We start from the raw sequence: 57,671 nt of genomic DNA, 5'->3' as shown, positions 1-57,671 counted from the left end.
GCGTCGGCAGATGATGGTGCGCGGTGTTCATCACGTCGCGCATTCTCCGCACCGCGAGGCGTAGGTCGAAGGCGCCCGCAGCCGATTCCGCGCGAAGCTCCCGCAGTTCCTCGACGATGTCGGGCGGCGCGAGGTCGAACTTCGCATCGCCGTCGCCCGGCTCCACATGGAGCGGCGACACGTCGAAAATCCGGCCGCCCTCGGCGGCGCGAATGGCCGCGAAATCGACCTGAGCGCCTTCGAGCAGCAAGGCGATCAGTTCGTCGGTCGCGGGCTTCCGCGCCATGTCGAGCGGAGTGCCGTTGAGGGCGAGCGGCGCATCCAGCCGCCGCGCGATTTCCCAGAACACCTCCCAATCGTCGACCAGTTCGGCCCCCTCGGGCTCGGGCAGGATCGCCTCCGCATATTGGGCGTAAGGCGCGCGGAAGATGACCTCGAGGAAGGGCGAGGTGATCTCGGCGCGTTCGAGCATCATCTTCGGCGGCAGGATATAATCCGCCTTGCGCGAGGTTTCGTTGAGGAAGGGCTCGATGCAGACCAGCAGGTCGAGCCGGTCGAACGCCGCAGACACTTTCGCCGATTCCGGGATCGCGTTCACCGGGTTGCCGCCGTCGACGATCAGCGCATGGATGCCGTCGGGTGTGTCGCGTCCGATGCTGAAGGGCAGGGTCGCGGTCATGCGCTCGCCGAAGAGCGTGCCATAGCCGTCCGCGTCCTGCCATCCGCTTTCCCACTCGCGGAAGGGCGGGACCACTTCGGCGCGGCGCGGGCGGCGCGGCATGGCGACACCGGGATTGATGACCGGATCGCCGGGCTGCGCGAGGCGGCCGCAGACGATGTTGATCGCCTCAATCAGATGCTCCGACAGGTTCGAGTGGCGGCCCATGCTCGGCCCGGTGCCCGACGTCACGAAGCCGCGCTTGCGCCGGTCGGGGTAGGGCTCGGCGAACAGCCGCGCGGCGGTTTCCAGCATTTCGGCCGGCACGCCGGTGCGTTCGGCTACATAATCCGGGGTAAAGGGCTCGACCGCCGCGCGCAGGCTTTCCAGGCCATCGACATATTGCCGGGCGAAATCGCGGTCCTCCCACCCCGATGCCAGGATATGGCGCAGCAGCCCGGCGAGCAGCGTCGCATCCTCGCCGGGGATCGGCTGGACGTGCAGGTCGGCGAATTCGGCGGTCTGCGACCGGCGCGGGTCGATGACGATCAGCGTCTTGCCCGCGGCCTTGGCTTCCTTGATCGACTTGACCGGATTCTGCACCGCCATATTGGCGGTCGCGAGCGACACGAGCGGGTTGGCGCCGACGAGCAGGAACACATCCGACAGCTCATAGGGATCGAGCCCCGCGCCCCACATGCCGATCCGCCGCGCGGTCACCCACTTCGCCGACTGGTCGATCGTCATCGTCGAATAGAAGGAATGCGACCCGATCGCCGCCAGCAATGCGGGCTGGAGCGCATAGGCGAGGGGGTTGAGATAGGATTGGGTGCCGCGAAAGCATCCTACCGCATCGGGGCCGCGCGCGGCGATGATCGCGCGCAGCCGCTCGCCGATCTCGTCATAGGCCTGTTCCAGCGCTATGCGCTCGAAGTCGCCCGCCGGCGTGCGCTTCAGCGGCCACAGCAGCCGTCTGTCGCTCAGATGTGCCTCGTGCAGCGTCAGCCCCTTGATGCAGGCATAGCCGCGCGTGAGCGGATTGGTCCGGTCGCCCTGAACCTTCGCGATGCCGCCATCGGCGTCGAAGGAATAGGACAGGCCGCAATGGCCGCCGCAAAGGCGGCAGAAGGTCTTCGCTTCGCGCTGCGGACGTTCCATTCCCACCTCCGCGCAGACCTCCGGCCGCCTTTGCAGTCGCCGACTAATAGGCACTCGACCCGAACTTCGCCCGGAACCGGACGCCATAGGTGCGCGGCGCCGCCATTGCGCCGATCACGGTATACATGGTCGACGGCGTGTTCACGAGATTGAGGTTATCGTAATAGCGGCTGTTGGTGATGTTCTCGCCGAACAGTTCGGCCGCGTAGCGCTTGTCGGGGGACGTCCATCCCAGCACCGCGTTCACCACCCAATAGGGCTTGTCCGCCGATTTTTCGGTGCCCGGAATCTTGTCCGCCCAGATGGCATTATACTTCTTGCTCGTCCAGGCGGCGTCGACGCGCGCCATGATGTTGCCGAAGCCGCCGACATCGGTCGAATATTGCAGGCCGAAATTGGTTTTCCAGCGTGGGGCGCGGAGCAGGGGATTGCCCTTGATGTTCGCCGACGCGCCGATCGGGACTTCCTGTCCAGTATTGGGGTTGATCACCGTCGCCGGACAGGCCTGCTTGGGCGTCGACAGGAAGCCCGCATTGTTGGTGTTCGCCGGGTCGCCGAAGCAGCCCGCGCCATATTGCGAATCCTGGAATGAGGCCGATCCGTCGAGCTGCCAGCCTTCGGCGAAGCGCGGGCGGATCGCATATTCGAGTTCGACACCGAAGGCCGTGGCCGAAGCGGCGTTCAGGATGTGCGAAGTGTTGTTCGAATAGGTGGCGAACTGGATGTCCTTATAGTCGTAGTAATAGAAAGCGAGGTTGGTCAGGATCTGGCCGTCGGCCATCACCGCCTTCACGCCGCCTTCGTAGGACGCCAGATATTCGGGGTCGTAGCTGGTGCCGCACTCACCGTTGTTCATGCCGCCCGCCTTGTAGCCCCACGACGCTTTGGCATAGGTGAGCACATGCTCTGCGGCGTCGTAATCGACGCTGATCATGCCGGTCGGCGCGCGCCAGGTCTTGGGCGTCCGTTCGGCGTTGCAGAGGTTCGCGGCGGCGGCGATCGCCTCCGGCGTATAGGCCTCGGGCGGCAGGATTCCGCCCTGCACATATTGATAGATGGTGGCGGCCGTCAGGTCATAGATGAAATTGCTGTGGACGTTGCGCGTCGCGACCTTGCGGTCGATCGTGTAGCGGAAGCCCCCGGTCACGCGCAGCGCGTCGGTGACGTGATAGGTCGCCTGGACGAAGCCCGCATAGGAATCGCTCTTCTGCGTCATCGCGAAGCCGAAGAAGGGAGCGACCGGAATGGTCGAACCAATCGTCGTCGGGCCGTCCGCCGGGATATTCTGGAAGCCGGGGAAGCCCGGACCCGTAAAGGACGCGGTTTGGTAGACGCTCGGGAAGGTGCCGGGCAGGCTGCTCAGCGGGGCGAGCGCGGGCGCGTTGAGATTATAGGCGAAGGGCGAGCCCGGCGCATTGGCGAGGTTGACGTTCGCCTGCAGATATTGGGCGACCGCGGGCAGATAGGTCGCGGTATAGTTGGCGCCGTCCATATGGTAATAGAAAGCACCGGCCAGCCAGTCGAGCCTGTCGCCGAAGGCCTTGCCCGAGACGTTGAATTCCTGCGTATATTGCTTGTTCGTCTCGTTGATCGGCAGCACATAGGCGCCCGGCGTGAAGCGTCCGCCGATGTCGCCGGTGTTGTAGAGGTCGCCATAGCGATAGGCGGAGATCGACTTCACGTTGACGTCGCCGAGGTCCCAATTGGCGGTGAGGCTGACCCCCGACGCCTTGGTCCGGTAGACGGTCGGATACCAGTTGGCGAAGGTTCCGCTCTTGGCCGGGTTGTCCGGCGAATATTGGCCGCCTTCGATCAGGCCGTAATATTGGGCGATGCTGCCGCCATTCAGCTTGGCGATGTCGGCGGGCGACAGATAGCCAGGGTTCGCGACGAAGAAGGAGGCCGGCTGCGAGAAGATGCCGAGCGGATGGGCATCGTCGGAAAGACCACCGTCGAGGCTGGCGGTCTGGACGCGTGCATAGCCGTCGGTCGTCTTGCTGCGGGCCATGTCGGCGCGGACCGTGATCGACAGATTCTCGGCCGGACGCAGCAGCACGGCGAGCCGTCCGCCGATGCTGTTGCCGGCATATTCGCGGCGGTTGATCGCGATATTGCGATAATAGCCGTCGTGATCGTCATAATGGAACGAGGCCCTGACCGCGATCTTGTCCTCGACCAGCGGCCCGGTCAGGCCGGCGTTGACCTCGACCGCGTCATAATTGCCGTAGGAGACGTCGCCTGCGGCGCCGAATTCGAAATCCGGGTCCTTGGAGATGTAATTGATCACGCCGCCCGTGGTGTTGCGGCCATAGAGCGTGCCCTGCGGGCCGCGCAGCACCTCGATCCGCTGCAGGTCGAAGGTCGGCACCGACTGGGCGAGCATCATGCCCGTATAGACGCCGTCCTGATAGGTCGCGACGGTGGAGTCGGTCAGGCTGGCGGCGTTGTTGCCGATGCCGCGCAGGCTGATGTAGGTGAAGCCGCTGGCGATCGAGAAGTTCATCGACGGCACGGTGAACTGGAGCTTCTGCGGCTGGTCGAGACCGCCCTGCGCGATGCGGTCGGAGGTCACAGCGGTGATCGCGATCGGCGTCTTCTGGATATTCTCCTCGCGCTTCTGCGCGGTCACCACGATCTCGCCGAGACCGGGCGTCGACGCGTCCGAAGTCTCCGTATCCGCCGGTGGCGCTTCCTGCGCGTGGGCGGCCTGTGTCAGCACTGCGAGGGCGACGCCTCCCGCCAAGGCGCGCAGGGTCGTTCGCGTTCCGAATCTTGCCATCATCTCTCTCCCTCGGGGCCTGTTTCGAGCCCGTTTTGTCATTTTATATTTCCGACCGGTCCCTGCCTTCGGCACTTGCTGAACTGGAATGCCGTCAGCGCGAATGTCAGTAGACAGAACGATCTATATGTCGTGATGTATGCGCATTGTGCGGGGGGCGTCAATGGGTTTTTGAGCCGCGCCGCGCCGGTCGCCGACCGGGGCTTCGCCTTCCGTCCAGCCAGTTCTTCCGCGTCTTGGCGGATTTCCGCGCTCCGCGACGCCTCGCGTCGGCGCGTCCCGAAACCTGCGCCCCGAAAAAATTATTAGATCGTTCTGTATATGTCTGGTAGGGGGATCGGCAAAATCGAGGTTCGCGATTGCACAAGGACGCTTTCGGCCGAGTCGGCGGCAAGCGGGGAGAGCAAGATGGCAAGGTTGCAGGCAAGATGGGTGGCGGTTGGTGCAAAGTCGGGGAGGGACTCCTGACGATGTCCATCCTGCCGCCGCGCCCGCCCTATGATCCGGAGCTTGCAGCGATCCTTGCCGCCGCCGGCGACCGGATTCCGACGGCGACGATGACGCTCGACATGGTTCCGATGATGCGGCAGACGACGCCGATCGATGTCGATAACGCCATGCTGGCCGCCGCGGGTCTCTCGCGCCGCGACCTTGCGATCGAGGGCCACGAAGGCGCCGAAATCGGCGTTTCGGTCATCGCGCGCGCCGATCATTCCGACATCGGCCCCGGCATCCTCCACACGCACGGCGGCGGCATGGTCGCGGGCAACCGGATGACCGGGATGCATATCCTGCTGCCGTGGATCGTCGCGCATGATGCGGTCGTGGTCACGGTCGATTATCGACTGGCACCCGAGTTTCCCGACCCCTATCCGATCGAGGATTGCCATGCCGCGCTCGTCTGGACGGCGGAGCATGCCGCCGAGCTCGGGATCGATCCCGATCGGCTGACGATCGCCGGGGTCAGCGCGGGCGGGGGGCTGGCGGCCGGAACGGCCCTGCTGGCGCGCGACCGGGGCGGACCCCGGCTGGCCGGGCAGATTCTCCTGTGCCCGATGCTCGACGACCGCGACCGGACGGTGTCCACCCTGCAATGCGAAACCGGGCTGTGGAATCGCGCGAGCAACCGGATGGGCTGGACCGCGCTGCTCGGCGATCGATGCGGGACCGATGATGTGTCGATCTATGCGGCCCCGGCGCGGGCGACGGACCTGTCGGGACTACCGCCAGCCTTCATCGACTGCGGGTCGGCCGAAGTGTTTCGCGACGAGGATGTCGCTTACGCCAGCGCCTTATGGGCGGCGGGGGTGCAGGCCGAGCTGCATGTGTGGCCGGGCGGGTTCCACGGCTTCGACATGTTTGCGGATGCCGCCTTGTCCAAGGCCGCGATCGCCGCGCGCAATGCCTGGGTCGCGCGCCACCTGGGAAGCTGAAGCTCAAGCTGGCGAAGGCGGATAGCCCACCGAAGCCAGCGCTCCTTTTGCCATTGCCACGGCGGTGGGTGCTTCGATCGTGGCGGGCACTTTCGGCTCGCGGCCGTCCGCCAGATCGCGGATGACCGACCGCAGGATCTTGCCCGACCGCGTCTTGGGAAGCTGTTCGACGGCTGCCGCGGTGCGGAACGCTGCGACGGGTCCCAGTTCGCTCCGCACTCTGGCGACAATCTCCTGCGCGACGGTCCGGTCGTCCGCGTCCCCATTCGCCTTGCGGACGAACAGCGCGACAGGAAGCATCCCCTTCAAGGCATCCGCCGCCCCGACGACCGCGCATTCGGCGACGGCCGGATGCCCGCCGATGATCTGTTCGATGCCTGCGGTCGACAGCCGGTGTCCCGCGACATTGATGACGTCGTCGATGCGACTCATGATGTGGATCCGCCCGTCATCGTCGATGAAGCCGGCATCGCCCGCCGAATAATAGCCGGGGTGCCGCGACAGATAGGACCTAATGAAGCCGTCGTGGTTGCGCCACAGCGTCGGCAGACAGCCGGGGGGCAGGGGCAGCTTCACGACCAGCTCGCCGATTTCGCCTGCGGAGAGCGGCTTCCCTTTGGCATCGAGCACCTCGAACGCATAGCCCGGAACCGGATGGCCGGCGCTGCCGAAAAGCGTTTCGCTGCGCCCGAGGCCGAAGCAGGTCGCGACGGCGGGCCAGCCCGTTTCGGTCTGCCACCAATGGTCGATGACCGGCAGTTCCAGCTTGGTACTCAGCCATTCGAGCGTCCCCGGATCGGCTCTTTCGCCCGCGAGGAAAACCGCCTTCAGCGCGTTGGGGCGCCCGCCCATCAAGTCGAGCTCGGGATCTTCCTTGCGGATCGCGCGAACCGCGGTCGGCGCGGTGAAGAAGATATCGACGTCATGCTCGCGCAGCACGCGCCAGAAGGCGCCCGCATCGGGCGTGCCGACGGGCTTTCCTTCGTAAAGGACGGTCGTCGCCCCGGCGAGGAGAGGGCCATAGACGATATAGCTGTGCCCGACGACCCAGCCGACATCGGAGGCGGTCCACATCGTGTCGCCGGCTGTCACGCCGAAGATATTTTCCATCGACCAGGCCAGCGCGACCGCATAGCCGCCGGTATCGCGCACGACGCCCTTTGGAATGCCCGTCGTGCCCGACGTGTAGAGGATATAGAGCGGATGGTCGGCGCTCACGGTGCTGCAATCGGCGCGGCCGGCCTTGGCGATCGCATCGTGCCAATCCTCGTCGCGTTCCTCGACCAACGCCGCGCGATATTCGGGGCGTTGCAGGATGATGCAGCGGTCGACCTTGTGCCTGCTTTGCTCGAGGGCATCGTCGAGCAGCGGCTTATATTCGACGATCCGGCCCGGCTCGATGCCGCAGGAGGCCGCGATCACCAGCTTCGGCTCGGCATCGTCGATGCGCTTTGCCAGCTCCTTTGCCGCGAAGCCGCCGAATACCACCGAATGGATGGCACCGATCCGCGCGCACGCGAGCATGGCGAAGGCGGCCTCGGGCACCATCGGCATATAGATGACGACGCGGTCGCCGGCCGTGACGCCGGCCGCCGCAATCATGCCCGCGGTGCGGCTGACATGGTCCAGAAGTTCGGAATAGCTGTAGCTGCGCTTCGCTCCTGTGACGGGACTGTCATAGATCAGCGCGGGTTGATCGCCGCGACCGGCAAAGACATGGCGGTCGAGCGCGTTGTGACAGATGTTGAGCCATCCGTCCTTGAACCACGTCGCGCCGCCGAAAACCTCATCGGGCGGCGTTTCCCACTCGATCAGCTTCGCCGCGTCGCGCCAGAAGCCTTCGCGGTCTTCCAGACTTTGGCGGTAGAGCGCGTCATATCGATCGGCCACGAGCGGCTCCCATTGGTTTCAGCGGGGCAGTCCCAGCCAGTTCACGACATTGTTGCGCTGGACCGCCGACGAGCCGCCGATGATCGGCAGCGCCAGAACGTCGCGGACATAGCGCTCGATGTCGAAGCCCTTCACATAGCCATAGGCGCCGAAGATGTCCTGCGCCGACAGCACGATCGACCGCGCGGCCTCGGTCGCGAAGAGTTTTGCCATCGAGGTCTCGGTGCCGCAGCGGACATGCCGGTTTGCCATCGACGCCGCATCATAGAGCATCAGCCGCGCGGCATGGCCCTGCGTGCGCATGTCGGCGAGCTTGTGCCGGATCGACTGATAGGTGGCGATCGGCTTCCCGAACTGCTTGCGCTCCTGCACATAGGCCCAGGCATCGTCGGTCGCGGCGGTGGCGATGCCGGCCGCCATCGCGGCGACCTCCAGCTTTTCGACGTCGAGGCCGGCGCCCGACACCATGCTCCAGCCCGTGTTCCAGCCTTTTTCCTCGCCCATCAGATTGCCGACCGGCACGCGCACGTCGATCAGGCGGACGTCGGTGGTCGGCGCGCCCTTCAGCCCCAGCCCTTCGATCGGGGTGATCTCCACCCCCGGTGCATCGGCGGGGACCATGACCAGCGACAGGTTGCGGTAGCGGTCTTCCTTGGGGCCGCTGCGCCCCAACACATAGATATAATCGCAGATGTTCGCGCCGGAGCAGAAGCGCTTCTCGCCGTTGATGACGAGTTCGTCGCCGTCGCGCGCGATGACGGTCTGGACGCTCGCGAGGTCGGCGCCGACATCGGGTTCGGTCCAGCCATAGGCGAAGATCAGCTTGCCGGCCGCGACGCGCGGCAGCAGCTCGCGCTTCTGCCTCTCGGACGCGCATTCGACGAGGTTCATGCCCGCATAGCAGGCCGACATGATATAGGGGATCGCGACCGCGAGGCTGCGCTTCGACAATTCCTCGATCACCATCATCGTCGCGACGATATCGCGGCCTGCGCCGCCATAGTCCTCGGGCACGGTCAGACCCATGACGCCGAGTTCGCCGAGCTCGTCGAATATCTCGCGCGGGAAATGATTGTCCTTGTCCCACCGTGCCGCATCTTCGCGCGGCATGCGTTTCTCGACGAAGCGACGGATCGTGTCGCGAAGCATGTCGATATGGTCCTGCTCTGCGAAATTCACATCCTGTTCCTCTGATTTTCGGCGAGCGAAGACGTCCGTGCCGCCCGCTGCATCGCGGGCGGCTCCGATCCGGCTCAGGTCGGCGTGCTTAGGTCTGCTTGGATTTGGCCGCGAAGCTCTGCATGAACGCCGTGTCGATATACGATCCGTTCTGGTGCAGCCGGTAATGGGTGTGCGCCAGATGGTGCGCGTTGAACGCCGCGCGCTGGACATTTTCGAAGCCCTGCGCGTGGAAGGCGGCGTTGATCGCATCCTTGGCGAGCTTGAGCGCGAACGACGGCTTGTCGGCGATGCTGCGCGCGAAAGCGAGCGTTTCGGCCTCGAGCGCGTCGCGCGCCACCACCCGGTTCACCATGCCCGCGGCCTCGGCCTCGGCGGCGGTGATCGGCTGGCCGGTCATCAGAAACTCCTTGGCCTTGCGGATGCCGAGCTCCCATGTGTGGGCGAAATATTCGACGCCCGGGATGCCCATGAACATCGTATTGTCCTGGAAGGTCGCGTCGTCGCTCGCGATCACGAAATCGCACGGCCAGATCAGCATCAGCCCGCCCGCGATCGCCTTGCCCTGGACCGAGGCGATCGTCGGCTTGGCGAGGTCGCGCCAGCGGCGGCAGAAGCCTTCGTAAATCTCCTTCTCGCGGCAGTAATAGGCCTCCGCGCCGTCCCAGTTTCCAGCGCTCCAGGTGCCGACGCGCTTATGCTCGGCCTGCGGCGTTCCTTCGCGCAGGTCGTGACCGGCCGAGAAGTGCGGGCCTTTCGCGGCGAGGACGACGACCTTGACCGCGTCGTCGGCCATCGCCGCATCGAACGCATCGTTGAGCTCGTAAAGAAGATGCGTGTCCTGCGCGTTGCGCGCCTCCGGCCGGTTCAGCCAGATGCGGGCGATATGATCCTCGGGCTTTTCATAGATGAGCGTATCGAACGTCGGCATTGGACTTCTTCCTATCGGTGCAACGCGCAGACCTTGTTGCCCGACGGGTCGCGCAAATAGCCCACATACATGCCGTTCTGGCGCATCCCCGGCGGATCTTCGCACGCCGCGCCGCCGTTCGCCAGCCCGGCCGCGTGCCATGCGTCGACGGCGTCGGAATTGGCGGCCGCAAAGCCGATCGTGCCGCCGTTGGCATGGGTCGCCGCCGCGCCGTCGATCGGATTGGTGATGGCGAAAATCCCCGCTTCGGTAACCCAGAAATAGCGTCCCTTGGGGTCCTGAACCGACGGCCCGTGACCGAGCGCACCGAGAGCGGCGTCGTAGAATTTCTTCGACGCCTCAAGGTCGTTGGCGCCGATCATGATATGACTGAACATCGACTTATTCTCCGATTTTAAGATCTGTGGCGCCGCCCGGCATGGCGAGACGTCTACGCCTTGACGTAAGGATTGTTGATCTCGATCCCGCGGGCAGCCGCTGCCGCAAAGGCGTCATGGACGTCGATGACGGGCAGGCTCTCGGAAATGCGGGTGACGCCCGGCACGTTCGTGATATCCTCGCCGACGATCCGGCTCATGAACCGCCCATAGGTGAGGTCGCCGTACATCCGCTCCCCCTTGATCTTCTTCGTTTCGGGATCGAATTCCACCACGACGCTGTAGAGGCCCGTGACCCGCTTGCCGTTGTCGTCATTAAAGGAAATGACCGCCTCGCGAACGATGTGGTTGTTCTCGATCATGACGACGCGGGCGTCGGCTTGCAGATTCCGTTCCTCGCCACCCTTGATGAGCATGCGGGTATACATTTCGCGAACCGCATCCCACCCGTCGACCGCCAGGCCCATGAAGCACAGCTCGAAATGCGGGTTCGGCGTCAGCGTCGCCATGGTCCTGTCGACGTTATATTCCAGCTCGGCGACTTCGTGCTCGAGCAGGAGCTCTTCCATTTCCTGTCTGGTCAGATTTGTCATGGCAGCTACTCCCAATTGATGTTGTTATATTAACTTACTGAAATATTTAAATTTGATCGAGTGTCCCGCAGCAGGCGGCTGCTTCATCGTTTCACGCCCTATATCCGCACGATCGTTCGGCCCTTGACCGCGCCGGCCAGAATGCTCGCCACGGCGGTCTGGATACTGTCGAGCGTGATCTCGTGCGAAATGCTTTCGGTCAGATATCTGGGCTTGAGGTCGGTGCCGAGGCGCAGCCAGAGTTTGGCGCGCACATCGGCCGGACAATTGACCGAGTCGATGCCGAGCAGATTGACCCCGCGCAGGATGAACGGCGCTACGGTCGTGTTCACGACCATACCGCCGGTCATGCCGCAGTTCGATACCGAGCCGCCGTAGCGCGTCGAGCGCAGCATATAGGCGAGCGTGTCGCCGCCGACCGGATCGACGCCGCCCGCCCAGCGTTCCTCGTTCATATAGCTGTCGGGCTTGGCGGATACCTCCTCGCGGCTAAGGATTTCGGTCGCGCCGAGATCGCGGAGATAGCCATGCTCGTCGGCCTTGCCGGTGCTCGCCGACACGTCATAGCCCAGACCCGCCAGCATATTGATCGCAGTGCTCCCGACGCCGCCCGAGGCGCCGGACACGAGCACGCGGCCCTGACCCGGCTTCAGCCCATTTTCTTCGAGCCGCTGGATCGCGAGCCCCGCGGTGAAGCCGGCGGTGCCGAGCGCCATTGCTTCCTTCATGGTCAGGCCGGGGGGCAGGGGCTCCAGCCAGTCGCCGGGCAGGCGGGCATATTCGGCATAGCCCCCGAAATGGCCCGTGCCGAGAGCGCGGCCGATCGCGAGCACTTCCTGCCCGACCTTGAAGCGGGGATCGCTCGATTCGGCGACGATCCCGGCGAGATCGATGCCCGGCACCATCGGATAGGAGGTCACGACCGGGCTGCCGGGAACGCTGGCAAGGCCGTCCTTGTAGTTGACGCTCGAATAATGGACCCGCACCGTCACGTCGCCCGCGGGCAGGTCCGCCAGCGCGACGCGCTTCACACCGGCGCTGAATCCGCTCTCGTCCTTGTCGACGACAAAGGCGTTGAAAGACTGTGTCAAAACTCTCTCCCTAGGCAGATATCCGTGCGGCAAGGCGTGGCTTGCCTGTCGCGAATCCGACCATCCACCTTGCGGCTGCGTGTCAGGCGTGGTGCCGTCCGCAGCCTTCAATCGTGAATAGACAGAACGATCTAATAATTCTTAGGCGCATTGTCTTCGCCGCGTCAACCGATTCTTCTGCCGTCGCGCAAAAATGTCGTTGCGCGGCAGTCCGCTGCCATTCCGGCGGAGCTGGTGAGCGAATTGGGGATCGAAGGTCGCGCTAACCGGCGAGGCACGAAGGGGCAGCGCATCGTGAAGCAAGCCCAAGTCGCCACATATTTGGCTCCCCGCCTAAGCGAGGACGCGCGATTTTCGATTGTCGAAGGCCGTAGAGGCCAGCCGTCGAGCCTCAGGCCTTGCCGGCCAACTCGATGCCGTCGGCGGCGAGCCCGGCGGCCACCGCGTTTGCCGCCGTCTTCCCGGCGAGGTGCATCGGGACGGGCGATTTCGTGGTCCGGGCCAGCAGGGCGGCGCCCTCGATCAGGCAGAACACGTTGATCGCGACTTCGCGCGCGCGTTCGGCCGACATGCCGGCCGCGAGAAAGCGCTGCTCGAAGACCATGAGCCAGGATTCAAAGGCGTCCGCGGCCGCGATCCGCATCGGCTCGTCGGTATTCGCGACTTCCAGCGCGATCGTGGCGAGCGGGCAGGAGTCCGCGAAATCGGTCGCCTCGAGCATGTCCGCCGCTTCGACGAAGGCCGCTTCGGTCGCTTCGACCACGTTGAGATCGGCCGGATAGCGCGATTCGAACAGGCCCTTGTAGAGCGCCCCGCCATGCTGCACCGCGGCAACGCCGAGCTCCCGCTTGCCGCCCGGAAACCAGTGGTAAAGCGATCCGTAAGGCGTCTTCGCATCGGCGAGGATGGCCTTGACGCCGGTGGCCGCATAGCCGTTGCGGCTGAAGAGCGCCAAGGCGGATTCGACCAGCCGGGTGCGGGTGGCGGACTGCTTTTCGACGGTGGGTGCGGTGTCAGACATGCTGGCGCGGTAACATAATAGATCGCTCTAGGCCAGACTGAAATTCTTCGAATCGCAGCATAACCGGGCGCGATCGAGCAAAGCAGGCTCCGCAATCAACTCGGCTTCTTCTCCGTGAAAGACCGGACGGCGCTTCGGAAGCTTTCGGTTTTCATGCAGCGCACGATGCTTTCGAGTTCGTTGTGCAATTGCTCTTCGAGAATGCCTGTGTCGAGCCGCCCGAGCAGCCGTTTGGTGTTGGCGATGGCATCGGGGCCGGTCGCGGCGATCCGGTCCGCGAGCCTTTCGGCCTCGGCGACGGCTTGCCCGCGGTCTGCAAGTTTCGTCACGAGTCCCCACGCTTCCGCTTCGATCGCGGAAAAGGATCGCTCGGCAAGAAACAGCCGGAGGGCGCGGCGGGTTCCTACCGCCCGCGCGAGGCCGAAGGTGGCGCCGCTGTCAGGCGAAAGGCCGAGACTGGCAAAGGCTGGCACGAACCGGACATCCTCCTCGGCGACGCACATGTCGCACATCGCGGCGAGCGACAGGCCCGCGCCGGCGGCCGATCCGTGCACCGCGGCGATCGCGATCTTCGGCATGCGCGCGATGCGGAGAATGAAGCGGTGCTGGACCGCGAGCAGTTCGCGCACATAGGCTTCGAGATCGTCCATATGCTCGGCGAAGGCGAAGATGTCGCCGCCGCCGCAAAAGGCGCGGCCCGCGCCGCGCAGAAGGACGACGCTGATCTGCGCATCCGCCGCGACTTCGCGCGCCGCCGCTTCGAGAGCCTGGGCCGTTTCGAGGTCGAGGGCGTTGTGATGGCCGGGGCGATTGATGGTGATCGTGGCGACCGGCCCGCGCGTTTCCAATGTTGCCAAACTCATTGCTCTCCCAATCGCGCCCGGATGATCCGGGTCCTGTCCCCGGCTCCTTCCGCGCGTCCATAAATAAATAGCAGAACGATCTAATATTAACAATAAGCCCAGGTTGCAAGCCATGTTCGGGATTGTGAGAGTCGCGTCCGCCAAAATTAAATATTGCGATCTATTTAATGATGGCATACGACTCGGGCAAGCCGACAAGCTGTGTAGGGAGAGTCGTCATGAGTAGTGCGATCGCTGCGGACAGCGCGGACCAGGTGCTCGCCTTCATGGCGAAGGCGGTGGACGTCGATACGCACGAGATGATCCCCTTTCATATGTGGGGCGAATATTTCGGCGAGGACATCGCGTCGAAGCTTGCCGCCTGCGAAAGCAGCCCGCTGCTGACGGGGCTCGGTGAAAACTCGAACGTCCGCCCCGACATCGTCGGCGACGACGAGCGGATCACTTACGAGACGACGCATATCCTGAAGGGATGTGGCGCGCCCGGTGCGATCGATCTTCGCCGCCGCGCCGCCGTCATGGATGCGCAGGGGGTCGAGAAGGCGCTGGTCTGTCCAGGCTTCGGCCTCGTCGGCTATGTGATGGCGAACACGCCCGAGTTCGCGCAAGCGGTGATCGGGCTCCCCTACAGCGTCGAAGAGTCGCGCGAGCTTGGTCAGGCGATCATCCGCGCATCGAACGAATGGGCGGTTCGCGCCGTCGCGGACCCGGACACGCACCGGCTTCGCACCGTCGGACTGATCACGACCGAGACGGTCGACGGTATGATCGATCAAGCCCGGTCGCTGATCGACCGAGGCATCCGGGCGCTATGGATTCCCTCGGGCGCGCCGCCCGCCGGGACCTCGCCGGCCGATCCCGCGTTCGACCCCTTCTGGCGGCTTCTCGCCGACGCCGACGTCGCGGCGCTCCTGCATATCGGGACCGACAGCGTCTTTTCCGATCCCCGCTGGTCGAACAATGTCGAGGCGTTCATTCCCTTCGGCAGCTCGGCCGAGTTCATCCTCAGCCCCTATGCCGGCGCGACGATGCACAGCGCGGCCGAATATTTCATCACCACGATGGTGTTAGGCGGCGTGTTCGAACGCTTCCCGCATCTGCGGTTCGGCGCGCTCGAACTCGGCGCGCAATGGCTCGGGCCGCTGGCGCAGCGGCTCGACATCTGGGCGGGTGTTTTTCCGAAGGCGCTCAAGAATGTGCTGACGATGCAGCCGTCGGACTATGTCGCGCGCAACGTGCGCGTCGCGCCTTTCCACTTCGAGCCGATCGACCAGTTCTTCGAGCAGAATCCAGGGCTGGAGAGCTGCTACTGCTTCTCGAGCGACTATCCGCATGTCGAGGGCGGCCGTGAGGCGAAGCGCGTCTTTGCGGAACGGCTCGCGCGCCTTGGCCCTGCCGCGATGGAGAAATTCTTCGTGACCAACGGCGCGTGGCTGCTGCCCGATCGAAAATGAAGATTTGAAACGAACCTGCCCCGGCCGCGATCCGGTCGATGGGCGAAGAAAACGGAGATTGATGATGGCTATTCAGCGCGTGGGACATGCGGTCCTGAAAGTGCGCGACATGGAAGTGTCGAAACAATTTTACGTCGGCGTTCTGGGCATGAAAATCTCCTCGGAATCGCCGCACGCGACCTTTTTCCGCTTCAACGACTATCACCACGACATCGGCGTCTTCAAGGTTAGCGAGAACGCGCAGGCGGCGCAGGCCGATCAGGTCGGCCTGCTCCACATCGCGCTCGTCGTCGACAGCGAGGAGTCCCTCGTCCAGACCTACAAGGATTTGAAGGCGAAGGGCGTGAAGGTCGAATCGACGCTCGACCACGGGATGACCCACAGCCTCTACATTTACGACCCCGACGGCAATGCGATCGAGATCTATTGCGAGGTGCCGGGCTATGACTGGCGGACGCACGACGACTTCATCGGCTATCTGAAGCCGCTCGATCTCGAAGCGCTCTAGAACGCGGCCGGCACGTAGGACGAATAATCCGCGGCTTCGCGTCGCGGCAAAATTGGGAGAGAAGCAATGGATATCCTCGTACATGATATCGACGCGCACGAGATGATCCCCAGCCATCTGCTGGAAGACGCCTTCGGGGAGCCGGGGCGGATGCTCGGTGAGCTTTTCGCCGCCGCCGACAGGCTGCGTCCCGATCCGACCGCGACCAACATGCATCAGCCCGACATCCAGGACGTGATGGAGATCGACGCCGACAATATCTGGAAGGTCAAAGGACCCGGCGCCCCGAGCGCGGTCGATTTCGGGCGGCGGATCGAGGTGATGGACGTGATGGGCATCGACCGCCAGCTCGTCTTCCCGACCACCGCGATCGCGGCGCAGATCGTCGGCGGCATGAACGACTTCGCGTTCGAGCAGCGCTTCGGCGGCGATACGTCGATGTTCGGCGAGCTGTCGCGCCCCGAGTTCGCCGAGCGCTACGTCGATGCCTATAACAAATGGGCGATCGAAAATTCGGCGATCGACGACCGTATCCGCGTGGTCGGGATTCTCCGCACCCGCGACAGCGCAGACGCGATGATCGCCGACGCGAAGAAGCTCGTCGAGGGCGGCATCCGCGCCGTCTATCTGAACGCCGACGTGCCGCCGGGCGGCGTCTCGCCCGCGCATTCGTCGCTCGACCCGCTGTGGGCGCTCTTCGAGGCGAACGACATCGCGGTGACGCTGCATATCGGCACCGAATTCTTCTTCCTCGACCCGCGCTGGGCCTTTGCCGAGACGTTTCAGGATCTGTTCCAGTCGCCCGAAATCCCCAACACGAACATCCAGATGTTTTCGACCGTCCATATGGCGATCGAAAATTATCTCTCGGCGCTGGTGCTGGGCGGGGTGTTCGAACGCTTCCCGCGGCTCCGCGTCGGGCTGCTCGAGGTCGGCGCCTATTGGGTCGGACCCGCGGCGCGGCGCATGGATATGTATGTAAAGGTCTTTCCGGGCGCCGCGGCGGCCAAATTCCCGCTGAAGCCCTCCGAATATATTGCCCGTAACGTCCGCGTCTCACCGTTCAATTTCGAGCCGGTCGAGCGCTATTTCCAGGACGATCCGAACCTCGCCGACGTCTTCTGCTTCTCGACCGACTATCCGCACGTCGAGGGCACGAAGGATTCGATGAAGAACATGCTCGCGAAGGTCGAGCCGTTGGGCGAGGAGATCGCGCTCAAATTCTTCCGCACCAATGCCGAGTGGCTGTTGCCATGAAGGTCGCCGCCGTCAAATCGCCTGCTGGGCTGGGCAATATCGTCATCGAGACCCGGCCCGACCCGGTTGCGGGCCCCGGCCAGATCCTGGTCCGGGTCCATGCCAGCTCGCTGAACTTTCACGACTATGCGGTGGTCGTGGGGCAGATTCCAACCGCCGACGGCCGCATCCCGATGTCGGACGGCGCGGGCGAGGTGGTCGCGGTCGGGGACGGCGTCACCGCCTTCGCGCCCGGCGACAAGGTGCTGTCGCTGTTCTTTCCGAACTGGGCGACGGGCCGACCGTCGTTCGAGCGCATGGTCGGCGTGCCCGGCGACCATGCCGACGGTTTCGCGGCCGAGCTCGTCGCAGCCCCGGCGAGCGCCTTCACCCGGCTGCCCGCGGGCTGGGACTATAGGGAAGCCGCGACGCTGCCGTGCGCGGCACTGACCGCGTGGCGCGCGCTGATGGTCGAGGCGCGGATCAAGCCCGGCGACGTGGTGCTGACCCAAGGCACCGGCGGCGTCTCGATCTTCGCGCTGCAGTTCGCCAAGGCCGCGGGCGCGACCGTGATCTCGACCTCTTCGTCGGCCGAAAAGCTCGCGCGGCTGAAGACGCTCGGCGCCGATCATCTGATCAACTACAAGGAACAGCCCGAGTGGGGGCAGGCGGCGGCGGTTCTCGCCAAACGCGGCGTCGATGTGGTCGTCGAGGTCGGCGGCGCCGGGACCATGGCGCAATCGTTGCAGGCCGTCCGTATCAGCGGTCATATCTCGCTGATCGGCGTGCTCGCGGGCTGGGCGGGCGAAGTGCCCACAGCGGTCGCCATGGGTAAGAATGTCGCGATCAAGGGCGTCACCGTGGGGTCGCGCGAGCATCAGGAGGATATGATCCGGGCGATCGAGGCCACCGGCATCCGCCCGGTGATCGATTCCAGCTTCCCGCTCGACAGGATTGGCGAGGCTTTCGCTCATCAGGCCGCGCACAAGCATTTCGGGAAAATCTGCCTCGAATTCTGACCGCTGCATGGACGATTTGCAGGCGCCCTCCAACATCGAATGTCGATTTGCGCAGGAGCATCATCGATGCGACTCATGATCTATGGCGCCTATGGCTACACGGGCGAACTCATCGCGCGCGAGGCGGTCCGGCGCGGTCTCCGTCCGGTCATCGCCGGGCGCAATGCCGACAGGCTGAAGCGGCTCGCGGCCGAACTCGATCTCGATTGCCGGGCTTTCCCCGTGGACGATGCGCGGAACCATCTGGACGGCATCCGAACCATTCTGAACTGCGCCGGCCCCTTTTCGCAGACGGCAGCTTTGCTGACCGGCGCATGCCTCGCCCGCGGCGTCCATTATGTCGACGTGACGGGAGAGATACCCGCGCTCGCTCATTGCCACCGGCTCGATGCCGAGGCGCGGAGCGCCGGCGTGATCCTGTGCCCGGGCGCTGGCTTCGACGTCGTGCCGACCGACTGTCTCGCCGCGACCCTGAAAGCCCGCAAGCCCGACGCGGTATCGCTGAACCTCGCCTTCTCCTTCGGCACCAAGCCGAGCGTGGGCACCGCCAAGACGACCATCGAGGGGCTGAAGCAGGGCGGCATGATCCGCCGCGATCACGCTCTGGTCCGCGTTCCCGACGGTTACGACATCCGCCGCATCCCCTTTCCGCTTGGCGAACGCTGGGCGGCGACCGTTCCCTATGGCGACGTCTATACCGCTGGGGTCACGACAGGGATCCCGAACATCATGGTCTATTCGGCGGCGCCGCTCGCCGCCGGGATCGCGATGAAGCTGGCGAACCCGCTCCGTCGCCTTGTCGCGACGCCCTTCGTGCAAAAGCGTCTCACCCGGCTGGTCGAACGCGTCCTCAGCGGCGGACCCGACGCGCAGGCGCGCGCAGAGCAGCGCACCGAATTCTGGGGAGAAGCCGTCGATGCGGGTGGCGGCCGCGTCGCTCTCGGCTTCTCGGCGCCGAATGTCTACGCCCTGACCGTCGACACGGCCCTGGAGATTGCGGCCCATTGTTCCGCGGCGCCTACGAAGGCGGGCTTCTATACGCCGTCTATGCTGATGGGGGCGGATTTCGTGTCGCACCGTCCCGGCGTGACGCCGATGGTTGAAGCATAGGATCGGCGATGCCGCGGCGTTCGGTGTCAATTGGAAGGCTTCGATGGGCTAGGATACTGTCGATCCGTCAAACAAGGCAATGCTCGCGACAGCGGGCATCTGGCCGGCGCGCGGCTGCGGTGCTTCAAATGCACTTGGCATGGAAAGCAGAAGCGCATCGCGCTCGGCGCCTAAATGCCTCTGCAGCGTGAGGGCAACAGCTCCTTACTCAACGTCAGCTGCCCTGGATTTGCGCCCAAAAGCAGACTGGCCGCAAGTGGCCATTGGCATCCAGCCGGCATGTCGTTTTCATCATCGACGGGTCGGAGCCCGCGCCACCTTCCTCGGCGGGCCCGGTCATGAAGAAAGCCGATCGCGCACGGCCCTCGACGAGCGGACCGAGGAAGCGGGCTTTGAGTTCGGCGCTGCCGACCTTGCCGAGCAGATACATATTGTCCTCGTCGGGCGCGGCCGTGTTGCGAGGCATTGGCCTTTTTCGACAGATATTCGTTCCCCTTACGCCGGTCCCCAACGGGGCGGCCGCAACATCTCTCAGATCGCGTCGCCTATCGACGCTTCCCTGATCGGCTATTCGCTGTCGGAGTGGTCACATGCCGCCGAGCGGCGGCGATACCGTCGTGGCGGCGAGCGGCGAGCGCGAGAAGCGGACCGGCAGGCGCACGCCGGGCACGATTCCTCCGCAGCCATCGTCGATGGCGATCCGCATGCCGCGATGCCGGACCTGGGGGTCATCGAATGCCTCGGCAACGCTGTTGATCGGGCCCGCCGGGACCCCCTCGGCCGCAAGAGCTGCAAGAAGCGCGTCGCGATTCCAGCGGCGCGTCGCCTCGGTAATCGGGATGTTCAGCGCCGCGCGGTTTTTCACGCGCTCAGCGTTGGTCGCGAAGGCGTCGCCGGGATCAATATCGAGAATCCGGCAGCAGCGGCGGAACTGTTCGTCGTTGCCGACGGCGAGGATGATCCAGCTGTCAGCGGTCGGATAGGCTTCATAGGGCGCGATGTTCGGATGGGCGTTGCCCAGCCGGCGCGGCGTCGTTCCCGACGCGAGGAAATTCATCGCCTGATTGGCGAGCGTCCCGACCATCACGTCGAGCAGCGCCATGTCGATGTGCTGGCCGACACCGCTTTGCGCGCGCTCGGCGAGCGCCGCCTGGATCGCGATGACCGAATAGAGGCCGGTCATGATATCGGCATAGGCCACGCCGATCTTTTGCGGTGATCCCGCGGGGTCGCCGGTCAGGTCCATGATGCCGCTCATCCCCTGGACGATGAAGTCGTAGCCGGGGCGCGGCGCATAGGGGCCATCCTGGCCAAAGCCCGTGATCGAGCAATAGACAAGGCGCGGGTTGATCTTCGCGAGCGAGGCGTAATCGAGGCCATAGCGGGCGAGCCCGCCGAGCTTGAAATTCTCGATCACGACATCGGCGTCGCGAACCAGATCGCGCACCGCTTCCTGTCCCTTTTCGGTCGAGAAATCGATCGCGACCGAGCGCTTGCCGCGATTGGCGGCGTGGAAATAGGCCGCGTCCGCCGACCCGTCGCCGCGATCGATGAAGGGCGGCCCCCAGCTTCGCGTGTCGTCGCCCGCCGGACCCTCGACCTTGACGACGCTGGCGCCGAGGTCGGCAAGGATCTGCCCCGCCCAGGGGCCGGCGAGAATCCGCGCGAGCTCGATGACGCGCAGGCCGTGGAGGGGCGGCAGGTCCGGCATCAGAAGGCGGCGAGGCCGGTGATCGCGCGTCCGATGATCAGCGCATGGACGTCGTGCGTCCCTTCATAAGTGTTCACCGTCTCGAGGTTCAGCATATGCCGGATGACCTGATATTCGCCCGATATGCCGTTGCCGCCGTGCATGTCGCGCGCCATTCTTGCAATATCGAGCGCCTTGCCGACATTGTTGCGCTTGACGATCGAGATCATCTCGGGCGCGAAATTCTCGGCATCGAGCAGGCGGCCGACCCGCAGCGAAGCGTGCAGCCCGAGGCTGATCTCGGTCGCCATGTCGGCGAGCTTTTTCTGGAACAATTGCGTCGCTGCGAGCGGGCGGCCGAACTGGTGCCGGTCGAGCCCATATTGCCGCGCCGCGCCATAGCAAAATTCGGCGGCGCCGAGCGCGCCCCATGAAATGCCGTAGCGGGCGCGGTTGAGACATCCGAACGGACCCTTCAATCCCTCGACATGCGGCAGGAGCGCATCTTCGGGGACGACGACATCGTCGAGATTGATCATCCCGGTAATCGAGGCGCGGAGCGAGAGCTTGTTTTCGATCTTTGGCGCCGACAGCCCCTTCATGCCTCTTTCGAGGATGAAGCCGCGGATCGCGCCGCCATGCGCTTCGGATTTCGCCCAGACCACGAACACGTCGGCGATCGGGGCGTTGGAGATCCAGGTCTTGTTGCCGTTCAGCCGATAGCCGTCGGCGACTTTGACCGCAGTGGTCCGCATCCCGCCGGGGTCGGACCCCGCATCGGGCTCGGTGAGGCCGAAGCAGCCGATCAGCGCGCCGCTGGTCAGGCCGGGGAGGTAGCGCTTCTTCTGCTCTTCGGAGCCGTAAGCGAAGATGGGGTAGATGACGAGGCTCGACTGGACGCTCATCATCGACCGATAGCCCGAATCCACGCGTTCGATCTCGCGCGCGATCAGCCCATAGGAAACATAGGACGCGCCGGCACCGCCATATTCTTCGGGAATGGTGACGCCTAGCAGGCCCTGTGCGCCCATTTCGGCGAAGATGGCCGGGTCGGTCTGTTCGGTTTCGAACGCCTCGATGATGCGCGGCTGGAGGCGATCCTGCGCAAAGGCGCGCGCCGCATCGCGGATCAGCCGCTCGTCTTCCTGAAGTTCATCCTCGATCCGGAACGCATCGTCCCAATCGAATCTGGTCATTGCCGCCATCTGATCTCTCCTTCGAATTCCCGCCGTCCCTTGCCTTGATTTCAATTCCGAACAATGCCAGAAATCGCAAACATCAATCGCGGATTGGAATGATGAATGATTGATGCCGAACAGCTCTCCTGTTTCATCGCGGTCGCGAAAACGCGCAGCTTCGTGCAGGCGGCCGATCAGCTCGGGGTGGTCCAGTCGGTCGTCAGCAAGCGGCTGCGCCGGCTCGAGGATGGGCTCGGCGCGCCGCTTGTCGATCGGTCGAACCGGCGTGCGGTCACGCTGACGCGCGTCGGCGAACTTTTTCTGGACGAGGCGCGGGGCACGCTGGCGCGGCTGGAGGCGGCGGCGCGGGTGGGGCAGAGCCTGGCGCGCGGCGAGGCGGGGCCGCTTCGCATCGGCTATGTATTTTCGGCGGCGATGGCGGGCCTCGTCACGCGGATCGTCCAGTGTCTTGCCGCCGCGCGCCCGGGAATCGAGGTTCGGCTTGTTCTGATGGAAACCCCCGATCAGCTTGCCGCGCTCGCCGATGGGCGGCTCGACATCGCCTTGACGCGGCCGCGCCCGAGCTACCCGCCGGGAACCGAGGCGCATGTCATCCACCGCGAAGGGGTCATGCTGGCGCTCCGGTCGGGCGACGAATTCGGTGGCCGGGCCCGCGTCAGTGTGGCCGAGCTGGCGGCCAAGACCTTCATCGTGCCGCAGTTCAAGGAAAGTGTCGGGCTGATCGAACATGTGCGCGCCTTGGCGAAAAAGGGCGGGTTTCCGGCCGCGAACACGATCGAGACCCCCGATTATATCAGCGCGGCCAGCCTCGCCGCCGCCGGGCTTGGCCTCATTCTCGCGCCGGCGTCGCTGCAGCGGCTCGGGCTCGAAGGCCTCTCGTTCGTCCCGATCGACGACTTCGAAGCCGATTTCGAAATGATGCTGGTCCGACGCACCGGCGTCGCCCCGGGTCTGGTCGATATCCTGCTCGACGAATTCGCGCGATAAGCCTTCGAGGGGAAACACCGCGCCGCGATGGCATCAATTGTCAAAACTGTGGCACCAGATGTGGAATTGTCATCCGCGACCGCGCCTAAGCTCGGCCCAGCGAAATCAAGAGGGTCAGCGATTGCCGAAGGCAGCGCGCCCTCCCAGCCGGAGACGTGCGATGAATTTTCTCGACGGGCACCTGTATCCCGAGAACCAGCAGCCGCTGATCATCACCGCGGCGCCCTACGCGCCCGGCTGGGTGCCCTCGGACTTTCCCGAAGACATCCCAGTGACGATGGAAGAACAGATTCAGAAGGCGGTGGATTGCTACAACGCCGGTGCGACGGTGCTGCACCTGCATGTCCGCGAACTCGACGGCAAGGGCAGCAAACGGCTGTCGAAGTTCAACGAACTGATCGCCGGCGTGCGCGCCGCCGTGCCCGAAATGATCATCCAGGTCGGCGGCTCGATCAGCTTCTCGCCCGAGAGCGACGGCGCCGCCGCCAAGTGGCTGAGCGACGACACGCGGCACATGCTCGCCGAACTCGATCCCAAGCCCGATCAGGTGACGGTGACGATCAACACCTCGCAGATGAACCTCACCGAGCATGCTGAAGTGGCGGATTATAAGGGGACGTCGCGCGAGAATCCCGCGGTCTACGATGCGTTCACCGACATGATCGTGCCTTCGAATCCCAGCTGGTACGAAGAGCATATCCAGCGGCTCAGCGCGGCGGGGATCCAGAGCGCGTTCCAATGCTACAACATCAACAGCTTCGAAACGGTCGAGCGCCTGATGCGGCGCGGCGTCTATAAAGGCCCGCTGGTGATGAACTGGGTCGCGCTCGGCGGCGGCATGGATCAGGCGAACATCTATAATCTCGCCAATTTCGTGCGTGCGGCGCCCGATGGCGCGGTGCTGACGGTGGAGAGTTCGCTGCGCAACGTGCTGCCGGTTAACATGATCGGCATCGCGATGGGGCTGCACGTGCGCTGCGGCACCGAGGATTGCCTGTGGAACCAGTCGCGCACGGCGAAGATGAGCAGCGTCGCGCAGATCGAGCAGCTGGTGCGCATCGCCGGCGAGTTCGGCCGCCCGATCGCCACCGCGCAGCAGGCGCGCGAGATCAGCAAGATCGGCATATTCTACGACACGGTCGAGGAAAGCCTGGCGGCCAACGGCTTTGCGCCGAACCGCAATGGCGGCAACCAGGGCTTTTTGCGCAAGGCGGCCTGATTATCCGCCACGCGGACGAACTCCGCCATCAATCTCTCGGCGCCAGGACCGCGTGCGGAATTAGGCCGAACGGGCGGGCCGCGACCATGCCGAGAAAGCCGAGGATGAACCACGGCACGAGATGATGGAGTGGCGGACGGTTCGATTTCGGGCGTTCGGCGGAAACGCGCGCGGTGGGCTCTCCGCTATCCTCGCAAAGCCGCGGGGCGAGGATCGAGAGGATCACGCAGACCGGGCCGAGCATCAGCACGCGGACCAGCTTGACCAGCGTGCCCATCTGGATCGCCGTCGCGCCCATCGGCATCGCGAATGACGGGAGCGGGGAGGGGGAAACTGGCCATGACGGCTTCTTTCTGAAAGGCGGGACAGCCGGCGGGCCGCCCCCGATGTCTTCGTATCGGCCGCTTCCAAGGCAAGTTCCTGCTCGTTTTGATCGGCTGCGCTTGTCGATCGCGCCCGCGCCGATCAATCGCCGCCGCCCGGGACTGGCTCTGCTCAGTCCCCTGGGTGCTGCGCGAGGAAGGCTCGGGCACCCGCTCGACTTTCGAAGCCGCGCTTGCCCCGCTTGGCCTGACCTTCGCCGATCTCGACGTGATCCCGACCCTGCCGTCGAACGAAGCGGTCCGCTCGGCGGTCAACGCCGGGGCGGGCCGTACGCTTATTTCGACGCTGGTCGTCGAGCCCCTGCTGCGCGCCGGACGAAACCGGCGCTCCAGAAGATCGAACGGATTTCAGTCCGGCTTGCGGAGAAAGCCCTGGTTGCCGCCGTTGCGATTGGGAGCGAAGCCGTTGGCCTGCAGCGTCTCGTCGGCAGTCTCGTAGAAGACGCCGATCTGCAAGATCTCACGCGCCTGCCTCGCGGTCGCGATCGGGCGGCCGAATTCGCCGGAGATCCGCACGAGCTGCTTGATCTGTTCGACCGAGCTCGCCTTGCCGGTGCGGGTCTGGTTCCATAACACATCTTCAATGCCGCAGCGTACGTGCAGGCCGAGTGCGATGCCGATCATGTTGATGGGCAGCACGTTCAGCACCGAGCTTTCGACCGTCAGCACTGCGCCGTCGGGCAGCGCACGCAGGAAATGGGCGAGGTTATAGATATTCGCCTGGTCCATGCCGCCGCTGATCGCGACCCAGTTCAACGCCAACGGCCCTTTATAGACGCCGCGGCGGATCATCCGTTCGATCGTCTCGAAGCTGTTGATGTTATAGCATTGGAAGGCGCTTTGAATTCCGGCCGCCGACAGTCGCCGGACATGCTCCTCGGCCCAGCTGGGGTTCGAGGGGACGATCATGTCCTTATAGGTACCATAGAGTTTCGGATCGCCGCGTGACACCCCCTTGAAGTCGTCGATCCCGGCATGTTCAGTCACGTTCATCTGCGTCGTGTTGACGGTAACGGTCACCTGGTCGGGCTTGGGATCGAGTTCGGCGAGCATATGCCGCGTGTCGTCGTCCAGCCATTTGGCGGCCGACCCGTCGTCTTCGGGGGCGAAGCTGATCGAGCCGCCGACCTGGATCACCATCTCGGGCACCGCCTTGCGCACGCCGGCGATCAACTCGTTGAACATCGACAGGCGCTTGCTGCCCTTGCCGTCGGCCTCGCGCACATGCAGGTGCAGCACGGTGGCGCCGGCTTCATAGCAATCCACCGCCTTCTGGATCTGTTCTTCCATCGTCACCGGAATGTCCTCGGGGAAGTCCGACGGAATCCAGCCGGGCGCATAGGGCGCGGCGGTGATGATCAGTGGCTGCTGGTTCTCGGGGTAGAGGTGGCCGTCGAGAAAATTCATATCGTGTCTCCCAAAGAGGAGCCGCGTGGCCATTGGCTCGGCGCGCGGCATCTTTCTGCTCTCGTGCTTACCGGCGTTCGCACGGCCGTTTGCCACATTCGGTGCCATTGTTTTGTCAATCGATGCCACGCGCGCGGCGCATGGCGGCCGCGAAAACGCCTATCGGTCGGGTGATCTAGAGACAGCGGTTCTCGCCGAGGGTCAGCGTGGCTTGCGCCGTTCCTTGGGTGTCATGCCAAAGGTTTGTACGTGCCAGCGGCTGAACGCGCTGATCGAGCCATAACCGAGCATCGTCGCGACATCGGTGATCCGGATGCACGGATTGGCAAGATACTGGCCGGACAGCTGAATGCGCGCCCGATTGACCAGCTCGCTGAAACTCGTTCCTTCGGCATCGAGCGTGCGTTGCAAGGTGCGGACGCTCGTCCCGAGCAGCGAACAGCAGGTCTGGATCGTCGCGCGGCCCGACGGCATCAGTAGCAATATCGATTGTTCGACCTGCTGGATCAGGCTTTGCTGCTCGGGCCCGATCACCGATTCGATCAGCGCGCGTGCATGATCGGCCAGCGCGCTGTCGCCGCGCCGGCTGGGCCGGTCGATGTCGGCCGGATCGAGCACCAGGCCATTGAGTTCGGAATTGAACTCGGCGCGGCAGCGAAACAGGCGGCGATAGATGGGCAATTCGGTCGCGGGCGGCGGCTCGTGCGTGAAGCAGACCAGTTTCGGAGCCCAGTTTTCGCCGAGCACCTCGGTGCACAATCGCATAAGAACGCCGAGCGCCAGATCATAGGATTGGCGCGACCGCTCCGACTCGCCCGCGGCGAAATCCTGGCGGATGAGGATATCATCACCGATGTCGATCAATTGCAGCACCAGCTTGGAATTGATTCGTTCGCGATAGCGGGTGAGCGCCGCCAGCGCGTCGCGCAGAGTCGCGGCATGGGCGATCAGCAGGCTGGTGGCGCCCAGATTCGCCAGTCCGCGGCTCTCGGCCATGCGAAGGCCAAAGGTAATGCAGCCGGTGACTTCGACTCCGCGTTCCATCAACTGCGTCACCGCGCGGCGCGAAATCGTCTGCTCGGGGTTCGACAGCAATTTCTCCGACAAGCCGACCTCGCGGAGCAGCGGCAGGGGATCGGCGCCCAGCGATTCCATCGTCGGGAAATAGCCGGTCAGGACGGCGGCGCGTACCGTTTCGGCCATTTTCCTCCCTCGCATCTTGGCACCGATTGGCAAAACAATGGCACGGATTGTGTAAAATGCAAGCGGGGAGGGCCGTAAGGAGAGGCAAGCAATTTTGGGAGATACAGGCAGATGGCACAGACTGTGCGCTTCTACGAAACCGGCGGACCCGAGGTCCTGAAGGTCGAGGATATCGCGGTGGGCGATCCGGGTCTCGGCGAAGTCCGCGTGCGCCACGGCGCGGTCGGCTGCAACTTCGCCGACACCTATTTCCGATCGGGCTATTATCCCTCGCCGCTGCCGGCGGGAATGGGGGTCGAAGCGGCGGGCACGATCGTTGCGGTGGGTGACGGCGTCGCCGGCTGGGCCATCGGCGACCGGGTCTCATACAATGGCAGTCCGCTCGGCGCCTATAGCGCCGAACGCGTCATGCCCGCCGCGTCGCTGTTCAAGCTGCCTGACGCGGTATCGTTCGAGCAGGCCGCGGCATCGACGATGCGCGGACTGTCGGCGACCTATTGGCTGGCGCGCACCAACCCCTGGCTCAAGGCGGGCGATACCATCCTGCTCCACGCTGCGGCGGGCGGCGTCGGCCTGCTCGCGGTGCAGCTCGCAAAGCTGATGGGGCTGCGCGTGATCGGCACGGTCTCGACCGAGGAAAAGGCGGCAAAGGCGCGCTCGCTCGGGTGCGACGAGATCATCCTGTATCGCAGCGAAGACGTCGTCGAGCGGGTCAAGGAGCTGACCAATGGCGAAGGCGTCGGCACGGTGTTCGACAGCGTCGGGCAGGACACGTTCGAGGCATCGCTCAAATCGCTGAAGCGGCGTGGCGTGCTCGTCGGCTGCGGCACGGCCTCGGGGCCGTTTCCGCCGATCAGCGCGTTCCAGATGGCGCGGCAGGGTTCGATCTATTTCACCCGCCCGGCGTTCGCCGACTATTATGCCGATCCGGCCGAGCGCGCCGAGCTTTCGGGCCTGTGGTTCGACCATCTGACCGCCGGGCGGATCAAGGTCGAGATCGGGCAGCGTTACGCACTCGAGGATTGCGTCCAGGCGCACCGCGATCTCGAAGCCGGCAAGACCATCGGTTCGTCCATTTTCGTGATCGAGGAATAATCCGATGAAGATCGAGAAACTGACCAACAATATCGGGGCCGAACTGATCGGGGTGAACCTGGCCGAAGCGGCGCGCAACGACGATCTGCTCGGCGCGATCCGGGCCGAGCTGTTGGCGCACAAGGTGCTGTTCCTGCGCGATCAGGACATTTCGCGCGCCGACCATGTCGCCTTTGCCGAACGCTTCGGCGAGCTCGAGGATCATCCGGTGGTGGGCAGCGATCCCGAGTACCCCGGGCTGGTGCGCATCTACAAGGATGCGAACTCGCCGCCCGACCGGTTCGAGAATTCGTGGCATTGCGACACGACCTGGCGCGAGAAGCCGCAGATGGGCGCGGTGTTGCGCTGCATCACCTGCCCGCCGGTGGGCGGCGACACGATGTGGGCGAACATGGCGTTGGCCTATGAGGATCTGGCCGATTCCGTGAAGGAGGTCATCGATCCGCTGAAGGCGCGTCATTCGATCGAGCGCAGCTTTGGCGCGCGAATGACCGAGGAAAAGCGCCATGCGCTGCACGCCCAATATCCCGATGCCGAGCATCCGGTGGTGCGCACCCACCCCGAAACCGGCGAGAAAATCCTGTTCGTCAGCTCCTTCACCACCCACTTCACCAATTTCCATACCGCCGAAAACGTCCGCTTCGGGCAGGATCATGTGCCGGGTGCGGCGAACCTGCTCAACTATCTGACGGGCCGCGCGGCGATCCCCGAATATCAGGTGCGTTGGCGCTGGCAGCCGAACAGCATCGCGATCTGGGACAATCGCTGCACCCAGCATTATGCCGTGATGGATTACCCGCCCTGCGTTCGCCAGATGGAGCGCGCGGGCATCATCGGCGACAAACCCTACTGAGGCTATCAGGCCGAACAGGCCGAATGAAACTGGACAGTTCGCCATGGGAAAACCCGGGCGCCGAACCACGGGAGAGAGACAATGGCGACAATAGTTCAGGCGCGTGCCGCCCCCGATCACGCCGAGGGCCCCTCGCGCGCGGTCTCTTATAGCTGGATCGTGTTCGCCTTCGCCTTCGGGCTGCTGATCTCCGATTATATGGCGCGGCAGGTGCTCAACGCCACCTTCCCGTTGCTGAAGGCCGAATGGAGCCTGACCGACGGCGAACTCGGTCTCTTGTCGGGGGTCGTCGCGCTGATGGTCGCGTTGCTGACCGTTCCCTTCTCGATCCTCGCCGACCGCTGGGGCCGCGTGAAGAGCCTCACCCTCATGGCGATCCTGTGGAGCATCGCGACGCTGGTTTGCGCCGTTGCACAGAATTACAGCCAGATGCTGCTCGGCCGCGTTCTCGTCGGGGTCGGCGAGGCGGCCTATGGCAGCGTCGGCATCGCCCTGGTCATCAGCGTCTTTCCCCACCGGATGCGTGCCACCCTGTCGGCTGCGTTCATGGCCGGCGGGCTGTTCGGGCATGTGTTCGGCGTCGCGGTGGCCGGCGAGATCGCGGCGAGTCATGGCTGGCGCGCGGCCTTCCTCGCAATCGGGCTCGGCGGGCTGGCGATCGCTATCCTCTTTCCCTTTGTGATCACCGAGCGCCGGATTTCCCATATTGTCGGCAGCCAGTCGCAGGCCGAGGCTCCTCGCGGCGCCGCGCCGCAACGCGCCAAACTGCCGTTGAAAGCCCTGTTCGCCAGCCGCACCGTCCTCCTCGCCTATATCGGCAGCGGCCTTCAGCAATTCTGCGCCGGGGCGCTCCCGGCCTGGATCCCGACCTTCCTCAATCGCTATCACCACTTGCCAGTCGACAAGGCCGGACAGCTGTCGGCGATGCTGTTCCTGATGTGCGGCGCGGGCATGATCCTGTGCGGCATCGCCAGCGACCGGCTCGCGCGCAATCGCCCCGAACGCAAGATCATGCTTGCGTCGGCTTATTGCGTGGGCAGCGCGATCGCGTTGAGCGTCGCGATGCAATGCCCTCCCGGCGTGGTGCAGATCCTGTTTCTCGCGATCGCGATGTTCCTCGTTTCCGGAATGGCGGGGCCGGTCGGCGCGATGGTCGCCAATTTGACACCGCTCGCCATCCACGGCACCGCCTTCGCGACGCTGACGCTCGCCAATAATCTGCTCGGCTTTGCGCCGGGGCCGATCCTGACCGGCTGGGTTGCCGACGATCTCGGGCTGCTTGGCGCTTTCCGCCTGCTGCCGCTGATCAGCCTGCTCGCGGCGCTGATCTTTTTTGCGGCCCGGAAGACCTATCTGACCGATCTCGCGAAAGTCGCGAAAATATCTGCGGACTAATGTCCCGGGAAACCGTGACGGCAAAGGTCCACTTTATCGGTCCCGTCTCCCTCATCGGCTGATGAAGGAGGCGGGACCGCCGCCGTATCGAACCGTATTGCGAGCCGATAGAGGTCGCCGTTGCCGCGCTAGTGCGCGGGGCCGGCGACCCTTTGCTATGTTCTCGCCGCGAGGATCATAAGTTTCATAAATTGCCGATTCCGTGGCATCAATTATCAAAAATTTGGCATCAAATATGGATTCCGGCTTTTCCGACTGCACTAGCCTGCCCCCAACACCACAATATGGGGAGGACTTAATATGCGTATCCAACAATGGCGTAATTGCGTGAGCCGCACCGCGATGGTTCTCACGATCTGCACCGCAGCACCGGCGTTCGCGCAGGAAACTCCCCCCGCCGCCGATGCGCCCGCGGCCCAGGCTCCCGCCGCCGATTCGGGCGACATCGTCGTCACCGCGCAGAAGCGCGAGGAAAGCGTGCAAAAGGTGCCGATTTCGATCGCCGCCTTCTCGAACGATATGCTCGAAAGCGCCAGCATCGCCAACGTCCAGGACCTCGGGCAGGTCGCGACCAACTTTCAGGCGGCACGCTCTTCTTCGATCGCCGCGGTGCACGTCAACATCCGCGGTGTCGGGGCCGCGGGCAATTCGTTGATTGAGCCCAGCGTCGCTATTTTCCAGGACGACATTTATATTCCGCGCGCCGGTTCGGTGCTCGGGAATTTCCTCGACGTCTCGGCGGTCGAGGTGCTGCGCGGGCCGCAGGGCACCCTGTTCGGCCGCAACGCCAGCGTCGGCGCGCTGTCGCTGCATTCGGCGCTTCCGACCGGCGATTTTTCCGGCGAGATCAACGGCGAATACGGCACGGCGGCGCGGAAGAAGCTGAGCGGCAACATCAACCTGCCGGTCGGTGACAAGCTGTCGCTGCGCTTTGCGGGAATGGGCCAGTGGTTCGACGGATACTGGCACAACAAGCTCGATGGCCGCACCTTTGGTGGCAGCGACGACTATGCTTTTCGCGGCACCGCGAAATTCGAATCGGGCCCGATCGAATGGATCGTGCGCGCCGACTATTCGCGGATGAAGGGCGACGGCCAGAACAACAACGACCTCGACCCGAGCAGCGTCTCTGCGGCAGGACTCGCCTCGCTCGCCGCCGCCGGCCTGCTTCCCGACACGGTGTTCGGGGACCGCACCGCCAACACCTTCATCACCGCCGATTTCACCGACAAGAATTGGGGCGTCAACAGCACCCTGTCCTATGAGCTGGCGGGCGGGTCGACGCTGCGGCTGGTCGACAGCTATCGCGAATGGCGCAGCCGCCAGCTCGACGGCGACATCCTGTTCACGCCCCGGCCGGTGGTCTCGCGGGTCGGTCAATACTCGTCGAATAGCCAGAGCCACGAACTGCAATTCATCTCGCCCAAGGATGAGTGGCTGGGCGGGCTGCTCGATCTGGTCGGCGGCCTTTATTACTTCAAGGAAGATTTCACGCTCGGCGAAGCGTTCAACATGAACTCGCAATATTGCACGACGCTGGTTTCGGCCGCGGCCGTCGCGCCGGCGTCGCGCGCCGACTGCGAAGTGTTCCGCGCCGCGACGGGCGGCATCAATGCCTCGGACCAGCGCGTCACCCAAAGCGTGTCCAGCCTCGCGGCCTATGGACAGGCGACCTTCAACCTCGCCGAGACGCTGTCGCTCACGCTGGGCGGCCGCTGGACGCAGGACAAGAAGAGCGGCACGTTCGATCAGGAATCGAGCCTGTTCACGCGCGTGTTGCGGGCGCCGGAGGTGCTGACTTTCCCGAAGATCAAGGAAAGCCGCTTCACCTATCGCATCAGCTTGAACTACGAGCCGATCGACGACGTCATGCTGTTCGCCAACTACTCCACCGGCTATAAATCGGGCGGTTTCAGCTCCAGCGGCGGCCCGGTCTCGCAGTCGGTCGTCGACCCGAACGGCAATCTCGTCTCGACCAAGCGCCTGTTCGATCAGGAAACGGTGAAGGATTATGAATTCGGGATCAAGGCGCGCTGGCTCGACCGCGCGCTGACGACCAACCTGACCTTCTACCGCATGGATATCGCCGGCTATCAGGACAAGAGCTATGACGGTGCCGGCTTCACGATCCGCAATGCCGGCAACCTGCGCCAGCAAGGCTTTGAATTCGACACGATCATCGCGCCGGCACGGTGGCTGAAGTTCAACGCGTCGCTTGCTTATCTCGACTCGAACTTCACCAACTTCCCGCTCGCGGCCGGGCTACCGGGCTGCGCGAAGAACGGCGCGGGGGTCATTCCGGTCGTGTGCCGGGGCCTGCCCAATCAAGGCCAGACGCAGGATCTGAAGGGCGCACCCGCGACCTTCTCGCCTGAATGGTCGGGTAGCTTCGGCGTCGATTTTTCGGGCGACATCGGTTCGAGCGGGCTGAACTGGGCGTTCAACACCAACCTTTCGCTGATTTCGGATCAGAGCATCGGCACCACTACCGACAATAATCCCCAATTGGTCGAGGACGGTTATGTCCTGGTCGGCGCCCGCTTCACCTTGAACGGGCCCGACGACCGTTGGTCGGTCTCGGTCTACGGACGCAATCTCACAGGCACGTCGTACAGCTATGCCGCCGTCTACCAGCCGCTTGGCGGCCCGCTCGGGCTCAACAACGGCGTGTTCCCGGGCAGCACCGCGGTCCGCAGGGCCGAAGGCGACCCGCGGACCTATGGCGTATCGGCCACCTTCCGCTTCTGATCATCGTCCAATCCTGAAAATGAATGCCTGCCCGGCGGTGTCGGGCAGGCTCGACACTTGTTTGCGTTTTGGCGCACCCTTCGATTGACGTGAATCTCAGCTAGGGCTTACCGACCCAGTATGCCGAACCTGCCGGAGCGAAGAGAAAGGATGGAGGCTTTGCCGATGGCTGAAGATCCGACCAGCGAACGCGTCGTTCCGCTCGATCCCGCCTGGCCTGCCATCTCGATTGCTGACCTGCCCGGCGGCAGGCTGGACAGACGACTGCAACCGACCAAAACGCCGATCGTCAATCTATGCTTGCAACGCGGGAGCCATCCACAAAGGACAGTCTCCAATCGGCCAAGCCCGCCGAAGTCTATGAGCGCTCCACGCGGGGTCTTTGGAGGCTTCGCGCGTTTCAGAGGGCAAGTTTACTATCGCCTGCCGCCGCGCTAATTTGCCGCGATGACTGGGGGGAGCCGTCTCTGGCTTGCAGCGGTGCTCGTGCTCGGCGCCTCGCCGTCGGTCGCCCAGTTCGTGCCGCGCTCGGCGCTGATACCGGTCGAGAGTGCCGCGCAGCGGATCGCGCCCGATCATGGCGTTCCCACCCCGGCGCAGCTTGAACAGATTCAAGCGCTTGAACGGGAGGCCCGGGTCGACCAGCCCTGCAACACGACATCGGAGAAAGCGCTCGAGACCCCGCGGCGCGCGCTGCTGCGGCTTTACGAGGATAGCTATGGCCCGGCGCATCCCGCCACCGCGCGGCCGCTGCTGTCGCTGCTCTGTCACTTCGCCTACAACAGCAAGACGCCGGCAGATCGCGCCGAGCGCGAGCAGGTCATGGCGCGGCTCGTCGCGATCGGGCGCGACCGCGCGCAACCGGCCACCTTGTACGTTGGGCTCACCGCGCGGTCGCAGGTCCGCATTGAACAGCAGCATCCGATGGAGGCGGTCACTGATGCGACGGAGGCGCTTGCACTCGCGCGGCGCCTCTTCATCGGCGACCCTGCGATCGTCGCATCGAGCGCCCGTTCGCTGGCGGTCGCATTCGAGGCAGCCGGGCGCCCGACCGATGCCGAACCGCTGCTTCAGGAGCAGGTGACGCTGTTGCAGTCGATGCCCGCGAGCGATCGCTTCGCGCTGGCCGCCGCCTATGAACAGCTCGCGAACAATTTCGTAAAGCAAATGCGGATGGCCGATGCCCGGATATGGTTTTCGCGCGAACTCGATATGTTCGAGGCCATCCTGCCCGAAACCGACCCGCGCCATCTGATCGATATCATCCTTTATTCGCAGAATCTGTTCTGGACCGACCCCGACCGGGTCGAAGCGCTGTACCGCGCCGTGCTGGCGCGACAGGAGGCGCAGCCGGACAGCGACGACAGGCGCAACTGGATGACGCTGTGGAATCTCGCGAAATCGGCGCGGATCCGCCGCGACCTCGATAGCGCGATCGGCTATCAGCGGCGGGTCATTGGGGCGATGGGGCCGGGGGTCGGTCATGGCTTCGAACTCGAACTGGCCGCGATGCTGTCGGACCGGCAGGAGACGGCGGCTGAGGCGGAGGGGCTTTATCGCGGCGCCTTGCAGCGCGATCCCGACAATCCGGGATTGATCGAGAGCTATGGCAACACCTTGTGGATGCTGGGCCGGTTCGACGAAGCGCTGCCCATGCGAAGGCGCGCGGTCGAGATTGCGGTCGCGCGCTATGGGCCGAACCATCGCGAGACGCTGAGGCTGGTCCAGAATCTGGGCGTCGCGCTGTGGATCGCTCGCCGGCCGGGAGAGGCGCGCCCCTATTATGAAGAGGTCGTCGCCGGCTATCGCGCCGAGCTTTCCGCGCTGCCCGAAACGGCGAACGCCGAATATCGGCGCAATCTCAGTGGGTTCATCAGCAGCAAGGCGAGCGATCTGCTGAAGCTCTATTGGACCGATCGCGCGAGCGCCGCGGCGGGCGGCGATGCCGCCAGCCGCGCTCGCGGCTTCGCCATGGCGCAGCTTGCGCATCCGTCGGTTTCCAGCGCGGCCATCAGCGAAACGGCGGCGCGTGCGCTCGCCGTACGTGCGGGCAAGGGCGATCTTTTCGCGCGGTGGGCGGCGGCGCGCGATCGGGTCGTCGCGCTCGACCAGGCGATTGCGGAGGCTGCGCAGCGCGGCGCCAGCGGCGATGGCGACAGGGTTCGCCTGCTTGGAGAACGCGCCGCCGCCGGCCAGCCGCTCGCTGAAGCGGCCGCGGCGCTCCAGCACGAGCTTCCCGATATCTTTGCAACGCTGCGACCCGAGCCGGTGCCGCTGGCAGAGGTAACGGGCGAAGGCGGCAGGGCGGCGCTGCTGCGCAAGGACGAAGCGCTCGTCCTGCTTTATCCCGGCATGCCCGATGCGCGCGGCGAGATGAGCCGCGGGGTCGTCTTCGTGGCGACGCTCGAGGGGGCGGCCTGGGCCGAAATCCCGATCGACGGTGCCGATCTGGCGCAAATGGTCGGTGACCTCGGCCGGCAATTGGGCGATCCGAAATATTCGGGGGTGACGCTGCGCGAGCCCGGTGAAGACCCCGATGCCTTCCTGCGCTACGATCGGGCGGGCGCCCACCGCCTCTACCGCGCATTGTTCGGCGATCCGTCGGTTGCTGCGCTGCTGAAGGACAGGGATCGCTGGATTATCGTTCCGGAAGGACCATTGCTCACGCTCAATTTTGCAGCGCTCGTGTCAGAACCGCCCGGTGGCGGTGCCGCGGGCGATATCGATCCCGCGGCGTTGCGGGCAACCAAATGGCTCGGCCTCGAACGCGTGATCTCGGTCGTTCCTTCGGTCGATGCCTTGCGCATCGCGCGGCGAAGCCCGCAGTCTGCATGGGCTGCTGGCGGTTTTTACGGCGTCGGCGATCCGGCATTTCGCGGCATCGCCGACGGCCCGCCGAAGCCCATGCCGCCCCGGCTTCGCGGCGCTCCGGCCAGCCCTCCTGCCCCGGCGGGGGTTGCGCGGATACCGCGCCAAAGCCTTTATCGCGACGGTGTCGCCGACCCGCGGATGCTCGCGAAACTGCCGCGGCTCGACTATAGCGCCGCCGAGGTCCGCGAAATGGCGCGGCTTCTGAATGCGCCGCCGGACCGGCAACTTCTCCAGCTCGATGCGACGCAGGCCCGGCTGGCGCGCGGTAGCGCCGAAGGTGTGCTGGGCAACAGCTCGATCGTCCTTTTTGCGACCCATGCCCTGCTGGGAGGCCGCTTCGACGGCTCGCCCGCCGAGCCTGCGCTGGCTCTGACGCCCGGCACCGCCCCGGCGGGCGGGACGTTGGACGCAACGAATGACGGGCTGCTAACCGCCTCCGAGGTCACCGGACTGCGCTTCAATGCGCCGCTGATCATTCTCTCGGCCTGTGACACGGCGGCGGGCAGCGAGGGCGGCGACGGCTTCAGCGGATTGACGCGCGCCTTCCTGCTGGCGGGCGCCCGCGCGATCCTGGCGACCTATTCGCCCGTCGTTGACGAGGTCGGCGAGCGGATGACCACGACGGCGGTCGCCCGGTTGAAGGACAAACGCGACATCGCGGCCGCGCTGCAGGAGGCGATGCGCGAGGTGGCTGCCGATCCCTCGCATGACGCGCAGGGCGAGTCCTTCGCCCATCCTGCGGCATGGGCGGTCTATGTGGCGATCGATCCATCATGAGCAGGCGTTCTCATGACCTGTATATCGGGGGTTGAACGCGTCGCGGCTATCCTGCGGCTTGTGTCGGTTTCGTACCTGTTGTGATCCGCGACCGGAGGTGGCTTCAGGCACGCGTGGGCGACGCCGTCGCCAAAGTGAGAGGCGGCTGACATGGCAATCTTCCGGCAAACCGAGCTGCGCGAGACCTCCCAAAACTCGCTGAGCCTATATGTCGGGTGGTTAATCGTCGCTGCCGCGCTCGTTGTCATGGTGATCCTGTTCGGTCGTCATGTATGGGGCCATCATTCTCGCTCAGCCGATGGCGGTCGAGCACGGATGGTCGACATCCTCTAGTTCAGCAAACCGGGAACCGTCGGCAGTTCAGCTATACCCCGTCGATATGAGCGAGATCGAGAACGAGTGGTAGCGACAACGCAATGACATCGCCTGTCATGCGGATCAACAAGCCTTCGTCGAGGCATTTCGTAAGGACTTCACTCCCTCTGCCAGCGAATCTCCGATGTTCGCAACCGAGTGATTTAAGCCGCTACATTTCATCGAAAGCATATGTCTGCTTTCTGAGTTTCAGCCCTGATTGCTGCCGATCCGGTAACGGCCATTGGATATATCTTCCCGAAGCGGACTTGCGCGATTCGGAAGATCGTTCCAAGGGGTGCCGCTCGTTACCGAGAGACCTGTGTGTACACCTCTGGCGTCACCGCACCTCAGCATGCCCCTTTTTGCCCAAAGGATATCCAGCAGTGAGCGAGCCGCTTCACCACAATGTGCTTGACCAACTGTTCCGAACTGCGCGCTCATACAATGGATATCTCGACAGGCCGGTCTCAGAGGCGCAGTTTCGCGCTATATGGGATCTTCTGAAGTTCGGTCCGACCAGTGCCAACGGATTGCCGGCGCGTATCGTTTGGTGCGTATCCGACGATGCGAAGGAACGGCTCGCCGCCGCCGCCCTGCCGGGAAACGCGGACAAGATCCGCAAGGCGCCGGTCACCGCGATCATCGGGATGGACAACGCATTCTACGACTATCTTCCCGAGCTTTTGCCGCACACCGACGCCCGGAGCTGGTTCGTCGGCAAGGACGACCTTGCCCGTACGACGGCGTTCCGCAATTCGAGCCTGCAGGGCGCCTATTTCATCCTCGCGGCGCGCGCGCTGGGGCTCGATACCGGGCCGATGTCGGGGTTCGACAACGCCGCCGTCGATGCCGCCTTTTTCGGCGATCGGCCGAGCGTGAAGAGCAATTTCATCTCGACGCTCGGCTATGGCGATCCCGCGAGCATCTTCGAGCGCAGCCCGCGCCCCGATTTCGAGCGGTTCAACCGCATCACCTGACCGGCGCACGGCCTCATCGCGAAGCGGGCGTGCCGGTGGAACTGCGCAGGATCAGTTCGGACGAACTCGTCGCATGATAGGATCTGACCAGCTTTTCCTCGGGCGTGCGCAGCCGGTCCATGAACCAGAGCGCGCAATTGACCGCGAGCGACTGAATCGGCGGGCGGATGACGGTGATCGGCGGCTGCCACCATTCGCACCAGTTCGGATCGCCGAAACCGATGACCGACATCTGACCCGGGATTGCGATCTGCGCTCGGCGAAGCGCGACGATAATGCCCATCGTCACATGCGCCGAGCCCGACAGGATCGCCGTCGGACGCTCGGGCAGGGCCAGCATCTCGTGCACCGCGCGCTCGCCCCATGTCGAGGTCGGCGCGTCGAGGAAGGTCGCGAGCGACGATGGCGGAATGCCGCGCTTGCGATAGGCGTTGTGCACCCCTTCGAGGCGGCGCCGTCCGGTCGACAGGCGTTCGGATGCGGCGACATAGGCGATGCTTCGATGCCCGAGGTCGAGCAGATGGCTCGTCGCCCGCTCCATCGCGTCGCTGTCGTCGATTCCGAACCAGAGATCGTCGGGGCCGCCGGCGTAGCGAAGCAGCTGCACATGCGGAACCTGGCGCAGCAGCGCAATGCTTTCGCGCTTCAGGTCGGCGCTCGGCACCAGGATGATCCCGGCGACGCGGGCGCCGACGAAATCGCGGATGTGCCGCACTTCGGTTTCGGGATCGTCGCCGGTTATCGATAGCACAATCCGATAGCCCTGGCGGTCACAGCTTTCGGAAAGCGCCTGTGCGATCGAGGCGAAGAAGTCGTTCTGAATATCGGGGAGGATCAGCCCGATCAGGTTGCTCGATCCGCCGCGCATCATGCGCGCAGGGAGATTTCCGACATAGCCGAGCTCCTCCGCCGCGGCGCGCACGGCGTGCTTCGTCCGCTCGCTTATCCGCGCGTCGCCGGACAAGGCGCGTCCAACAGTAGACACTGAAAATCCTAGTTTTTTTGCAATGTCCTTGGTTGTTACCATTCGCCTCGCATCCCCCGTGCTTGCTGTCTGGACACCCATCGGAACCCGCCGCCGCCGATGTGTGGGGCCGGGCCTGGTCCCGGGGCCGTGCAGCTCGTCCAAGGCAGCATAGGCGAGGGTGGAAGGGGCCGCAATACGCGTGTCGCAACAAGGGCGTTGCCATCGGTAAAGTTTATGCTATCGATTGCGCAATCGAGATGAGGGAGAGCGAGAGATGATTCGCAACGTCAACCACGTCCTGTTCCGCCACGAAGGCGATATGGAGGCGATCAAGCGCTTCTTCGAGGACTTCGGCCTGTTCGTGTCGCATGAGGACGAGCGGCGCGTCTATTTCCGTGGCTATGAGAGCCGCCCCTTCATCTATGTCGCCGAACGCGGCCCGCGCAGTTTTGGCGGGCTCGGTTTCGAGGTCGAGAGCGCCGAAGCGCTGGAGGCGCTGGCGCGGCGTTTCGACGTTCCCGTCACCGGCGGCGCGACTCCCTGGGGCGGCCGGCAGATCGCGATCGAGGACGCCGACGGCAATGCGATCGAACTGGTGCACGGCCTCCGGCAGCTCGATCCCGTCGCGCTGCCGCGCCCCGCGGTGGCGCTGAACACCGGCAATATCGTCCAGCGGCGCGGTCGCTTCCCGATCTTCGACCGCGGCCCCGCGCCGGTGCTGCGCCTCGCGCATGTCGTTCAGAACACGCCCGATCCGGGCCGCCTGATGGACTGGTATGTCGACAATCTGGGCGCCTATCTGTCGGACGTCATCATGGTCGGCGAGCATCGCGCGGGCGCCTTCATCCGCTTTCCGCGCGGCAAGGAATATGTCGACCATCATAATATCGCGGTCTTTCAGGGGCCGGCGAACACGGCACAGCACGCCTGTTTCGAGACGATCGACGTCGACGCCGTGCATATGGGGCACCAGCATCTCGCGGCGAAGGGCTATCGCCCTGCCTGGGGCGTGCTGCGCCACGCGGTGGGCGGCGCGCTGTCGGATTATTGGTACGATCCTTCGGATTTCCGCGTCGAGCACGTCACCGACAGCGATTATCTGAACGACGAATATCCCACCGGCTATCATCAGCGCGGCCCCGAAACCGCGATGCAGTGGGGCGGCGACATGCCCGACCACTTCCGCGACTGACCGGCGCACACGCACCAGAATCGAGATATTGGGAGTAGGCAGATGCAGGAATCGCGCGACGCGGCGTTCGACCGCGGTATGGCCATGCGCAAGAAGATCGCGGGCGACGTTCCGCCGCCGCCCGGCCTCGACGAGGATCTGCGCGGCCTGATCCTGCGCTATGCTTTCGGCGACGTGTGGAGCCGGCCGGGGCTGGACGTCGATACGCGGCGCCTGCTGACGCTGTCGATGACGCTGGCCGGCGGGCATCTGGAGGAATTCAAGCTGCACCTGCGCTTCGCGGTGACCAATGGCGTCGATCGCGCGACGGTCAAAGAGCTGATCCTGCACAGCGCGGTCTATTGCGGCATTCCCGCGGCGCTCGACGCCTTTCGCGCGGCGAACGAAATATACGCCGAACTCGACGCCGCCTGACCGCCGCGCTTCCCACCGCCTTTCACGAAAGCAGGACGATGCAAGGGACCAACCTCGCCGAATGGCGTGCCGGCTGGCCGGTGGTGCTCGTCGGGATCGCGGGCGCCGCGACCTCGTCGATCCAGACCGTCGCGCTCAGCCTGATCATCCCTTCGCTGTCCGCCGAACTCGGTTGGTCGCGGGCGGCGATCTCGGTCAGCTTCACCATCACCACCATCGGCGCGCTGCTGCTCAGCCCGCTGGTGGGCGCGCTGCTCGACCGTTTCGGGACGCGCCGGGTCGCCATCGCGGGGGTGATCGCAAAGGCGAGCGCGCTCGCCGCGGTGTCGTTCACCACCTCGCAGATATGGACCTGGTATCTCGCCTGGATTTTCGTCGCGCTGGCGGCGCCCTTCGCGAGCCTGGTCGTGTGGACCAAGGCGGTCGCGGGCCGTTTCGCCAAACAGCGCGGCCTCGCGCTCGCGATCACGATGACCGGGCTGCCGATCGCGAACATCGTCTTCACCTTCGTTGCGGCGCAGACGATGGGCGCCATGGGATGGCGCGCGGTCTATCCGGCGCTCGCGGCCTCGGCGCTCTGCGTCGTGCTGCCGTTGGCGATCTTCTTCCTCTATGACGAACGCGATCTGCTGCGCCGCCGGGCGCGCGCGGTCGGCGAAACCGTGCAGGCCGCGCTGCCGCGCGCGCTCGGCCGCGGGGCCGAGATCGGCGAGGCGCTGCGCAACCGGCGTCTCTGGCAGATTTTCATCCCCGGGTTCCTGGTGTCGATGTCGCTCGGCGGGCTGATGGTCCATCTACCGTCGATGGTCACCGATGCCGGCGCGACGCCTGCCGAGGCGGCGACGGTCTTCGCACTCGCCTTCGGTCCTTTCGCATTCGCGGGCCGGGTCGCGACGGGATTGCTTCTCGACCGGCTACACGCGCCCTTCGTCGCCGGAGCGGCGTTCATCCTGCCGGCGCTGGCCGCGCTGATCTTCTATTCGGCGAACGGTGACATCGCCTGGCTGATCGCGGCGGGTGCCCTCGCGGGCTGCGCGCTGGGCGCCGAGCTCGAGGGGATCGCCTATCTGGTCAGCGTCTATTTCGGCCAGAAGAATTACGGCTTTCTCTATGGCATCGGCTTCGGTTTCTATTCGGTCGGCTTCGGCATCGGGCCAGTCATCGCCGGCCATATCTATGACAGCTACGGCAGCTATGAGCGATATTTCGTCTTCATCGCCTCGGCGCTGTTGATTGCCGTTCCCTTCATCACCTTGCTCGGCCGCTACCCCGATTGGGGAAGCGGGGAAGAGCGGGCGGCCTGAATTCAGCATCATCATCTGGAGCGACGGCCGCGGGACTGACCGAAGCGGCCGCCAAGAGCGGGAGGACTATATGAAGACCATCAAGACGACCCTGTTGATCGGGGCTGCCTCGTGGGGGCTGCTGGCGGCCTTGCCTGCGATGGCGCAGGACGGCGGCGCGCCGGCCGAGGACGCGGACGGCGCGGCCGCGTCGTCGGGCATCGGCGACATCGTGGTGACGGCGCGCAAGCGGGCCGAGAGCGTGCAGGACGTTCCGGTCGCGATTACCGCGGTCAGCGCCGAGCAGATGATCGACCGTTCGGTGAAGGATATCACCGATATTGCCGCCTCGACCCCCAGCTTCTTCACCCAGATGTCGAGCGCCGACCCGTCGGCGCTGCTCGTCTCGATGCGCGGCCAGTCGGCGACCGATGCGCTGATGACGCTCGACTCGCCGGTCGGCGTCTATGTCGACGGCGTCTATCTGCCGCGCTCGATCGGCCTGCGCGCCGCGATGGTCGACATCGAGCGCGTCGAGGTGTTGCGCGGCCCACAGGGGACACTGTTCGGCAAGAACACCACCGGCGGCGCGGTCAGCATCACGACCCGCCAGCCCGACCTCGTGGAAACGGGCGGTTTCGTCAGCATGGTGCTGGGCGAGCATGGCAAGATGGAAGCGACCGGTGCGCTCAACGTGCCGCTGGTCCGCGATGTGCTCGCGGTGCGCGGCGTGTTCCAATATTCGGGCAACAACGGCTATGGCCGCAACCTGCTCGGCGAACGGATCGGCGGCGACGTCACCAAGACGGGGCGGATCAACGTCGTCTTCGCGCCGAGCGACCGCCTGCGCATCAACCTGTCGGGCGATTATCAGCGGATCAAGGGCGACGGCATCATCACGCGCCTGTCATGGCTCAACCCCTATCCGCAGGAAACCGGTTCGGTTCTGCCCGCGCCGACCAATCTGCTGCGCGCGACGCTGGCGCAGCAGGGCCTCGCCGATACGCCGGCGAACCGCGAGGCGGCCTATGCCTATCTGCAGACCGCACTGATCGGCAACAGCGCCGGCTCCTTCTACGATGCGCCGACCACCTCGCCGCAGGCGAACGACTATGAGGGCTATGGCGTGTCGGGGACGATCGAGTTCGACGTAAGCGACTATCTGAGCCTCAAGTCGATCACCGCCAACCGCTGGGCCGACCGCGACTCCTATGTCGATTTCGACGGCACGCCGATCGTGCTGTTCGAGCCCCATTATGTGACCAAGTCGAAGGTGTTCAGCCAGGAACTGCAACTGCTGTCCGACCCGGCCGAGCGTCTGTCGTGGATCCTCGGCGGCTATTATTCGAAGGAGACGGGCAACGAGTTCACGGTGAGCCGCACGCTGCCGCCGATCCTGCCGACCAACCCGGGGATCAGCGACGGCGACGTTACCAACAAGAGCGTAGCGGTGTTCGGACAGGCGAACTATCGCGTGTCGGACGCGGTTCGCATCACCGCCGGGCTGCGCTGGACCGAAGAGACGAAATCGCTGCTGACGCGCAACCGCAACGCGCTCGGCTGTAATATCCCGGTTTCGATCCGCATCAACGGCGCCTGCGAAGGCTATTTGTCGGACACCTATTCGGACTGGTCCTATCTGCTCAGCCTCGACTGGACGCCGGGCACCGGAACGCTCTTCTATGCCCGCACCTCGCGCGGCTTCAAGGGCGGCGGCCAGAATCTGCGCGGCCAGGCATCCGATCCGCGCACCTTCAATCCGTTTCGGCCCGAGACCGTCACCGATTATGAAATCGGCGCGAAGCTCGACCTGCTCGACCGGCGCCTGCGCCTGAACCTCGCCGGCTATCACGCCATCTATGAGGATATTCAGCGCAGCACGAGCATTCAGCCGCCGGTCGGCAGCGCGACGACGCTGGTGACGAACGCCGCGAAGGCGAAGATCAACGGCGTCGAGGCCGAAATCACCGCCCAGCCGACCGATGCGCTGACGCTGAACGTCAACGCGAGCTATACCGATGCAAGCTATTCGAGCTTCGCCGATCCGATCATCGGCGACCGCAGCGACGAACGCTTCCCGGTTCCGCGCTGGACGCTGGCGACGAACCTGACCTACCAGCTTCCGACCTCGATCGGCGACCTCAAGTTCATCGCCGGCTGGAACTGGCGCAGCGCGACATCGCTTCGTCCCGCCGCGCTGGTCCAGTCTAGCGTGACGCAGAAGGCCTATGGCCTCGTCGATGCGCGGATCAGCCTGCACGTCGACGAACTCGATGCCGATGTCGCGATCTTCGCGAAGAATCTGCTCGACAAGGAGTATATCGTCGGCGCGGTCGATCTCGACCGGACGCTGGGATATAATATCGTCAACGTCGGCACCCCCCGCCTGATCGGCGTGGAATTTCGCAAGAGCTTCGGCAGCCGTTAATCGGGTCGGCCATGCTATCGTTAGCCCTGGCGGCTGGCGATGGCATGGCCGGCTCCCATCATCGTCCCACATCATCGGAGGAAGATATGAGCTTTGCACTTTGCGTTCTGGAAAAGGGCGGACAGCGTGTTCCCGCAGTCAAGATCGGCGAGCGTTTCTGGGCGCTGAGCGACGTCGCACCGGGGCTGATCCAGCGGCCCGACGAAGGCCTGCTCGACCTGCTTCCCGCGTGGGACGAGAGCTTTACCAAGCTGGAAAAGGCCGTCGCGGCGTTCGACGGCGCGGCGAAGACCGCGCTCGTCCCCGGCGAAGGCGGCGTCCGCTACGACCTGCTCGTCACCAACCCCAGGAAGATCGTCTGCGCGGGGATGAATTATTATTGCCACATGCGCAAGGACGCCAAGCGCGAGATCAAGAAGGAGGATTATGACTGCCTCTTCTTCCTGAAGGCGTCCGACCAGCAGCTTGCCGCCGACCGCGACATCCCGTTCCCCAGTCATACCAAGAAATATGACTGGGAGGTCGAGATCGTGATCGTGATCGGCAAGGAAGGCCGTAACATCAAGGCCGCGGACGCCGCGCAGCATATCGCGGGCTATGCGGTCGGCAACGACCTGTCGGCGCGCGACTGGCAGTTCAACCCGCGCCACGTCCGCCAGTTCGACCTCGTCGCCGGCAAATCGTTCGACCATTCGGCGCCGGTCGGCCCGTGGCTCGTCCCCGCCGCTTTCGTCGACATCGCAAATCTCTGGCTGAAGCTGTGGGTCAACGACGATCTGAAGCAGGATTCGACGACCAGGGAATTCATCTGGTCGGTCGGCGAACTGATCGAATCCTATAGCTCGCACAGTACGCTGCGTCCCGGCGATCTGCTGTTCACCGGCGCGCCCGCGGGGGTCGGCATGGCGACCGACACCTATCTCAAGCCCGGCGACGTTATGGTGGCCGAGGTCGAGGGGCTGGGCCGTCTCGAAACGCGGCTGCTCGCCGAGTGAGGGAATGGGGAGGGCGGCCCAAGGGGCGCTCTCCCGCCAACAGCGGGCGGAGTTCGCGTTGATACAGGGATTGTCTCCATCCGCCGCGTCGGCGGACGCCGATACGGTCATATCGGCGCTGCTCGAATGCGGGATGATCGCGGTGAAGAGCGAAGTGCGGCGGATCGTCTCCATCGCGGGCGGCGTATCGTGCGACGTCTATCGCGTCGATCTGCCCGGCCGTTCGGTCGGGGTGAAGCGCGCGCTGCCGCGCCTGCGCGTCGCCGCCGAATGGAACGCGCCGGTCGAACGCTCGGCCTATGAGGTGCTGTGGCTGCGCCGCGCGCAGGCATGGGGCGCGCGCGCGCCGCACGTGCTGGCCTCGCTGCCCGACCGCAACCTCTTCGTCATGCAATGGTTCGACGCCGCTGCGCATCCGGTATGGAAAGCGGAACTGCTCGCGGGGCGTGTCGATGCGGATTTCGCGCGGCGCGTCGGGGCGGCACTGGCGCTCGTCCACAACCGCAGCAGCGCCGACGATACGGTCGCGCGGGATTTCGCCAGCGACGAGCTGTTCCGGCAGCTTCGCATATCGCCCTATCTCGACGCGACGACGGTCGAGCATCCCGATCTCGCCGCGCGGATCGGCGCGCTCGCGGCGTCGCTCGCACGCACCAAGGTTGCGCTCGTCCATGGCGACGTCAGCCCGAAGAATATCCTGTGCGCGGCGGAAGGGCCGCTGTTCCTCGACGCCGAATGCGCCTGGCATGGCGACCCGGCCTTCGATGCCGCTTTCTGCCTGACCCATTTGCTGCTCAAGGCGCTCAAGCTCGGGACCAGGGCGAGCCGCGATGCGTGCGGCGCCTTTGCCGGGGCATGGCTGGACGATGCCGGTTGGGAAGAGGCGGCGGCCCTGTCGCGCCGCACCGCGCCGCTGCTTGCCGCGCTGCTCCTCGCGCGCGTCGACGGCAAGTCTCCGGTCGAATATCTGAACGCGTCCGAACGCGCCTTTGTCCGCCGTTTCGCACGCGACTTCCTGCATCTCCCCGCCGAAAACGGCGACGACATCGATGCGCTCAAACATATGTGGTTCGAAAGATTGGATAGCCGATGAACAACAATATCGCTCAAGTCCGTGCCCGTTCGGTGTGGGATTCGCGCGGGCGACCGACCGTCGAGGCGGAAGTGCATCTTGCCGGTGGGGCCATCGGGCGGGCAATCGCGCCCGCGGGGGCTTCGCGCGGGAAGTATGAGGCGGTCGACCTGCGCGACGGCGGCAGCCGCTTCGGCGGCATGGGGGTCGAGCGCGCCGTCGCGGCGGTGAACGGCGAGATCGCGCCGCTACTGATCGGCGCCGATGCGCGCGAGCAGGACCAGATCGACGCGCGCCTCTGCCGCGCCGACGGCACGCCGAACAAGGGCCGCGTCGGCGGCAATGCGACCGTCGCGGTGTCGATGGCGGCCGCGCACGCCGCCGCCGCGGCCGAGGGCGTGCCGCTGTGGCGCTGGCTGTCGCGCGGCGGCCCGGTCTCGCTGCCGCTGCCCGAAATCCAGATCTTCGGCGGCGGCGCGCACGCCGGGCGGCGCACCGACATCCAGGATTTCATGATCATGGTGCCGAAGGCGGCATCGATCCGCGAGGTGCTGGAGGTGACGGGCGATGTCTATCGCGCGGCAGGCGAGGTGATGCAGGACCGCGACCGCATGGTCGGCACTGCCGACGAGGGCGGCTGGTGGCCGATGTTCGACACCAACGAACAGGCGCTGGAAACGCTGGTCGAAGCGATCGAGCGCGCCGGCCATCGCCCCGGCGAGGACGTCTTCATCTCGCTCGACATCGCGGCGAGCGAGTTCGCGGAAGGCAATGGCTATGTGCTCGCGCTCGACGATGCGCGGTCGTCGAGCGAGGAGATGGTCGAGCGCGTCTGCGACTGGGCCGCGCGCTACCCGATCCTGTCGATCGAGGACCCGGTGGGGCAGGACGACACGCCGGGCATGGTCGCGGTGACGCGGCGGCTCGGCGGGCGCATCCAGATCATCGGCGACGATTATCTGGTCACCAACAGCGACCGCGTCGACGCGGCGGCGGCGGCGGGCGCGTGCAATGCGGTGCTCGTCAAGGTCAACCAGGCCGGGTCGCTCAGCGAAGCGAAGGCGGCGCTCGACGCGGCGCAACGCCGGCAATGGGGGACGATCGTGTCGGCCCGGTCGGGCGAGACCGAGGATGTGACGATCGCGCATCTCGCGGTCGGCTGGAACGCCCGCCAGCTCAAGGTCGGCTCCTTCGCGCGGTCGGAGCGCATGGCGAAATGGAACGAACTGCTGCGGATCGAGGAAGCGCTGGGGGCCGACAATCGCTTCGACGGCATCCGCGCCTTCGCGCCCGGCGTTTCGGCAGGCCTCGGCGCATGAAGGCGGTCCTCCACTATGGCGCGAGCCCCGGCTTTCGCACGTCGCTCGCGGGGCTCGCCGACGGGCTGGATATCGTGGTGGTCGACGAGGAGAGCCCCGATTTCGCCCGCGAGATCGCCGACGCCGAAATATTGCTCCATGTGCTGAAGCCGGTGACGCGCGCGATGATCGAAGGAGCGCCGCAGCTTCGCCTGATCCAGAAGATCGGCGTCGGGGTGAATACGATCGACCTCGATGCGGCGCGGTCGCGCGGCGTCGCGGTTGCGAACATGCCCGGCACCAACAGCCAGGCGGTGGCCGAGCTGGCGCTGGGGCTGATGCTGTCGGTGCTGCGCCGCATCCCCGCGCTCGACGCGATGACGAAGGGCGGACACCGATGGTCGCCCGAGCCGGCGCTGATCGACTCCTGCGGCGAAATATGCGGGCGGACGGTCGGTTTCCTCGGCTTCGGCGAAGTGCCGCGGCGGCTTGCCGGGGCGATCGAGGCGCTCGGCGGCAGCGTGCTGCGCCACGATCCCGCCGCGGTGCCCGATGCGCCGGGGCGCGCGGTCGATCTCGATACCCTGTTCGGCGAAAGCGACATCCTGTCGCTGCACGTGCCGCTGACCGACGCGACCCGCCATATCGTCGATGCCGCCCGGCTCGGCCGGATGCGGCCGGGGGCGGTGCTGATCAACACGGCGCGCGGCGAGCTGGTCGACGAAAAGGCGCTTTACGATGCCATCGCCGAAGGACGGCTGCGCGGCGCCGGGCTCGACGTGTTCGAGGCCGAGCCGGTGCGGGCGGACAACCCGTTGCTGACGTTGTCCGGAGTTGTCGCGACGCCGCACCTCGCCTGGCTGACGCCCGAGACGCTGGCGCGCAGCATGGCGGTCGCGGGCGAGAATTACCGGCGACTGGCGGCGGGCGAGCCACTGCTGAACCGCGTGGTGTGAGGAGGGAGATAATGGGCCAACCGACGACGTTGCCCGCGCTCGCCGCGCATTTCGCGGTAACGACCTCCGACAATCCTGCCTTCGTCTTTGCAGGCCGGACGACGAGCTTTGGGGCGTTCGAGGCGCGCTGCCGCCGCGTCGCGGGAGCGCTCGCCGATGCAGGCGTCGGGCTGGATAGCCGTGTTGCCTGGCTGTCGAAAAACCATGTCGCCGGGTTCGAATTGTGGGTCGCTGCGAATATGCTCGGCGCGACCTTTGTTCCGCTCAACTGGCGCCTCGCCCCCGATGAACTCGCTTTCATCATCGCTGACGCCGAGGCGCTGATCCTCTTCGCCTCGGCCGAATATGCAGCCGCGGCGCGGCAGGCCGCCGCAGGGGTCGATATCCGCATCGTCGTGCTCGACGAGGGCGCAGACTGGGCGCACGACGCGACCCCACTGGCCGAACCTGTCGCGGATGACGCTGAGGCCATCTCGCTCCAGCTCTACACCTCGGGCACGACCGGCAAGCCCAAGGGCGCGATGCTCAGCCACCGCGCGCTGCTCGGCGCGCGGCCGCTGTGGCGCGACATCGACTGGTATCGCTGGGATGACGGCGATGCGGGGCTGCTCGCGATGCCAATGTTTCATATCGGCGGCATGGGCTGGGCGCTGATGGCGTTCGATTCGGGCCGGCCGAACATCATCCTGCCCGAATTCGACGTCGAGACGATCCTGTCGCTGATCGACACACGCGCCTTTTCCAAGACCTTTCTCGTCCCCGCTGCGCTGCAACTGCTGCTCGACCATCCGCGTGCCGATGCCATCGATTTCGGCGGTCTAAAGACCGTCCTCTACGGCGCCAGCCCGATGCCGATGGCGGTGCTCGACTATGCGATGCGGCGGCTTTCGTGCGATTTCGCGCAACAGTACGGGATGACCGAAACCTCGGGCACCGTGGTCGCGCTGGCACCGAAGGACCATGTTCCCGGCAACCCGCGGCTGGCATCGGCGGGACAGGCGCTCCCCGGCGTCGAACTCGAGATTCGTGATGCGGCGGGCGCGCCGCTGCCCGCAGGCGAGACCGGCCAGATCGCCATTCGTGCGCCGCTCAACCTCAGCGGCTATTGGCGCCGCCCCGATGCGAGCGCGGCGGCGACCGACGCCGACGGTTGGCTGCTCACCGGCGATGCGGGCTATCTCGACGCCGACGGCTATCTCTTCGTGCGCGATAGGCTCAACGACATGATCATCAGCGGTGGTGAGAATGTCTATCCGGCCGAGGTGGAGTCGGTGCTGTCGTCTCATCCTGCGGTCATCGAGGTCGCGGTTATCGGACTTCCCGACGCGCGCTGGGGCGAAGCCGTAACCGCCGCCGTCGTTCTGCGCGATGGGGAGATCGCCGACGCAGAGATAATCGCCTGGATGCGTGGGCGCATCGCTGGATATAAGATCCCCAAACGGATCGAACGAATTCCCTTTTTGCCCCGCAATGGCGCTGGCAAGATACTGCGCCGCGCGATCAGGGAGGATCTGGCGGCACAAGGCTAGTAATTGTTGTGGAGGCAAAGAACCTGCCGATCACCATATCGGGATGGTATACTGGCCTAAATGTCGGGTTTTCGGACGCTTCCCTCGAAAAGCGGACCATCGGAAACCGGCCAGGTCCCGCGATAGGCATGGCACTGGCGTGATGAAGGAGCGGTCCAGTTCGACGAAAATCTGTCGTCGGCTCTCAAGTAAAGGCCCCGCCTTTGCATGTCCACATCCGGTCGATATCGTCGCCGCGGAGCGGCTGTCCTGGCCGCTAAACGTTCCGGTAGCCGATCTTTGATGTGAACCGGCTGGAGCGCCGCGCCTGACATGCTATGGGCATCCCATGCTTCACATGCACGGCCGCAGCGGCACCGTCCAAATCGAAGGCGTCAAATATGACTGGGAACTCCTGAGCGAGCCCCAACTATCCTCTTCCGATGGCTGGAAGGGCATGACGGTCTCCTTGCGCCAGAGAGATATGCCGCGCGAAGCCGTGCTGGAATTTCCGACGCCAAAGCGCCTGTTGAAAGGATTGCCGAAAGGGCGTTCGCACATCAACGACGCGATAGCCTCGCGAGGGGTGCGAGCGGCATTGTCGGCAGGATGGGACCCGGCGTCTCGCGGCAAACCGACGGTCTTCATGGTCGATGCCAACGGCGACTAAGCCCAATCGTCTGGAGCACAGGCATCCAGCGCGAAAACGTGCTTCAAATTCAGTATGACCAGATCTGTTTACAAGCTGAAGCGCGGCAATTCCTCCTTTGGGTGAAAGGGAGATGAGCGTTTATGTCAATCGCTCAACCAATTGGTTGTGATCTCGCCCCTATGCCCCTCCGGCGCCAGCGCGGCGCGCAGAGCTTCCAGCAGAGGCGGCAGCGCCAGCGTGAAGGCGTAGGGCGGGTTGACGATAAAAAGGCCTGCGCCGTTATAGATGTCAGGCTGATCGCTATCGTACAACCAATGCTCCACCACCAGAAGCTTCGGGATGCCGAGCTTACGTAGCTGCGCCTTCCACCGCACATGCGTTGCGCGGTCTTTCAACGGATACCAGATCACCGTCACGCCATGCGCCCATTTGCGGGTCGCCGCGGCGAGGGTGGCGGTGATACGTGCGCGTTCATCGGTCTGCTCGTACGGCGGATCGACCACCACCACGCCGCGCGCGGTGCGGGGCGGCACCAACGCCAGCCAAAGCTCGTAGGCGTCGCGCTGATGCACGGCGGCGGGTGTGTCGCGCATCGCGCCGCGCAAGGCATAGACGTCTTCGGGATGTTTCTCGTTAAGGATCAGAAAATCCTGCGGACGCAGAAGCTGCGCCAGAAATCGCGGCGATCCGGGGTAGAAGCGCGGCTCGGTCCCGGCATTCACCGCCTGTACTGCAGCGCGGTAGTCGTCCAGCAAGGGGTTCGGGTCGGCAAAGGCCCGTAGCACGCCCTGTGTGGCCTCGCCGGTGCGCCCGGCCTCCTCGCCGCCGAGGTCGTACAGCCCGCAGCCGGCATGGGTGTCGATCAGGGTCAGCGCGCCCGGTTTCTGCTGCAAGGCCCGCACAAGGGCGATCAGCAGGCTGTGCTTTACGACATCGGCGCTATTGCCGGCATGAAAGCTATGGCGATAATTCATTGTAATTCAAAATCCCGGCGATCGGCCTTCATGCGAACGGCTGGGCGCGGAAGCCGGGCGCGAGGCGATGGAAGCAACCAATCGGGTGCCCGTACAGAGTCGGGCGAAAACCTTCAAAGCATTATGACTTCGGAAGATCCCACATGTGTGGGGTGACGAAATCGCGGAGCTTGCCGCCTATAAAGCCGTTTGAAGCCATTCCCGAGCCGTCGCCGTTACTTGTCTACGCCGACGCTTTGCCGATCTGGATGCGTTCCACGGCAAGATCGGCCTGATCGACGCCCCAATCGGCCAGGTCGGCGGGCCAGTCGCCGCCGGTGATCAGCGCCTCCGTGGCGGCCGCCATGGCAGGGGCGGTTTGCAGACCATAACCGCCCTGGCCCGCCAGCCAGAAGAAGCCTTCGGCATCGGGCGCGAAGCCGGCGACCGGAACGCGGTCGTGCGTGAAGGTGCGCAGCCCCGCCCAGCTATGGCTGATCCGCCGGACGGCGAGCGAGGTATAATGTTCGACCTTCGCCGCGGCGAGCGCGATGTCATATTCCTCCGGCTGGGCGTCGGTCGGCTCGCTCGGAACCTCGTCAACCGGGCAGGCGAGCAAGCGCCCCGATTCGGGCAGCATGTAGAAATCGTCGACCGCGGTCTTGGTGAACGGCCAGTCGCCCGTCGCCTGATCGGGCGGCGCGTCGAAGACGATGATCGTCCGGCGCAGCGGCTGGAGGCCGAGCGGCGCGACGCCTGCCAGATGTGCGATCTCGTCGCACCAGGCGCCCGCCGCGTTGACGAGGACGGGGGCGGCGAACCGTTCGCCGGCCGCGGTGGTCGCGACCCAGCTTGCGCCTTCGCGCGCGACCGCGACGACGCGGGCGTTCGCGATCGACTGCCCGCCCGCGCGCTTGATTGCGGCGCGATAATCCTGTTGCAGCGCCTCGCTGTCGAGGCGGCGGGCGGTGCGGTCGAGCACGGCGGCGACGATCCCGTCACCCCCGCACCGCAGGACCGGAACGATGCCGCGCACGCCATCCGCGTCGAGGCGCTCGAGCCCGTCGCTATAGGGCCGCATCTCCGCCTCGAGCGCGTCGAGCCCGGCGAGCATCTCCGGCGGCGCGATGAACAGCGCGGAGGAGGAACGCGACAGCGCGGTGCCGTTCGCGCCCACGGTTTCGAAATGCGAACGGCTGAACGCCGTCATGCCGCGCACGACCGATTTGCCGATGCCGAAATGATAATAGGTCGCGCTCCGGCCGCTCGAATGATAGCCGAAGCTGTCCTCGGCCTCGAGCAGGATAGTCCGGCCGTGCGGCGCCAGCCGCGCGGCGGCCGACACCCCGGCGATGCCGCCGCCCACGATCAGAAAATCCGCTGTCTGCAATTGCTGCTCCTTTTCGACCGTCCTGCGTTTGCCGGCGGCTATAGCGGCTTCGGCCGCCCCCTCCTAGTTCGCGGCGACGCGGATGATGCCGACGCCCTTCACGATGTCGATGCGTGTGCCGAAAGGCTCCGACAATCGCTGGAGCCGTTCGAGAATGCGGGCGCCGGTTGCCGCGTCCGCCATATGCGGCACCCCGCGCGCCGCACCGGCCGCGGTGACGCCGAGGTCGATCGGATAGAGGCGCACCTCGGTCAGCCGTCCGTCGCGAAAATGGGTGGTCGCGATCACCGATTCATAAAGATTGGGATCGGAAAAGCTCTTCGCATTGCGCGCCTGGAGCAGTTCGGGGGTCGTGACGCTGCCCGGCGTGACACCGAACTGGTCGAACATATCGGCGGGCACGTCGTCGAGCGAATTGTTCATCATCGCGAAGTTGCCGAGCGAATAGAAGATCGGCTTGCCCTTGTAGATCTCGATGCCGCGAAGCTGGTGCGGCCCGTGCCCCATATAGACGTCGGCGCCCGCGTCGATGATCTGGTGGGCGAGGCCGGGGGCGAAGTCGGCGGGGGTCTGGCTGGCATTGCCGGGTTCGTGATTGTGCAGCGAAAAGACGACGAAATTGCCGTTCTGCCTGGCCTGCCGCACCGCGAGCAGATTGGCGGCGAGATCCTTCGGGTTGAGGTCATAGCCGATCGTCATCGGGGTGGTCGGCGCCTCGACCGCGCGAAAGTCGCGGCCCTTGATCCGCACCGGCGCGCCCGGCTTCGTGCCGGTGATGCGGGCCAGCACCGCGAGGTCGGCCTCGGATACCTGTCCGACCTCGGTGCTGCGGATGACGTTCGCGCCGGGGCGGCCGGGCACCCGGCCCAGCGGATCGGCGGCGGGCGACATCGGCGTGAAGGTTGTCGTTGCCGAGACGAGCGCGACGCGTCCTTGCGGTCCGTCATAATAAGCGGGCGCGCGCGCTTCGGCCATCGTGCGCCCGGTTCCGGCGCGAACCAGATGCGCGGCATCGAGCAGCTTCAGCGTCTCGATCATCCCCTCGACACCCCAGTCGGTCGCGTGGTTGTTGGCGTGGCCGACGATGTCGATCCCCATGGCGGCGACCTCCTTCGGCACGCCGGGGTCGGCGAGCATCCAGGTGCCGCCCGATTCGGCCTGCGGCGACCCCTTGAAGGTCGCGAGATCGAGCGCGGTCGTCTCGAAATTGCCGAAGGTCACGTCGGCGTCGCGCAGGATGCGGAGCATATCGGGCGCCTGCTTTTCGAGCGTCGCCAGCATCGGGCGCAGATAGATGAGGTCGCCGACGGCGGCGAGGCTGAAATCGCCCGCGATCGGCGTGCTGGGGACCGGCGTGGTTTCGAGCGCTTCGCCGCCGCGCGGCTGGGCGTGAACCGAAAGCCCGGTCAGCGCGATCGTGGCGGACCCGGTGAGCGCCAGAAGGCGCAGCGCCCCGGAACGGGCAAAGGGACGGGCGAAATGGATCGACATGCTGATGCTCCCCTGATGTGAAGCGACAGCGAATAGGCGGCGGCGCTGACACCAACCTGTCACAGGTCAATCGGCGCGGAGAAATCGCACCGTCACGCACAGCCCGCGCCCCGTCCGGCCATCGGCCAGTTCGATCTCCGCGCCCATGCGCTGCGCCAGCGCGCGCGCGATCGGCAGGCCCAGGCCGGTCCCCGGCGGCTGGCCGCGTCCCTGGATGCGATAGAAGCGATCCCACACCTTCTCGCGCTCCTGTTCGGGAATGCCGGGGCCGTCGTCGTCGATCTCGACCAGCGGTCCGCCCGCACCGTTCGTCAGGCGGACCGAGACCATCCCGCCCGGACGGCTGTAGCGTATCGCGTTGTCGAGCAGATTGCCGATCAGTTCGACGGCAAGCGTCGGCTGGCCCATCGCCATCACCGGACCCTCGCCCTCCTTTTCATAGCTGATGACCCGGTCGGCCGATGCCTGCGCCGCGCGCTCGCCGGTCACGCCGGCGGCGATGTCGGCAAGGTCGAACGGCTGCACCGATATCATTCCCTGATCCTCGCTCCGCGCGAGCGCGATCAACTGACGCAGCAGTTGCTCGAGCGTGTCGAGGGCGTGGGGGATGTCGGTCAGCGCCGCCTGGCCCTGCCGCGATTGAGGGCCATAGCGTTCGAGCACGTCGAGCTGCACGCGCGCGACCGCCAGCGGCGTGCGCATCTGGTGCGAAGCGTTCGAGGTGAATTGGCGCAGCGATTCGCTTGCGCGCTCCAGCCGCGCCATCAACCCGTTGAACGCGGCGACGAAGGGGCGGATTTCGGTCGGGGTCGCTTCGTCCGCGTCGAGCCGCACCGCGGGAGAGGCAGCGCGCCGGGCCGCCTCGACCTGTCCGGTCAGCGTGGCGAGCGGGCGCAGACCCCAGCGGATCGCCAGCCAGAACAGCAGGCCGGTGACGACCAGCGCCGTCAGTCCGATCATCAGAACCTGGTGCAGGAAGGCGCGTTCGTGCGCCAGCCGGTCGTCGACATAATCGGCGATCTGGATCGCGATCAGCCGGTCGTCGCCATGCGCGCGGCGGATTTCCATCGCGATCCGCGCGGGCTTCCCGTGCAGCGTGCCGTCGCGCAGATAAGCGGCCTGCGTCACCTCGCGCGCATCGGCGGGGTCGAGATAGCCGCGCACCAGCTCGTTTCGGCGATAGGCGTTGGTGAAGGTGGTCGGCGGGTGACGGTCGATCGTGCCGTCGCCGACCGGGTTATAGTCGGCGGGCGGGCGTAGCGCCGCATCGCCCGCGATCAGCCGGTCGCCGCGCCAGACGCTATAGTGGACGACCGGCCGCGCGCGCCGTTTCAGCAGGTGGACCGCAAGCGGCACCAGCCGCTCGCGGTCGCTCGCCGGGCTGTTGTAGGCGAGGCTCAGGGTGCGCACCGATCCGATCAGCACCCGGTCGACCGTATCGGCCTCATTGTTGCGCGCGACCAGCGTCGTGATGATACCGAAGAACAACACGAGCGCGGTGAGCGGAAGGAGGACCGCGGCCGTCAGGCGAAAGCGCAGCGAAGGGGGCAGGCGGCGCATCGGTTCAATCGGTCTCGATCATATAGCCGAGCCCGCGGACGGTGCGGATCGCGGGGCCCGACGGTTGAAGTTTGCGGCGCAGGCGGCCGACATAGACTTCGAGCGCGTTCGGAGTGACCGCATCCTCGAAATTGAAGACTTCGGCGGCCAGCCTTTCTTTCGGGATCACCTTGCCCGGGCGTCCCATCAGCGTTTCGAGCACCGCCAGTTCGCGGCGGCGGAGGTCGATGATCCGGCCTTCGAGCGATACGGTGCGGCTCGACCGGTCGAACGACAGCGCGCCGATCCGCAGCACCGGGTCGGCCGTGCCCTGGCTGCGCCGGACGAGCGCGCGCAGGCGCGATTCGAGTTCGCGCGGACTGAACGGCTTGGCCATATAGTCGTCGGCGCCGCGGTCGAGGCCGGTAACGCGGTCGTCGATCATGTCGCGCGCAGTCAGGATCAGGATCGGCGTCGCGACCCCGCGCGCGCGCAGCGCCCCCAGCACGTCCAGCCCGTCGATGTCGGGCAGCCCCAGGTCGAGGACGATGGCGCTATACGGTTCGCGGTCGGCAAGCTGCAGCGCGTCCTCGCCATTCGCCAGACAATCGACCGCAAAGCCGGCCGCTTCCAGCGACGCGGCCATGCCGCGCGACAATCGCTCATCGTCCTCCACCAACAGCACGCGCATGACCCGATCCCGCTTCGCCTCCTCGTCTTTCCACCGGAAATTACAGCCTGCCTCTATCTCGGCATACGGAAATGTCACGCTTGGGGCCGATAATTTTCCATTCCTTGCGCCAAAGCCGCGCCTTCGCATTTGGTGTCAGCTTCGTGACAGCGATCCCCGGTAAGGCGGCGGCATTCGCGCCTTACCCGCTGCGCCGACGGAGAATCGGAACATGAAGATCAACCTGCCCCTGCTCGCAGGAGCGACCTTGTCCTTATGGGCCGCAGCGCCATCGGCCGCGGCCGCGGGGGGGGGGGGGCCCCCCCCCCCCCCCGCCCCCCCCGCCCCCCCCGCCGCGGGCGGGGCGGCGGTCGCTAAACCCGGGGGGTGGGAAGCGAACAA

Annotated in this window: 47 protein-coding genes and 1 pseudogene (1 of these 48 cut by a window edge); 26 read left to right on the top strand and 22 right to left on the bottom strand. The window is 65.3% G+C overall.

Translation table 11 applies throughout. The features are described 5' to 3' along the window. Nucleotides 1–1,816, bottom strand: partial view of a molybdopterin-dependent oxidoreductase gene (locus OJI97_RS18305; RefSeq protein WP_297665882.1) — the 5' portion only. The gene continues 329 nt to the left of window position 1, outside the view; 1,816 of the gene's 2,145 nt are visible here — the first part of the coding sequence; it begins with the start codon at nucleotides 1,814–1,816; the stop codon falls past the left edge of the window. 43 nt (nucleotides 1,817–1,859) lie between these two features. After that, on the bottom strand, nucleotides 1,860–4,595 hold the full coding sequence (locus OJI97_RS18300; RefSeq protein ID WP_297665880.1) for a TonB-dependent receptor: 2,736 nt from the start codon (nucleotides 4,593–4,595) through the stop codon (nucleotides 1,860–1,862). Nucleotides 4,596–5,065: 470 nt separating this feature from the next. On the opposite strand from OJI97_RS18300, the gene OJI97_RS18295 reads away from it, so the two are divergent. Next, the gene (locus tag OJI97_RS18295; RefSeq protein WP_297665878.1) at nucleotides 5,066–6,028 is read left to right on the top strand and encodes an alpha/beta hydrolase; all 963 of its coding nucleotides are present in this window, start codon (nucleotides 5,066–5,068) and stop codon (nucleotides 6,026–6,028) included. Nucleotides 6,029–6,031: 3 nt separating this feature from the next. On the opposite strand, the gene OJI97_RS18290 is transcribed toward OJI97_RS18295, so the two are convergent. The 8 genes from OJI97_RS18290 to OJI97_RS18255 all read right to left on the bottom strand — a co-directional run bounded on the left by OJI97_RS18290 (nucleotide 6,032) and on the right by OJI97_RS18255 (nucleotide 13,973). Then, the gene (locus tag OJI97_RS18290; RefSeq protein ID WP_297665876.1) at nucleotides 6,032–7,918 is read right to left on the bottom strand and encodes an AMP-binding protein; all 1,887 of its coding nucleotides are present in this window, start codon (nucleotides 7,916–7,918) and stop codon (nucleotides 6,032–6,034) included. Nucleotides 7,919–7,936: 18 nt separating this feature from the next. Beyond that, on the bottom strand, nucleotides 7,937–9,097 hold the full coding sequence (locus OJI97_RS18285) for an acyl-CoA dehydrogenase family protein (protein ID WP_297665874.1): 1,161 nt from the start codon (nucleotides 9,095–9,097) through the stop codon (nucleotides 7,937–7,939). Nucleotides 9,098–9,185: 88 nt separating this feature from the next. Next, nucleotides 9,186–10,028 carry an enoyl-CoA hydratase gene (locus tag OJI97_RS18280; RefSeq protein ID WP_297665872.1) on the bottom strand — a complete coding sequence of 281 codons (843 nt, stop codon included), beginning with the start codon at nucleotides 10,026–10,028 and terminating at the stop codon, nucleotides 9,186–9,188. An 11-nt stretch (nucleotides 10,029–10,039) separates the two neighbouring features. Then, complete coding sequence (locus OJI97_RS18275) at nucleotides 10,040–10,405, bottom strand: VOC family protein (protein ID WP_297665870.1); 366 nt, start codon at nucleotides 10,403–10,405, stop codon at nucleotides 10,040–10,042. 53 nt (nucleotides 10,406–10,458) lie between these two features. Next, nucleotides 10,459–10,998 carry a hypothetical protein gene (locus OJI97_RS18270; RefSeq protein ID WP_297665869.1) on the bottom strand — a complete coding sequence of 180 codons (540 nt, stop codon included), beginning with the start codon at nucleotides 10,996–10,998 and terminating at the stop codon, nucleotides 10,459–10,461. Between the two features lie 98 nt (nucleotides 10,999–11,096). Beyond that, the gene (locus OJI97_RS18265; protein ID WP_297665867.1) at nucleotides 11,097–12,089 is read right to left on the bottom strand and encodes an acryloyl-CoA reductase; all 993 of its coding nucleotides are present in this window, start codon (nucleotides 12,087–12,089) and stop codon (nucleotides 11,097–11,099) included. A 391-nt stretch (nucleotides 12,090–12,480) separates the two neighbouring features. Then, nucleotides 12,481–13,110, bottom strand: a complete 630-nt coding sequence (locus OJI97_RS18260) for a TetR/AcrR family transcriptional regulator (RefSeq protein WP_297665865.1) — start codon at nucleotides 13,108–13,110, stop codon at nucleotides 12,481–12,483. Between the two features lie 95 nt (nucleotides 13,111–13,205). Continuing rightward, nucleotides 13,206–13,973, bottom strand: a complete 768-nt coding sequence (locus OJI97_RS18255) for an enoyl-CoA hydratase-related protein (protein WP_297665863.1) — start codon at nucleotides 13,971–13,973, stop codon at nucleotides 13,206–13,208. 218 nt (nucleotides 13,974–14,191) lie between these two features. Here OJI97_RS18255 and OJI97_RS18250 point away from each other — a divergent pair, with 218 nt between their 5' ends. The 5 genes from OJI97_RS18250 (at nucleotide 14,192) to OJI97_RS18230 (ending at nucleotide 19,300) form a co-directional block, all read left to right on the top strand. Then, nucleotides 14,192–15,427, top strand: a complete 1,236-nt coding sequence (locus tag OJI97_RS18250) for an amidohydrolase family protein (protein WP_297665861.1) — start codon at nucleotides 14,192–14,194, stop codon at nucleotides 15,425–15,427. 64 nt (nucleotides 15,428–15,491) lie between these two features. Next, a complete protein-coding gene (locus OJI97_RS18245) occupies nucleotides 15,492–15,935 on the top strand; it encodes a VOC family protein (protein ID WP_297665860.1) in 444 nt (147 codons plus the stop codon). Nucleotides 15,936–16,001: 66 nt separating this feature from the next. Continuing rightward, nucleotides 16,002–17,192 carry an amidohydrolase family protein gene (locus OJI97_RS18240; protein WP_297665858.1) on the top strand — a complete coding sequence of 397 codons (1,191 nt, stop codon included), beginning with the start codon at nucleotides 16,002–16,004 and terminating at the stop codon, nucleotides 17,190–17,192. Next, complete coding sequence (locus tag OJI97_RS18235) at nucleotides 17,189–18,190, top strand: NAD(P)-dependent alcohol dehydrogenase (RefSeq protein WP_297665856.1); 1,002 nt, start codon at nucleotides 17,189–17,191, stop codon at nucleotides 18,188–18,190. Before OJI97_RS18240 ends, OJI97_RS18235 begins: the two co-directional genes overlap by 4 nt. A 66-nt stretch (nucleotides 18,191–18,256) precedes the next feature. Beyond that, nucleotides 18,257–19,300 carry a saccharopine dehydrogenase NADP-binding domain-containing protein gene (locus tag OJI97_RS18230; RefSeq protein WP_297665855.1) on the top strand — a complete coding sequence of 348 codons (1,044 nt, stop codon included), beginning with the start codon at nucleotides 18,257–18,259 and terminating at the stop codon, nucleotides 19,298–19,300. A 262-nt stretch (nucleotides 19,301–19,562) separates the two neighbouring features. Here the strand turns inward: OJI97_RS18230 and OJI97_RS18225 are convergent. The 3 genes and pseudogenes from OJI97_RS18225 to OJI97_RS18215 all read right to left on the bottom strand — a co-directional run. Further along, a pseudogene (locus OJI97_RS18225) lies at nucleotides 19,563–19,769 on the bottom strand (acyl-CoA dehydrogenase); the annotation flags it as partial. Between the two features lie 117 nt (nucleotides 19,770–19,886). After that, on the bottom strand, nucleotides 19,887–21,011 hold the full coding sequence (locus OJI97_RS18220; protein ID WP_297665853.1) for a CaiB/BaiF CoA-transferase family protein: 1,125 nt from the start codon (nucleotides 21,009–21,011) through the stop codon (nucleotides 19,887–19,889). Continuing rightward, nucleotides 21,011–22,195 carry an acyl-CoA dehydrogenase gene (locus tag OJI97_RS18215; RefSeq protein WP_297665851.1) on the bottom strand — a complete coding sequence of 395 codons (1,185 nt, stop codon included), beginning with the start codon at nucleotides 22,193–22,195 and terminating at the stop codon, nucleotides 21,011–21,013. Before OJI97_RS18215 ends, OJI97_RS18220 begins: the two co-directional genes overlap by 1 nt. A gap of 96 nt (nucleotides 22,196–22,291) precedes the next feature. Between OJI97_RS18215 and OJI97_RS18210 the strand changes: the two genes are divergently transcribed. Together OJI97_RS18210 and OJI97_RS18205 are read left to right on the top strand one after the other, a co-directional pair. Then, a complete protein-coding gene (locus OJI97_RS18210) occupies nucleotides 22,292–23,176 on the top strand; it encodes a LysR family transcriptional regulator (protein WP_297665849.1) in 885 nt (294 codons plus the stop codon). Nucleotides 23,177–23,336: 160 nt separating this feature from the next. Beyond that, entirely contained in the window at nucleotides 23,337–24,395 is a 1,059-nt protein-coding gene (locus tag OJI97_RS18205) for a 3-keto-5-aminohexanoate cleavage protein (protein ID WP_297665847.1), read from the top strand. Nucleotides 24,396–24,423: 28 nt separating this feature from the next. Here the strand turns inward: OJI97_RS18205 and OJI97_RS18200 are convergent, their stop codons facing one another. Then, a complete protein-coding gene (locus OJI97_RS18200) occupies nucleotides 24,424–24,693 on the bottom strand; it encodes a putative sulfate exporter family transporter (protein ID WP_297665845.1) in 270 nt (89 codons plus the stop codon). A 131-nt stretch (nucleotides 24,694–24,824) separates the two neighbouring features. Here OJI97_RS18200 and OJI97_RS18195 point away from each other — a divergent pair, with 131 nt between their 5' ends. Beyond that, nucleotides 24,825–25,217, top strand: a complete 393-nt coding sequence (locus OJI97_RS18195) for a LysR substrate-binding domain-containing protein (protein ID WP_297665843.1) — start codon at nucleotides 24,825–24,827, stop codon at nucleotides 25,215–25,217. Here the strand turns inward: OJI97_RS18195 and OJI97_RS18190 are convergent. Next, on the bottom strand, nucleotides 25,127–26,185 hold the full coding sequence (locus OJI97_RS18190) for a 3-keto-5-aminohexanoate cleavage protein (RefSeq protein WP_297665841.1): 1,059 nt from the start codon (nucleotides 26,183–26,185) through the stop codon (nucleotides 25,127–25,129). The two genes, OJI97_RS18195 and OJI97_RS18190, sit on opposite strands and share 91 nt — an antisense overlap. Before the next feature lie 201 nt (nucleotides 26,186–26,386). Next, complete coding sequence (locus tag OJI97_RS18185; RefSeq protein ID WP_297665839.1) at nucleotides 26,387–27,388, bottom strand: AraC family transcriptional regulator; 1,002 nt, start codon at nucleotides 27,386–27,388, stop codon at nucleotides 26,387–26,389. 111 nt (nucleotides 27,389–27,499) lie between these two features. Between OJI97_RS18185 and OJI97_RS18180 the strand changes: the two genes are divergently transcribed. The 7 genes from OJI97_RS18180 (at nucleotide 27,500) to OJI97_RS18150 (ending at nucleotide 38,461) form a co-directional block, all read left to right on the top strand. Beyond that, nucleotides 27,500–28,483 (top strand): quinone oxidoreductase, encoded by a 984-nt coding sequence (locus OJI97_RS18180; protein ID WP_297665837.1) that lies wholly within the window; start codon nucleotides 27,500–27,502, stop codon nucleotides 28,481–28,483. A 4-nt stretch (nucleotides 28,484–28,487) separates the two neighbouring features. Beyond that, nucleotides 28,488–29,336, top strand: a complete 849-nt coding sequence (locus OJI97_RS18175) for a TauD/TfdA family dioxygenase (RefSeq protein ID WP_297665836.1) — start codon at nucleotides 28,488–28,490, stop codon at nucleotides 29,334–29,336. Nucleotides 29,337–29,417: 81 nt separating this feature from the next. Then, nucleotides 29,418–30,731, top strand: coding sequence for an MFS transporter (locus tag OJI97_RS18170; protein WP_297665834.1), 1,314 nt, complete (start codon nucleotides 29,418–29,420; stop codon nucleotides 30,729–30,731). A gap of 300 nt (nucleotides 30,732–31,031) precedes the next feature. Continuing rightward, nucleotides 31,032–33,479, top strand: coding sequence for a TonB-dependent receptor (locus OJI97_RS18165; RefSeq protein ID WP_297665832.1), 2,448 nt, complete (start codon nucleotides 31,032–31,034; stop codon nucleotides 33,477–33,479). Nucleotides 33,480–33,926: 447 nt separating this feature from the next. Beyond that, nucleotides 33,927–37,127, top strand: coding sequence for a CHAT domain-containing tetratricopeptide repeat protein (locus OJI97_RS18160; RefSeq protein ID WP_297665831.1), 3,201 nt, complete (start codon nucleotides 33,927–33,929; stop codon nucleotides 37,125–37,127). 150 nt (nucleotides 37,128–37,277) lie between these two features. Further along, nucleotides 37,278–37,460, top strand: a complete 183-nt coding sequence (locus tag OJI97_RS18155; RefSeq protein WP_297665830.1) for a hypothetical protein — start codon at nucleotides 37,278–37,280, stop codon at nucleotides 37,458–37,460. A 407-nt stretch (nucleotides 37,461–37,867) separates the two neighbouring features. Next, entirely contained in the window at nucleotides 37,868–38,461 is a 594-nt protein-coding gene (locus tag OJI97_RS18150) for a malonic semialdehyde reductase (protein WP_297665828.1), read from the top strand. Between the two features lie 13 nt (nucleotides 38,462–38,474). Here the strand turns inward: OJI97_RS18150 and OJI97_RS18145 are convergent, their stop codons facing one another. Further along, nucleotides 38,475–39,488, bottom strand: a complete 1,014-nt coding sequence (locus OJI97_RS18145; RefSeq protein ID WP_297665826.1) for a LacI family DNA-binding transcriptional regulator — start codon at nucleotides 39,486–39,488, stop codon at nucleotides 38,475–38,477. A 214-nt stretch (nucleotides 39,489–39,702) separates the two neighbouring features. Between OJI97_RS18145 and OJI97_RS18140 the strand changes: the two genes are divergently transcribed. The 10 genes from OJI97_RS18140 to OJI97_RS18095 all read left to right on the top strand — a co-directional run bounded on the left by OJI97_RS18140 (nucleotide 39,703) and on the right by OJI97_RS18095 (nucleotide 51,244). Continuing rightward, on the top strand, nucleotides 39,703–40,620 hold the full coding sequence (locus OJI97_RS18140) for a VOC family protein (RefSeq protein WP_297665824.1): 918 nt from the start codon (nucleotides 39,703–39,705) through the stop codon (nucleotides 40,618–40,620). Nucleotides 40,621–40,662: 42 nt separating this feature from the next. Continuing rightward, nucleotides 40,663–41,034, top strand: coding sequence for a carboxymuconolactone decarboxylase family protein (locus tag OJI97_RS18135; protein ID WP_297665823.1), 372 nt, complete (start codon nucleotides 40,663–40,665; stop codon nucleotides 41,032–41,034). A gap of 38 nt (nucleotides 41,035–41,072) precedes the next feature. Then, complete coding sequence (locus tag OJI97_RS18130; RefSeq protein WP_297665822.1) at nucleotides 41,073–42,338, top strand: MFS transporter; 1,266 nt, start codon at nucleotides 41,073–41,075, stop codon at nucleotides 42,336–42,338. 70 nt (nucleotides 42,339–42,408) lie between these two features. Next, nucleotides 42,409–44,745, top strand: coding sequence for a TonB-dependent receptor (locus OJI97_RS18125; protein WP_297665821.1), 2,337 nt, complete (start codon nucleotides 42,409–42,411; stop codon nucleotides 44,743–44,745). A gap of 86 nt (nucleotides 44,746–44,831) precedes the next feature. Beyond that, nucleotides 44,832–45,740: a fumarylacetoacetate hydrolase family protein gene (locus OJI97_RS18120; RefSeq protein WP_297665820.1), complete on the top strand. Its 909-nt coding sequence runs from the start codon at nucleotides 44,832–44,834 to the stop codon at nucleotides 45,738–45,740. Between the two features lie 70 nt (nucleotides 45,741–45,810). After that, complete coding sequence (locus OJI97_RS18115; RefSeq protein WP_297665818.1) at nucleotides 45,811–46,833, top strand: phosphotransferase; 1,023 nt, start codon at nucleotides 45,811–45,813, stop codon at nucleotides 46,831–46,833. Beyond that, nucleotides 46,830–48,131, top strand: a complete 1,302-nt coding sequence (gene eno, locus OJI97_RS18110; RefSeq protein ID WP_297665816.1) for a phosphopyruvate hydratase — start codon at nucleotides 46,830–46,832, stop codon at nucleotides 48,129–48,131. The genes OJI97_RS18115 and eno overlap by 4 nt, the downstream gene beginning before the upstream one ends. Beyond that, nucleotides 48,128–49,066 carry a D-isomer specific 2-hydroxyacid dehydrogenase family protein gene (locus OJI97_RS18105; protein ID WP_297665814.1) on the top strand — a complete coding sequence of 313 codons (939 nt, stop codon included), beginning with the start codon at nucleotides 48,128–48,130 and terminating at the stop codon, nucleotides 49,064–49,066. The genes eno and OJI97_RS18105 overlap by 4 nt, the downstream gene beginning before the upstream one ends. 11 nt (nucleotides 49,067–49,077) lie before the next feature. Then, nucleotides 49,078–50,595, top strand: a complete 1,518-nt coding sequence (locus OJI97_RS18100) for a long-chain-fatty-acid--CoA ligase (RefSeq protein ID WP_297665812.1) — start codon at nucleotides 49,078–49,080, stop codon at nucleotides 50,593–50,595. Nucleotides 50,596–50,923: 328 nt separating this feature from the next. Next, complete coding sequence (locus OJI97_RS18095) at nucleotides 50,924–51,244, top strand: hypothetical protein (protein ID WP_297665811.1); 321 nt, start codon at nucleotides 50,924–50,926, stop codon at nucleotides 51,242–51,244. A gap of 125 nt (nucleotides 51,245–51,369) precedes the next feature. On the opposite strand, the gene OJI97_RS18090 is transcribed toward OJI97_RS18095, so the two are convergent. The 5 genes from OJI97_RS18090 to OJI97_RS18070 form a co-directional block, all read right to left on the bottom strand. Continuing rightward, nucleotides 51,370–52,200, bottom strand: a complete 831-nt coding sequence (locus OJI97_RS18090) for a 23S rRNA (adenine(2030)-N(6))-methyltransferase RlmJ (RefSeq protein ID WP_297665808.1) — start codon at nucleotides 52,198–52,200, stop codon at nucleotides 51,370–51,372. Between the two features lie 223 nt (nucleotides 52,201–52,423). Continuing rightward, nucleotides 52,424–53,569: an FAD-binding oxidoreductase gene (locus OJI97_RS18085; RefSeq protein ID WP_297665807.1), complete on the bottom strand. Its 1,146-nt coding sequence runs from the start codon at nucleotides 53,567–53,569 to the stop codon at nucleotides 52,424–52,426. A 63-nt stretch (nucleotides 53,570–53,632) separates the two neighbouring features. Continuing rightward, on the bottom strand, nucleotides 53,633–55,060 hold the full coding sequence (locus tag OJI97_RS18080) for a CapA family protein (protein ID WP_297665806.1): 1,428 nt from the start codon (nucleotides 55,058–55,060) through the stop codon (nucleotides 53,633–53,635). 66 nt (nucleotides 55,061–55,126) lie between these two features. Next, complete coding sequence (locus tag OJI97_RS18075; RefSeq protein ID WP_297665805.1) at nucleotides 55,127–56,620, bottom strand: ATP-binding protein; 1,494 nt, start codon at nucleotides 56,618–56,620, stop codon at nucleotides 55,127–55,129. A 4-nt stretch (nucleotides 56,621–56,624) separates the two neighbouring features. Further along, on the bottom strand, nucleotides 56,625–57,290 hold the full coding sequence (locus OJI97_RS18070; RefSeq protein ID WP_297665803.1) for a response regulator transcription factor: 666 nt from the start codon (nucleotides 57,288–57,290) through the stop codon (nucleotides 56,625–56,627). Nucleotides 57,291–57,671 lie beyond the last annotated feature (381 nt).

Source organism: Sphingopyxis sp. (genome assembly GCF_025869345.1).
In the GTDB taxonomy this organism is placed as follows: domain Bacteria; phylum Pseudomonadota; class Alphaproteobacteria; order Sphingomonadales; family Sphingomonadaceae; genus Sphingopyxis.
Note: the sequence above shows the minus strand (reverse complement) of the source record. Positions and strands in the feature narration are given on the sequence as shown.

Excerpts from the sequence above, each read along its gene's own strand:
- OJI97_RS18095 (WP_297665811.1), top strand. The coding sequence starts at position 50,924 with ATGCTTCACATGCACGGCCGCAGCGGCACCGTCCAAATCGAAGGCGTC.
- OJI97_RS18090 (WP_297665808.1), bottom strand. The coding sequence starts at position 52,200 with ATGAATTATCGCCATAGCTTTCATGCCGGCAATAGCGCCGATGTCGTA.
- OJI97_RS18210 (WP_297665849.1), top strand. The coding sequence starts at position 22,292 with ATGATTGATGCCGAACAGCTCTCCTGTTTCATCGCGGTCGCGAAAACG.
- OJI97_RS18170 (WP_297665834.1), top strand. The coding sequence starts at position 29,418 with ATGGCGACAATAGTTCAGGCGCGTGCCGCCCCCGATCACGCCGAGGGC.
- OJI97_RS18155 (WP_297665830.1), top strand. The coding sequence starts at position 37,278 with ATGGCAATCTTCCGGCAAACCGAGCTGCGCGAGACCTCCCAAAACTCG.
- OJI97_RS18230 (WP_297665855.1), top strand. The coding sequence starts at position 18,257 with ATGCGACTCATGATCTATGGCGCCTATGGCTACACGGGCGAACTCATC.
- OJI97_RS18165 (WP_297665832.1), top strand. The coding sequence starts at position 31,032 with ATGCGTATCCAACAATGGCGTAATTGCGTGAGCCGCACCGCGATGGTT.
- OJI97_RS18270 (WP_297665869.1), bottom strand. The coding sequence starts at position 10,998 with ATGACAAATCTGACCAGACAGGAAATGGAAGAGCTCCTGCTCGAGCAC.
- OJI97_RS18235 (WP_297665856.1), top strand. The coding sequence starts at position 17,189 with ATGAAGGTCGCCGCCGTCAAATCGCCTGCTGGGCTGGGCAATATCGTC.
- OJI97_RS18280 (WP_297665872.1), bottom strand. The coding sequence starts at position 10,028 with ATGCCGACGTTCGATACGCTCATCTATGAAAAGCCCGAGGATCATATC.
- OJI97_RS18175 (WP_297665836.1), top strand. The coding sequence starts at position 28,488 with ATGAAGATCGAGAAACTGACCAACAATATCGGGGCCGAACTGATCGGG.
- OJI97_RS18145 (WP_297665826.1), bottom strand. The coding sequence starts at position 39,488 with ATGGTAACAACCAAGGACATTGCAAAAAAACTAGGATTTTCAGTGTCT.
- OJI97_RS18205 (WP_297665847.1), top strand. The coding sequence starts at position 23,337 with ATGAATTTTCTCGACGGGCACCTGTATCCCGAGAACCAGCAGCCGCTG.
- OJI97_RS18135 (WP_297665823.1), top strand. The coding sequence starts at position 40,663 with ATGCAGGAATCGCGCGACGCGGCGTTCGACCGCGGTATGGCCATGCGC.
- OJI97_RS18180 (WP_297665837.1), top strand. The coding sequence starts at position 27,500 with ATGGCACAGACTGTGCGCTTCTACGAAACCGGCGGACCCGAGGTCCTG.
- OJI97_RS18185 (WP_297665839.1), bottom strand. The coding sequence starts at position 27,388 with ATGGCCGAAACGGTACGCGCCGCCGTCCTGACCGGCTATTTCCCGACG.
- OJI97_RS18190 (WP_297665841.1), bottom strand. The coding sequence starts at position 26,185 with ATGAATTTTCTCGACGGCCACCTCTACCCCGAGAACCAGCAGCCACTG.
- OJI97_RS18125 (WP_297665821.1), top strand. The coding sequence starts at position 42,409 with ATGAAGACCATCAAGACGACCCTGTTGATCGGGGCTGCCTCGTGGGGG.
- OJI97_RS18240 (WP_297665858.1), top strand. The coding sequence starts at position 16,002 with ATGGATATCCTCGTACATGATATCGACGCGCACGAGATGATCCCCAGC.
- OJI97_RS18300 (WP_297665880.1), bottom strand. The coding sequence starts at position 4,595 with ATGGCAAGATTCGGAACGCGAACGACCCTGCGCGCCTTGGCGGGAGGC.
- OJI97_RS18105 (WP_297665814.1), top strand. The coding sequence starts at position 48,128 with ATGAAGGCGGTCCTCCACTATGGCGCGAGCCCCGGCTTTCGCACGTCG.
- OJI97_RS18260 (WP_297665865.1), bottom strand. The coding sequence starts at position 13,110 with ATGTCTGACACCGCACCCACCGTCGAAAAGCAGTCCGCCACCCGCACC.
- OJI97_RS18255 (WP_297665863.1), bottom strand. The coding sequence starts at position 13,973 with ATGAGTTTGGCAACATTGGAAACGCGCGGGCCGGTCGCCACGATCACC.
- OJI97_RS18220 (WP_297665853.1), bottom strand. The coding sequence starts at position 21,011 with ATGCCGGACCTGCCGCCCCTCCACGGCCTGCGCGTCATCGAGCTCGCG.
- OJI97_RS18215 (WP_297665851.1), bottom strand. The coding sequence starts at position 22,195 with ATGGCGGCAATGACCAGATTCGATTGGGACGATGCGTTCCGGATCGAG.
- OJI97_RS18080 (WP_297665806.1), bottom strand. The coding sequence starts at position 55,060 with ATGTCGATCCATTTCGCCCGTCCCTTTGCCCGTTCCGGGGCGCTGCGC.
- OJI97_RS18130 (WP_297665822.1), top strand. The coding sequence starts at position 41,073 with ATGCAAGGGACCAACCTCGCCGAATGGCGTGCCGGCTGGCCGGTGGTG.
- OJI97_RS18070 (WP_297665803.1), bottom strand. The coding sequence starts at position 57,290 with ATGCGCGTGCTGTTGGTGGAGGACGATGAGCGATTGTCGCGCGGCATG.
- OJI97_RS18100 (WP_297665812.1), top strand. The coding sequence starts at position 49,078 with ATGGGCCAACCGACGACGTTGCCCGCGCTCGCCGCGCATTTCGCGGTA.
- OJI97_RS18245 (WP_297665860.1), top strand. The coding sequence starts at position 15,492 with ATGGCTATTCAGCGCGTGGGACATGCGGTCCTGAAAGTGCGCGACATG.
- OJI97_RS18140 (WP_297665824.1), top strand. The coding sequence starts at position 39,703 with ATGATTCGCAACGTCAACCACGTCCTGTTCCGCCACGAAGGCGATATG.
- OJI97_RS18275 (WP_297665870.1), bottom strand. The coding sequence starts at position 10,405 with ATGTTCAGTCATATCATGATCGGCGCCAACGACCTTGAGGCGTCGAAG.
- OJI97_RS18120 (WP_297665820.1), top strand. The coding sequence starts at position 44,832 with ATGAGCTTTGCACTTTGCGTTCTGGAAAAGGGCGGACAGCGTGTTCCC.
- OJI97_RS18160 (WP_297665831.1), top strand. The coding sequence starts at position 33,927 with ATGACTGGGGGGAGCCGTCTCTGGCTTGCAGCGGTGCTCGTGCTCGGC.
- eno (WP_297665816.1), top strand. The coding sequence starts at position 46,830 with ATGAACAACAATATCGCTCAAGTCCGTGCCCGTTCGGTGTGGGATTCG.
- OJI97_RS18295 (WP_297665878.1), top strand. The coding sequence starts at position 5,066 with ATGTCCATCCTGCCGCCGCGCCCGCCCTATGATCCGGAGCTTGCAGCG.
- OJI97_RS18200 (WP_297665845.1), bottom strand. The coding sequence starts at position 24,693 with ATGGGCGCGACGGCGATCCAGATGGGCACGCTGGTCAAGCTGGTCCGC.
- OJI97_RS18075 (WP_297665805.1), bottom strand. The coding sequence starts at position 56,620 with ATGCGCCGCCTGCCCCCTTCGCTGCGCTTTCGCCTGACGGCCGCGGTC.
- OJI97_RS18250 (WP_297665861.1), top strand. The coding sequence starts at position 14,192 with ATGAGTAGTGCGATCGCTGCGGACAGCGCGGACCAGGTGCTCGCCTTC.